Origin of the sequence: Pseudomonas sp. PS01299, assembly GCF_029960145.1 — a bacterium.
Taxonomy (GTDB): Bacteria; Pseudomonadota; Gammaproteobacteria; order Pseudomonadales; family Pseudomonadaceae; genus Aquipseudomonas; species Aquipseudomonas putida_A.
In genome coordinates this window covers 1-44,333 of sequence record NZ_JASCPO010000028.1, presented here as the reverse complement: position 1 = coordinate 44,333, position 44,333 = coordinate 1, and the positions used below count along the sequence as shown (strand labels likewise).

Here is a 44,333-nt window from a genome sequence, read left to right as displayed (position 1 = left end):
CGTGAGCCTGCGCGCGAACGGTGAATGCGCGTCAATATCGGTGTTGGCTGATCTGACGCCATCGCGAGCAGGCTCACTCCTACAGGTTTTGTGTCGGCGCGGAAGTTACGCGGTGAAGCGTACGCCGGGTTTGGCCCGCTCATCGACACTCAGCTCAAACACATCCGGCCGCGCATAGTGGCCGACCACGTCATAGTCGTACCGCGCCCGCACCAGCTCATCAGTATCGATCTCAGCCGTCAGCAACCCGGCCTCGCCACGTAGCGGCCCGGCCAGCACATCGCCCATCGGCCCGACAATCACACTGCCGCCGGCAATCAGCGGCCGATCCGCCGGCCAGTTGGCAATCTCCACGCCCAGCTCGTTCGGCGAAGCCTGCACCTGACAGGCGCTGACCACAAAGCAGCGGCCCTCATGGGCGATGTGGCGCATGCTGACCTGCCACATCTCGCGCTCGTCCACGGTCGGCGCGCACCAGACTTCAATGCCCTTGGCGTACATCGCCGTGCGCAGCAGCGGCATCATGTTTTCCCAGCACACCACCGCGCCGAGTTTACCGACCTGGGTGTCGAGCACCGGCAGCGTCGAGCCGTCGCCCTTGCCCCAGATCAGCCGTTCGGTGCCGGTCGGCATCAGTTTGCGATGCTTGGCCACCAGCCCTGCCTGCGGATCGAAATACAGCGCCGTGCAATACAACGTGCTGCCGGCACGCTCGATCACGCCGATCACCAGATTGGCCCCGGTGCGCGCCGCCAAACCGGCCAGCGCCTCGGTTTCTGCCCCTGGCACGTCAATGGCGTTGGCGAAGTAGCGGGCGTAGGCCTCACGCCCCTCGGGCAAGCGATAGCCCAACTGCGTGCCGAAGCCCTCACCTTTCGGATAGCCCCCGAGCAACGCTTCAGGCATCACCACCAGTGCCGCGCCGGACTCGCTGATCGCGTCTTCCCAGCTCAGGATCTGTTCCAGGGTTTCACCCTTGCCACCGGGCAAGGCGCCGATCTGCAGGGCGGCGACGATTGATTTGGGCATTGCGGTCACTCCATCGGGTTCAAGTGTTGCCGATTCTGCGGCGGCGCGGGATCATGAATAAACACCGATTCACTGCTGAATGATATGAGCCAAATGAATATCGCAACCGTCGACCTCAACCTGCTGAAAGTCTTCGAAGCCCTGCATGAGGAGTCCAGCGCCAGCCGTGCGGCGCTGCGTCTGGGCGTGACGCAATCGGCGGTCAGCGCGGCGTTGCGCCGGTTACGCGAGGTGTATGGCGATCAATTGTTCGTGCGCACTGGTCGCGGGTTGGCGCCGACGCTCAAGGCCAATCAACTGAAACCGGTGGTCAGTGAAGCGCTGAACAAATGTCGGCAGAGCCTGGCGATGGTCGATCCGGCGGCCCACCACTATGACGGCCGATCAGTCACCGTGGGCCTGTCAGATGATTTCGAAATCGCTTTTGGCCGGCGCCTGATCGAAGATATTGCCCGCCGTGCGCCGAAATTACGCCTGATCTTCCGCCAGACCCACAGCCAGATCGTCGCCCGCGCCCTGATGGAGCGCAGCATCGACCTGGCGATCACCGCCGGTGGGTTCGCCGAGCGTCTGCTCAGTCGTCAAGTGCTGGGTGAAGGGGATTATGCGTGTCTGGTCGATCCGGGCAGTCTGGCGCCCGGCCAACAGAACATCGATTTGCCGGAGTTCGTCGCCCGCGAGCACATTCTGGTGTCCTCGGGCGGCTTTATCGGCATCACCGATGAAGGCCTCGCGGCGCTGGGCCTGAGCCGGCGGGTCTGCGCCTCGACCACGCACTTTGCCGCGCTGCCGCATCTGCTCAAGGGCAGCGGCGCGGTGGCAACCATCCCCCGCCATGCCGCTCAGGCCATTGCCGAGCTCAGCGGACTGATACTGCTGCCCTGCCCGCTGGCGCTGCCGCGCTACCCGATCGAACTGGGCTGGCGCACCAGCACGCAGATCGACCCGGTGGTGATCAAGGTCCGTGAGGCGATTGTCGAGTGTTTCAACATCGACTGAGGCGCTGTTACTTGTTGGCTGCCATCAGTCGATTGACCTCACTGCGCACCATGTTGGCGAATTCCGGCGGGGACATGCCATCCAGCTCGGCGCGCACCCACTCGGCCCATTTGCCCTTGCGCTTGGAGCGTTCGCCGAACAACCGCGCGGCTTCGCCTTTGGCTTTACCCAGATTGTTCTGCCAGAGTTCGAACAGACGGGATTTCTCGTCTTCCAGCGCAGCGCGCTCGGCGAGGGATTTGTCGGCCAGATTGAAACTCATGGGGAAATACCTGCTGCGTAAAATGGCGACATCTTACACGCTCAGCGGAAATCTCCCGCGCAGGTTTTTCTTTCGCACCTAAAATCAGTGCAACTTTTCAGTCAGCGCCACACTCCATTGATCACTGTTCATCCATCTGCAAGGAGTCACCCAATGGCCCGCAAATCCCGCGTGCAAGCCGTCGAAGACCAAATCAAGGATCAAGCCTTCAGCGAACTTCAGGCTTTGATTGAAGAGTCCGACAAACTGCTCAAGAGCAGCGCCTCACTGGTGGGCGAAGAAGCCGAGACCCTGCGCGGACAAATCGCCCTGAAACTGCAACAGGCACTGGATTCCGTATCGAGCGTGCGTGAGCGCACCAAACCGGCGGTCGAGGCTACCGAGAGCTACATTGGCGGCCATCCATGGCAGACCGTGGCGATTTCCGCCGGTTTCGGTCTGGTGGTGGGTTTGCTGCTCGGTCGTCGTTGATCGACGTCTGACAAAAAACCTGTGGCGAGGGAGCTTGCTCCCGCTGGACTGCGCAGCAGTCCCCTATTCTCAAGCAGATAAAAGGGGATCGCTCCGCAATCCGGCGGGAGCAAGCTCCCTCTCCACATGGGTTATCTGACAATTATTCCCCGGCCAATTCGCGCAACTGTGCCAGCGTCTGCTCCTCCAGCACAATACCCTCGGCCAGCGACCGCGCGCGCTGCAAATGCCGGCGATCACCCGGCAAGCGCTTCAATCCCACCCCATGCATCTGCCGCACCAGTTCTTCGCTGCGCTCGGCAAAACTTTGCCCGGCGGATTTGCTTGGGTCGATGACGATCAGCAACTGCCCGGTCCACGGGGTCTTGGCCCCGGGATGGTTCGACCAGTCGAACTCGAAGGAGAAATTGCCCCCGGTCAACGCCGCCGCCAGCAGCTCGACCATCATCGACAGCGCCGACCCCTTATGCCCGCCAAACGGCAGCAGTGCGCCGCCTTCAAGAATGGCTTTCGGATCCTGCGTCGCCTGCCCAAGACCATCCACGCCCATTCCGGCGGGCAGACGTTCGCCCTTGCGCGCCGCGATCTGCACATCACCGTGAGCAATGGCGCTGGTCGCCAGATCAAAGACAATCGGCGCACCACCGGCCCGCGGCGCGGCAAAGGCAATCGGGTTGGTGCCGAACAGCGGCCGATCAGCGCCATGCGGCACCACGCAGGTCATGCTGTTGACCACGCTGAGCGCCACCAGCCCTTCTTCGGCAAACGGCTCGACGTCCGGCCACAGCGCCGCAAAGTGATGCGAGTTGCGAATCGCCAACACCGCGATCCCGGCATTGCGCGCCTTCTCCACCAGCAACGAACGAGCAGCGGCCAGCGCGGGCTGGGCGAAACCGTTGCCGGCATCGACTCGCACGAAACCCGAGGCTACGTCCTCGACTTGCGGCACAGCCTGTCCATTGACCCAACCGCTATTGAGGGTCGAAACATATCCGGGGATACGGAACACGCCATGACTGTGCGCACCGTCGCGTTCGGCACCGGCGCAGTTGGCAGCCAGAGTGCGGGCGACGGACGCCGACGTACCGTGGCGCAGGAAAACCTTTTCAAGCAATTGCGTCAGCGCTTCGAGCGAGAGTGTGGACGCAACGGGGGAAGACACGGAATCGTGTGGCGCAGACATCTGAAGCTCCAGACTAATTATTGGAGGGAACAACAGCGTACGAACAGCTTGCCCAGCGATTAACCACGCCCGGTACGGGTGCTGTCAACCGTTGTGGTGCCGGCTTGTCGCGGCTAGCACATTGCGCTGCCGCTGGTGCGGTAACTATGTACCACCTCTGTTATCGATCCGGTCTTTAGTCTCGTGTCTCAATTTACCGGTGCACCGGACGGTGCCCTGAACGAGACCCGATGATGCCTGCTCCCATTCCTCCCCTGCTGTTCCAGCCTATCCTCAACTCCCCCGGATCGTGGCGCGAACTCGGCAATCTCCATCACTTGTCGACTGCTGACTTCCAATGGCTGAGTCACGTGCAACTGGCGACCCACGCACTGCGCAGTCAGCAGACCCCGCCCATGCTTGCCCAGCGCATCCTGCTCAATACCAATGGTGCGCCAGCGGTGCCTCTGGCCGGCAGTTTCATACTCAGTGCCACCCCGGATGATCACGGGATCCTGTTGTACACACCTTTCGCCGGGCTGAAAAAACATGCCAGCCTCACCGCCCTGACCGCGCATCTGGAACAGCATCTGAACAGCGCCCGTGAGGACGATCGGCTGCTGGCCCTGCTTGCCCTTTCCCAACGCAAGCGACTGGCAGAACAGCACGGCATCAGCGTGACCTACCAGCTTGTCGAAGGCGATATCTTCGAAGATCAACACGCCGTCATCGAGCATTGCCAGCAGCTCAACACGCAAGCGATGCTTGATGAATTGATGCAACTGCCCGAACTTGGCAGCCTGCTTCAGACCATTACCGACGAACTTCTGACGCCGACGATGCGCGGCGTCGACCAGACACACACGCGCGTGAACCTGTACGCGACCACGACCGCAACCGGCCCGGCATCGGCAGACCTTGCTTCACGGCGCGGGGTTGAAGCGCTGTCGCTTGGCGATGCGTTGCTGTTGCACTATCGCCACTCCGGATGGCCGGTTGGCCAGACCCATGAGTTTTCGCACCCCGACCGGACTTTCCAGGCCAGTGATCAGCAACACTGGGAAACAGCCATCACCACGGCTTCAGGCAAACTGCTGGTGTTGCTGTACCAGCACATGGAGCGCTACTGGAATGGGCTCAGTGCTGACGGGGCCTCGCGGCGCGACGTATTGGCGCAGATCATTCGGCAGCAGGCGCTGGCGGACTTTTTGTTCAAACGCGAGGCTGGCATCATCGATCAGCGCCAATTCGACAGCCTGCTGACGTCGCTGGGTTTCAGCGAAAGTCTGGCGCCTCGCGCGGCCGTGGAAACCGTGCGTTTATGGGAGCACCAGGCAAACTTCGTGGAGCTGGCCGGCGCGCTGATGATCGGCCATTCCGAAAGCTGCCTGTATACCCCGACGCACGGCTTGCAGGTGCTCAAGGACTACGCAGATCTAAAATCCATGCTGCTCGGCAAGTTCGCCAGCCCCGGGCACGAAGACGAACTCTATGGTCTGCTGAGTCTCGAAGAGCGCCAGCGCTTCCTCGGTTTCGACCGGCCGCAGGTTTCCGGCAAATCGATCGCCGGAGACGTGTTCAGTGTCCTGCTCGAGTTGATCATCACCAAGCAACGACAGAACATCGACTATGCCTTGCAGTTGTACCGGCACAGCGACGGCGTCGTGGATATCCGCGCACTGTTCGATAAGGCCCTGGACATCCGCTCGATGCTCCACGAGCGCCTTGTCACCCTGGATGCTCGCGGGCGCTGGAGCACCCGGCCGATGCTCACCGGCAACCCATTGCCTTCAAGGGTGCTGGCGGACACCGCCGCAGCCGAAGTGCGCAAGTTCGCCAGCATCATGCCAACCATCGCCGCAGACTTCGCCGCTCAGCCGTTGACCGTCACAGCGCTGCAGCGTACCTACCTGCAAGGTATCGTAGCGAAGCTGGCGCACGCCCTGTCTGTCGGCATCAATGGCGAAGCACGGTTGAGAGTCCTGGACGGAACGCTAAGCCGTCATGCGCAAACCCTGGTCGACACCGTGTTCAATCCGGATCACCCGGATCGCAGCCGCCGCAAGGCACTCAACGGGATTCGGCCGGATGCCTGGTCATTGACGTTACAGGTCGCCGGTGAGAGCGAAGTGCTGCCGTTGGCCAACTGCGTCCTGCTCACGGAACGCGGTGGCCTCGATACGCAGCACTCCGGACGCGCGATCTTGTGGACACCGGCTCTGGGCCTGGAAGTCTTCCGCTCGATCGAGCACGCCAGACAGGTTTTGAGCCAGCGGCTGCTGGATCCGCAAAAACGCCTGGCGCTGCTGGAAAACCTTTCACCCCTGCACCAGAGGTTCCATCAACACTACACACTGGGACGGTTACAGCTGATCAGCGGCAATGTCCTGCAGGATCGCACCGAATCAGCGATCGAACACTTTCTCCAGCGCTGTGAACAGGTACGGGGCCGCCAATGGCCAAAGCCGCGCGAAACCCAGATTCTCAAAACGTTGAGTGAGCAAGTCGTTGAGACCAACCTGCAACGTGCCACCGCTCTGGCGCAGGCCCTCGCTAAACAGCATTCACTGCCTGCCTGGCTGGGAATGGCCAGGCTTGAAGACCAGCAGTTGCATCTGGAGCTGCTGGAACAGTGGCGTCACAGCGTCATCGACGACGAGGATTATCTCCACGCGCTGCCAACCTTGCGTGATTACATCCGGCAGACCCTAAAGACGCTGCTGAGCACCCGCTTGCACAGGCAGGATCTCGACCCCGAACAGATCACCGTCACTCCCGCGCTGAGCCTGATCGGGTCTGCAATGAGCCTGACCGATTTCGCCTTGAACCATGCGCATATTGCCCAGGACACTGCATTCTCCCTCAGCTCGAGCACCGACCGGGCGCTGCCGACCGGACTCGACCAACAAGCGGTCAGGAGCCTGCTGTTGTCCTTGAACGTTGCGACAACATTTGCCAATAAAATCACCTCGGTGTTGTCCGCGAATGACGTCGACGCCGAACAACGCAAGCTGCGTTTCATCCAGCAACTACCCTGGCAACTGCTGCAACATGCCCATCAGTTACAACTGCAACAACGCTTGTCGCCGAAGGCTTTCGACTTGATTTCACAGGTGCTCGACATGCCCGATGCCGTCGCTCGTGCGACCGTGCAAGGGGCCGATGCGATTGTCCGGCCGTTGGCGCTGATCAAGACCGCCGGGGCATCCGCGATCAAGGCGCTGGGGCTGTACTTGATCGGCCCTGCGGAAAAATCCGGCCCTCAGGTGCTTTATGCGCCCTACCATGGAGAGCACGCATTCAGTGAGTTCGAGGACGAGGCAGCAGTGATCGCCGCGCTGAATACGCCGGGCTCACTGCAGGACCTGCTGCTGCGCCGCTTGCCGGAAAGTCAACGTTCGATCTTCAGCGCGTTGTTCAAGGCGAGCAGCGGCCAGACGAGCGAGATGACCCTGGCCACCACCCCGATCAACGGCAACTTGCTGCTGCAGTTGTTCGACGACAATCTGGCCTTGTTGCCACACTTGCTGAGCAGCCATTCGCTGCCATCGGCGCAGGCGGATTGGGACGCCGCGAAGCACCTGTTCAGTTCAGGCTTCCAGCGGATCCGGGGCCTGCTGCCGGGCAAGCTCGCCTATGTGCAGTTTCTCTGGCAAAGCTACCAGGATTTTCTGGACTCGGCCGAAGCGTTGCAGGATCACCACTGGAAACGTGCGCTGCAAACCTTTGTCGCCGGCGCAGCGCAGATGATCAGTCTCGGGCGACTGGCGCTGGAGTCACGTCTGGAATCTCAAGCCGTGGCAGCGCCGCAACCACCGCAGCCAACCACGCTGAGCGCCCCCGTCCTTGCAGAAACAAAGCCGACCGATCCGCTGCGCACCTCGCTGCAGACATTCGAAGCTCCGACGATCGCCCTGAAGGATCTGACTCACGATGCTGCCGAGGGCACGTATCAGGATCTGACAACCAAAGCGACTTACGCCCCTATCGCCGGCAAAGTCTATCCCGTGGAGCGGCCGGGAGCCGTCTGGCAACTCAAGGGCGCCGAGCAGCCAGGCCCGATGCTGCAACACACCGCTTCCCGGCAACTGGTGCTGGACCCGGATCGTCATACCGTGCATTTCGGCAAGGCCATGTCGACGATGTTCAACCATTACGCCACCCATCGCCAGGCGCGGTACATGCTGAATATCGAAGCGCAAGGCATGGAAGAAATCCGCGCCCGCCATCCGGAGAAAGCCCGCATGTTGATCGAGGCAATTGATCTGGCCCGGCATTACGCGTTCAACAGCCTGCACAATCTTGCGCAGCTGAGAAACTATGTGCCGGGCACCCGCCTCGATACTTTTCTCAAGTCTTTTTTTGACGTGCAACGGATTGATGCCGACATTCTCGACAAGCTGAAGCAGGCCATCGTGCCGATCTGTGATGCCTTGGTCGATCCAACAGAAGACCTGTTGAACACCAGTCGCTTTGTGGTCGGCTCGAACAGACACAGCAGCTCGGGTGTAATCGCCTTTGTGCTGGGTGGCGATTTACTCAAGAAAGTCCATTTCACCGAAAAGTTCTTCAATCAAGGGCTGGATTGGTACAACACAGGCCTGACCGAACCGTTCAATGTTGACGGGCATGCACGGGCAGCGACGCTGATCCACGAGTTTTCCCATCAATTCAGCAAGACCGTCGACATTGCCTCCCTGGAAGCGCGGCGCCCGTTTGCTGATCTGATTGCTACGGTGACCGGTTACGGAGCTGCCCGCAAACAGGTACAGACACGATTTCAGCGCGAAGCACTGTCACTGTCCACGCGCCGTGAAGAGCTGTTTTCGCGCTGGAGCGACAACCTTCAGGAGTGGCTCGATATCGACGAGTTTGAGGGCATGGAACATGTGCGCAGGGAAGTTCTCAAGACCACGGGGACGAGGAATCTCGAGGACGCGCGAACGGCATTTCTCAGCCCGACCAACCCGCATCCACGCATCGACACCATATTGCGCAATGCCGATTCGATCGCCTTTCTGATTTGCGAAATGGGCCGCCAGCTGGATCCGGTAACCCAACCTCACGGAGGGCTCAACTGAGATAAAAAAAATGCGCAGGCGGTTGGCCTGCGCATGGTTCATCGCTGGGTGAACTCAGTCTTTCTGGTCACGCAATACATTGCCCGAGGCGCCATCGATGCGGAATTCATACACCGAACCGTCGGCCTTGCGGCCCTCGCCTTTCCAGTAGCCGTCATTGTCGGCCTCGATTTCATAGACTTCGACGTAACCGGCCTTGGTTTTCACGATCTCGATAGCCTTTTCGATGGTGACCCAGCCCGCACCGGGACGATCAGCCATGGCGGCACCGGCGCTGAACAAAGCGGCGGTGGCGATTGCAGCGGCTAAGGTTTTTTTGATCATTTTTTCACTCCATTTGTGGATGATGTTCCTCTGATGTCCTGTTTTTGGGCGTCTGACGGAAAAATAAGTTCCACTTTGATGGGCAATTGCCATGACGGATGTTCTCGGCGCAACGCCCGCAAGGTTAGAATGCAGCAAATCAGGACGAGTCAATGACCCAAGAATCCCTCTCGGAAGCCGAATACGATGCGATCACCGATGCCGCCGCGCACTGGTGCATGCGTCTGCACGCCGTAGACTGCTCCGCCGAGGAGCGTCTGGCTTTCGAGCAATGGCGCGATGCGCATCCGCTGCATGCATTCGAATACGAAGCGATGCTGGAGATCTGGGACGTTGCCGAACATCTGCCGCGTCCGCCGCTACCCCCAACGCTCAATGTGCCGCTGACCGCTGCGGTGCCCGCCTGGCGGCGCTACGCAATTGCCGCGAGCGTCTGCGCCCTGGCCTTGCCACTGGCGGCGTACGGTGGCTGGAATCTGGGCTGGTTGCCCAACAGCTATCAGCATTTCGCAGCCACCGACAATGTCCGTCAGGTCACCTTGAAGGATGGCAGTCAGGTCGAGCTCAACCTCAATACTGAGTTGACCTTCAGCAATTACAAGGATGAACGGCGGGTCACCCTGAAAAAAGGCGAGGCGTTTTTCGAAGTCAGCCATGACCTCTCCCACCCGTTCGTGGTCAGGGCCGGCGAAGGCAAGATCCGCGTGACCGGCACCCGCTTCAATGTCTGGCTCTACGAAGATCAGGTGCGGGTCAACCTGATCGAAGGCTCGGTTCTGGTAACCAGCAACGCCGCCCTGCCCGGCGACGGTCTGCGCCTGGGGCCGGCCATGCAGGCGCAGTACCGGCATGGCGACTACACGCCACAGATCAGCCAGACCTACGCCAACGATAACGCCCTGGCCTGGCGCAGCGGCAAACTGGTGCTCGACAACCTGGCGCTGAACGAAGCCTTGCCGCTGATCAATCGCTACCTGAGCAAACCGCTGAAACTGGCCGACGCCAACACCGGCGCGATCCGCGTCGGCGGCGTCTACAACATCAAAGAGCTCGGCGGCCTCGTCAACACCCTGCCCAAGGTGCTGCCGGTCTACCTTACGCGCAATACCGAGGGTGATCCGGTGATCAACTCGATGCCGCGGCAGCCACCAAAAACCTGAAAGCGGTTCCCGTCGGCCATGGCTGACTCAGGGCACAAAAAAGCCGCTGTTCCCGTCAAGGAGCAGCGGCTTTTTCGTTCAGCCTGACTTACTGCGCAACCACCTCGGTGCCCTTGCCCGCCACCTCGCGAACCGTTTGCACCTGATACTGCGGATCGGCAGCGATCTGCTGCTCAGTGAACGGCAACACGCTCCACTGCTTTTTCGAAAACGCCTCGGTCTGATCCCGGGAATATTTCGACTCAGGGTCGCTCGACAGCGAGAACGCCAGCAGCCCTTGAGCGTGCGGGCCTTTGTCGTCAAAGGTCACCACTTGCAGGTAGCTGGTGCCGCTGACCACTTCGAGTTTGCCGTCTTCACGCGGCACGCTCTGGATCGCGTTGTAGATCCCCAGCGTTCCCGGCCCGCCGTGAATTGCGGTTTGTTGAGCGCCGCTGCTCGCCACCTGAATATCGCCCCAGCGGGTTTCAGGCTTGAGACCCATTTTCTGCGCAGTGGCAGCCGACGCCAGCAGCGCTTCACGCAGTGCCTTGCTCACGGCCGGTTGCTCGATCGCCAACCCGCGTGGCGTGTGTTGCGGGTCTTTTGGATCGAACGGCACACGCCAGACATCCGGCGACGCTTGCAGCGCCTGCATGATGTTCTGGAAATGCACCAGACCAATGCCCGAATCCAGATTCGCCCGGCCATCCCAACCCTTGAGACTGGCACAAACCGGCTTCAACGCGGCCGCGTCCGCACCCAGATCCGCAGCGCAGAACTTCAGCAGATCAGGCAGCACCTGAGTCGCCAGATAGACGTTGTCGTCCATCACCATCTGTTGCAGATCCTTCACCGCCAGCGGCCCTTTTTTGCCGAGTGTGTTCAGGCGCTCCAGCGCAAATCTTGATCGCAGGCCCAGCGGCTGGCCGTCCTGACTGATCAGCGGCGAGAACCCGGTCAGCGGTTGTGCCGGGTTCGCCAGCCACGCGGAATCGTTGGAATGCTGGACGAAGTCCTTGCGCAACAGTTGCGGCAGCTGGCTGGCGGCATAGATACCCTTCTGCGCAGCTTGCGGATCGATATCCCAGGCGCAAGCGCTGTTGGAACCGTCGAGCACGATCATCTGCAAGCCGATGCGCGGGTCGCTGCACTTGGCCAGTTTGTCGGCGCTGACGTTCGGCACCACCGACAGGTTCATGTACAGCGTCTGCCCCTTGTCATCCACGGCCAGGGTGTTGACCCAGGGGATGCCCTGAAGCTTGTGCACCGAATCCTGCAGAGCCTTGAGGCTCGACGCCTGGTTCATCGCGTACCACTGCGTCAGCACGCGATCATTGTCCAGGTTGGCGTCGCGCAGGCTGTAGGCGTACTGATGATCCCAGTCGAGTTTGCCCGGCCATTGCACGATCGGGCCGAACTGCGAGCTGTAGACATCGCGCGAGACCGGCACCACCTGACCGTCCGCCTGTTTGACCTGCACAGTGACCGTCTGCTTGTTCAACGGCAGCGACTTGCCGTCGAGCAGGTAGCGGGTCGGGTCTTTCGGGTCGAGTTGCAGACGATACAGGGTGAAATGTTTGGATGAATCCACCGTGTGGGTCCAGGCCAGATGCTGGTTGAAACCGATGTTGATCATCGGCAACCCCGGCAAGGCTGCACCCATGACGTCGAGTTTGCCCGGAATGGTCAGGTGCATCTGGTAAAAGCGCATGCCGCCAACCCATGGAAAATGCGGGTTGGCCAGCAGCATGCCGCGTCCGTTGAACGAGCGTTCGCTGCCGACCGCCACGGCATTGCTGCCGCGATCCAGAGCGAAGCGCTGCAGGCGCGCGTCCGCCAACTGATAGGCCCGGGCATCGCTGCCGAGCTGCGCCGTGGCCTGCGGCGGCGTCGCGCCAGCCAGGGCTTCGGCGAACTGTCCGACCCCGCCCTCGACCAGCAGGCGCCGAGTGAGTTTGACCAGATCTTCGGCGCTGATATCACGCACCCACTCACCCTGGCACTGTTGCGGGAGACCCTGCTGGCGGCGTTCGGCGAGATAACGGTTATAGCCCGCGGCATAACCTTCCACCAGATCGTGCACCTGCGCCGGTTGCGCGTCCCAGAAGGCTTTCACCGCTGCGGAAGTGTTGAGCCAGGTGAAGAACAGGTCGCTGACGCGATTCTCGCGTTGTTCGACGGTGAACTGCTCCGGCCCGAAATAACGCGAGCGCTGGCCATTGACCGTGACGATCTCGTTGGCCAGCAGGCACAGGTTGTCCTGCGCGTAGGCGTAACCAATGCCGAAACCCAGTCCGCGTTCATTTTCCGCGCGGATGTGCGGCACGCCAAAGGAGGTGCGGCGGATATCGGCACTGGCTTGTGCAGCGGGACTGAACGCATGGGCGGACAGACTGAGTCCGAGAAACGCACCGGCGAGGGCCAGTCCGGTTAACTGTCGGGAAATAATCACACTCGCTCCTGAACGACAAGACAAGGATCGGCGCGTGCGCCGGATCCACTCTGAAATTGATTCATGCGCCTGGGCGCAAGACGGCTGTTCAGGAAACGAATGCGAGAAAAAAAATTTAGCCCGATTGAGGAAGGTGAAATTCACTGATTACGGGAAAACAACGAATAACCGACAAAATTTCTACATATTTCCTTTCATGATTTGTCGTGCTGAAACGTCTTGTTTACTGAGAGCAGTCAAAACGTTTCCTGATCGGGCTCTGAAAAGGAGTAACCCCATGTACAACTCGCAACTACCAATGGATGGTAGCCAGGCGTCACAAGGAGCTTCCATGAGTTCCCGCGCGAGCAGCTTCGCCCCCAGCCCCGAGCGTCAGGGCAATGAGCGTATTCGTCTGTTGCTGAAAAGCTTCGGCCTGCGCACCAGTCTGATTCGTCTGAAAGTCATCGACGCCCTGCTGGTCGCCGCACAAAGTGATCGACGCCTGGGCGTGCGCGGCGTGCACAGTCAACTGCTGGACCTGGATATTCCGTTGTCCTTTCTCAGCGTGCGCGAAGTGTTGAAGCGTTTATGCGCCGAAGGGGTGGTCACCTTCAACCCGGACAAGAGTTACAGCCTGCATCCACAGGCTGCTGCCGTGCTCAATCACGATTGAAGCGTCCCGCGATCGCCGTCAGGGCTTGACCTTGCGGCGCATCACCCCGTTGATCACCACCACGACCACCGCCACACCCATGGCGATGTACTGGAACATCTTCTGACTGATCATCCCGGCATTTTGCAGCCAGGACAGGCCGAGCATGATCGCCAGCACCGACAGGGCGATCAGGATCGAGTATTTCAAACGTTGCTTCTGGGTCATTGCGGGTTCCTGAAACTTTCAAATGTATCCGGTTTGTATCCGGTTGCATGCCATGCACATACCGTGTTGCGGGGATGGGCCTGGCCGAACGCGGTCTCATGTTACAGCCGATGAAGAGTTTTGGCTTCATGCCGGCGTAACCATGAGGACCTTTGAAATGTTCCGTCGAATCACCTGGCTGATTCCACTCCTTGCCGTACTGACCTTGAGCGGCTGCATCATTTTCCCCCACGGCGGTTGGCATGATGGCCACCATCGTTATCAGGAAGGCCCCGGTTATTACCATCGATAGAACAGGATCGTTCGCCCGCCGGTGCGCCTGAAATACCGGTCGGGATACCTCACCAGCCTTTTCAATGCCAACCATGCCCGCCCGCCAGCGGGCATTTTTGTTGGCGCGCCTGTGCCTCGCAAATGCCTTTTCGATCAGCCTTCGGGGGTCAGTAAATACGCTGTAAGTATTTGAAATTTCATGTCGCAGCAAAGCATTGGCTGCCGCGACAACTCTGCCTCTAGTCTCTGCGAACTTTTCTCGCTTACTGAAACAGGGATGTTTATGCAGAGAACCTTGATCGTAATGGCGCCCGTGCAGATTATCGGATTCTGCCTGGCCATTACCGCTTTTGAACTGCTCACCTATATGGCCAGCGACATGATCATGCCGGCCATGTTGACGGTGACCGGCGAGTTCAACGCCGATACCCGGCATGTAGCCAACGCCTTCAACCTGTATCTGATTGGCGGCGTTTGCCTGCAATGGCTGATCGGCCCCCTTTCCGACCGTTACGGCCGGCGTCGCTTGCTGTTGCTCGGTTGTGCGCTGTTCGGCCTGGCGTGCAGCGCCGCAGTCATAACGCAGCGCATTGAAGCCTTTAATGCGTTGCGCCTGATCCAGGGCATGGGCCTGGGCTTTGTGGTCGCCGTCAGCTACCCGACCCTGCAGGAAGTGTTCTGCGAGGCCGATGCCGTGCGCCTCATGGCATTACTGGGCAACGTGGCGCTGCTGTCGCCGCTGCTCGGCCCTTTACTCGGCAGCCTGCTGCTGGAATGGCTGAGCTGGCGACAGATGTTTCTGGGGCTGGCGGCAACGAGTGTGGTTGTCTGGCTCGCTCTGTTTGCCTGGATGCCGGAAACGATCGACGTTGTGCGCCGTGACGGCCAGCGACAGGTTCCAGCGGCGTTTTCGCTCAGGCAGATCGGCCTGAGTTACCTCGCGCTGCTGCGCAACCGACGATTCATCGGCGCCAGTCTGACACTGGGCCTGATGAGCCTGCCGCTGATTGCCTGGATCGGATTGGCGCCGGTGCTGCTCATGCAACGCCTTGAGCTGTCTGCGCTGGAATATGGCCTGTGGCAGATCCCGGTGTTTGCGGCGGTGATCCTCGGCAATTTATTACTGGATCGATTGCTCGTCGGGCACACGCTCGCCCAGGTGATCGGTCTGGCCCTGTGGCCGTTTTGCCTCGGACTGCTGGGGCTGATCGCTGCTGCCCTGAGTTCGGCTGCGCTGCCATTGGCCGTTTGCGCACTGGCCGTGTATGCACTGGGGCTTGGTATGAGCAACGCCGCGCTGTACCGCCTCGCGCTGTTCTCCAGCGATGCGGGCAAGGGGCTGGTCTCGGCCATGATCGGCATGCTGTCGATTGCCGTGATGGGCAGCGGCGGCTCGCTCATCGCCATCATCGGCGGTGGCTCGAACCTGCAATCCTTTTCCCTGCTCGCCGGCCTCGGCGGCCTGCTGTGCCTGCCCCTGCTCTACCGCCTTCTGCGGCACCCGCCGCGCCCACCACACATCAATAAGGATATTCGATGACTCTGTTCCCCCACAGCGATGCGCTTTGCGCATTGCCGCAGCCCTATTGCCAGGAGGCCGTCCCCAAAGGGCTGTTCAATCTGGCCATGAGCGAAATCACCCGGTTTCACGCTCGCCATACGCCCGGTTATGGCCACTGGTTGAACGCCCATGCAATCGCTGTCGATGACCTGGACGAGCTCGACGACTGGTCGCAATTGCCACCGATTTTCGCCAGTTTCTTCAAGCAGCAAATGCTGCTCAGTCCCACGGGCGAGGACGCCCTGGAACTGACCTCTTCAGGCACCAGCGGGCAGAAGAGCCGCATGCGCTATGACGCGCGCAGCCTCGGCGCCGCGCAGTACATGGTCGAACGGATTTTCGTCCAATATGGCTGGATTGCCCCGCATGCGCCGTGCAACTACCTGTTGCTCGGCTATGAGCCGGAGCAGAAAAACACCTTGGGCACATCCTTCACCGATCAGTTCCTGTGCAGTTTTGCTCCCGCCCATCGGGTGGTTTACGCCCTGCGTCGCACTGGTGACGGCCACCAGTTTGATCTGTTCGGCGTGATCAGCGCCTTGCAGGCCTTTGCCGAAGAAGGTCTGCCGGTGCGCATCTTCGGCTTTCCCGCCTTTCTCTGGGAAACCCTGCAACGCATGCGCGCCACCGGCGTGGCGGACCTGCAACTGCCAGCTGGATCGCTGGCATTTTTCGGCGGCGGCTGGAAAACCCGCGCCGCCGAAGAAGTCCCCAGACAAGCCTTGTATGCACGGATCCAGCAACAACTGGGCATCGCGACCCAAGACTGTCGCGACGGTTACGGCGCCGTCGAACACGCGGTGCCTTACGTCGAATGCGCCCACCATCACTTTCACGTACCGGTCTACGCGAAAGTGTACGTACGCTGCCCGGTGGATTTTTCGGTCTTGCCCTATGGCCAGCGCGGCCTGCTGAGTCTGGTCTCGCCCTACATTTCCTCAAGCCCGGCCCATGCCGTGGTCATGAGCGATCTGGCCACGCTGCATCCGGGCACCCGTTGTGCCTGCGGTCTGGCCAGCGACTGGTTCCAGTTGCACGGCCGCGCCGGCACCACGGCCGCGAGGAGCTGTGCCATGGCCGCGTCCGAACTGCTGGGGAGGCACTGATATGTACCTGATCAACGGTCAGTTGCACACCGAGTGCAGCCTCGACAGCGCCTTGCACCAACTTCAGCGGGAGTTGCCACGAAGGCTGCAGCTTCCACTGCAAACCAGCACGCTGCTCGCCACTGCCAAGGCCTTCGCCGAACGTCTGCAACAAGAAAAAACGGAACTGCCACTGGCTCCCGGTCAGCGCGAAGCACTGATCGATTTCTGCCAGCCTGCCGCCCTGCAAGCCAAGCTGGATCGTGAACTGGGCTTGCGCCCGGAATCGCTGCGCCGTATCGACTATCGACAGTCACGCTTCGAGCGCTGGAGTCCGCTGGGCCTGGTGGTGCATATCACTCCGGCCAACGCGCCGCTGCTGGCGTTCTGTGCGGTGATCGAGAGTCTGCTGAGCGGCAACGTCAACTGGCTGCGTCCCAGCAGCAGTGACGCTGGCTTCACCGCGCGCCTGCTTCAGGCGTTGGTTGCATGCGACCCGAGCGGACAACTCAATGGTTACGTGGCGGTGCTGCCGACCCGCACCGAACAAATCGGCCAGTTGTGCAGGCACGCCAACGGTGTCGCGGCGTGGGGTGGCGAAACCGCGCTGCAAGCCATCCGCCAGCAGATCCCGCCAGGCTGTCGCTGGATCGACTGGGGGCACCGCATCAGCTTCGCCTACCTGACCCCGGACGCCGCATCGCCCGCCGTCCTCGATGCGATTGTCGATGAAGTCTGCCGCCTCGATCAGCAAGCCTGCTCCAGCCCGCAATGGTTGTTGGTGGACAGCGACGACGCGCGCGTACTGAACGATATCGGGGCACAACTGGCCGCCGCGTTCGAGCGCCGTGCCGGTGAATGGCCGGCCCTTGCACCGACGCTTGAAGAGGCTTCGCAAATCACCACCTGCACGGCAATGGCCCGGCTGGCCCAGAGTTTTGCCGGGCAGACCGGCCGGGTCTGGAGTGCGTCGGGCTGGCGGGTGATCTGGAGCCATGATCGCCAGCTCGAACCTTCTGCGCTGTTTCGCAGCCTGTTGCTCAAACCCCTGCCCCGCGAGCGGCTCAGCGCCACGTTGCTGCCCTGGCGCAACGTGCTGCAGAGCTGCGCCTTGCTGTGCCCCGAGGCGCAGATCGCTGAACTGGCGCAAACGCTGATTGCCGCCGGTGTGACGCGCATTACCCCGATCGAGACTATTCACGATGGCTACGCCGGCGAACCCCACGACGGTGTTTATGCGCTGCAGCGCCTGAGTCGACGCGTGTCGGTCAGTCTGCCGGCGAACGTGCTGACCAGCCACTCCACGCTTGATCAGCTGCCTGCCCCACCACCACTGACCGGACTGGCGATCATGGACAAGGGACAATTCGTCCGCCAGCCGCCGGATTCAGCGGCGCAGCTGTTCTTTCGCTCCGGCGGCAGCAGTGGCGCACCCGTGCTTTCCGGCTTCAGTTACCACGACTTCCAGCGCCAGATGCAGGCGGCCGCCGATGGCTTGCTGGCGGCCGGTCTGGACCCGGCCCAGGACAGGGTCATGAACCTGTTTTTCAGCGGCGGGCTGTACGGCGGCTTTTCCAGTTTTGCCAAAGTGCTGGAACAACTGCAGGCCCGACACTGGCCGATGGGCGCACCGGCGGACGACGATTACCACGAGATCGCGCAGATGATCGAGGCTCAACGGATCACCGTGCTGATCGGCATGCCCGGCACCCTGCACCGGTTGTTTATCAACGAACAACAAATACTCCGGCGCTATGGTGGCGTCGCCAAGGTCTTTCTCGGTGGCGAACACCTGAGTGAGCAAACCCGCGAGCTCTTGCAAAGTTGCGGCGTCAGCCTGATCCGCTCGGCGATTTACGGCAGCGTTGATGCCGGCCCCCTGGGCCATGCCTGCCGGGCCACGGCAGATGGCGTTTTCCATCTGATGAGCGACATCCAGCACCTGGAAATTGTCGATTTCGAGCATGACGTGCCGGTCGGTGACGGCGAATCCGGTCGTCTGCTGGTGACCTCCCGCGAGCGTCAGGGTCAGTCCGTGCAGCGCTATGACATTGGCGACAGCGGACGCTGGTTACCCGGCCCGTGTGCCTGCGGTCTGACGTCGCCGCGCTTCGAACTGCTGCAACGCCACGGCAACCTGCTGCGCATCGGCACCGATTTTATTTCGCTGGCGATCCTGGAGCAGCACCTTCAGATGCCGTTTCAACTGGTCCTCGACCACGGCCCTGACGGCCTGGAACGCATGCGCCTGCACTGCCCTCTGGAGCCGGCCGAGGCCCACCGCCGACTGCAAAATTATTCGACGCTGATCACGCTGGTGCAGACCGGTTTGCTCACGCTGGACGTCGAGCAGTGTGCCGTCGAGCAGTTCGCCCGAAACCGGCACAGCGGCAAGACTCCCCTACTGATTGATACGCGCCGCTGACAGCAGCTATCTGCACGCGGCCCATCGCCACTTCATACAAGAAAAAATCATGAACACGATCGTTGAATTGAACAATTTGCTCGGTTACACCCGCCAACATTCGGCCTATTGCCGCGAACACTTCAAAGATGTCGCGGCCCCCATCAGCGCTTTGACTGAACTGCCCCTGATCGACCCTGAACAATACTGGCGTGACAGTCAGCATCCGCACCAATGGCCAGTGTTGTCAGGCCCGCTGGAAGACGCGATGGTCTTCAAGACCGGGGGCACCACCGGCTCAGGAAAACTCTCGCTGTTTGCCCGCGCAGAATGGCAAACCCTGGTGCGCGATTTCGGCAGCCAACTCACGGCGCAACTGAACCCCGGCGACCGGGTCGCCAATCTGTTCTTCGTCGGCGACCTGTATGCCAGCTTCATTTTTCTTCACGACGCGCTGGCACATGTCCAGACTCCCGTCAGCGAATTTCCCTTCACCGGGGCCGTCGACAGCGCCGTACTGGCCGAGTCGATCGTTGCGTACCGGATCAATGTGCTGGCCGGTCTGCCGGCGCAAATGCTCAAATTCGCCGCCTGGCTTGAGCGCCAGTCACGGATCCTGGAGGGCGTCGAAACCCTGCTCTACGGCGGCGAAAGCCTGTTCGCCGCCCAGTTGCAAACGCTCCAGCGGGTGTTCCCGAACGCACGCATTGCCTCTATCGGCTACGCCAGTGTCGATGCCGGACTGATCGGCGTCAGCACCCGCGATTGCGCCCTGGGCGAACACCGGATGCTGGAGCGGCACAGCGTGCTGGAGATCATCGATGAGGTGAGCGGTGCCGTCATCGAAGAGTGCAATCGTAATGGCAGGCTGGTTCTGACCAATCTCACCCGGCGCCTGATGCCGGTGATCCGCTATCCGGTCGGCGACCTCGCCTGCTGGCGTGAACCGGCAGGGACGCCGATGCGCAAGTTCGCCCTGATGGGCCGCAGCATGAACAGCCAGCGCGTGCGGGTGAGCGTGTTGAGTCTGGATACCGGTGACATCGGCGAGCTGGTGCGCAAGATCGCCGCCAGCGATGACTGGCAACTGCTCATCGATCAGCGAGCCAGCCAGGATCTGCTGAGCCTCAAGTGGGTACCCTGCACGCGAACGGCTGACATCAGCCAGGCAAGCTCAACCCTGCGCCGTGCGCTGATCGACCAATACCCGTTGATCGAGAAGCTGCAGTTCGATCAATTGCTGGAGCTGAACGTGATCGCCTGTGCGAACGATGAACTGACCTGTCATCCACGCTCCGGCAAACATCAGCGGGTCGTGGATCGACGGGTTTATGACCATCCGCAACAGGGGCAAGCGTGATGGACACGACAACCATCCGCCGCTATCGCGTCGCCGATGCGCCGGCAGTCAGCCGCCTGTTCGAAGAAATCTACGGTGTTCATTATCCTCAACCCCACGTGTATCTGCCCTGGATGATCAGCCAGAACCACAGTGTCGGTCGCTGGCACTCGCTGGTGGCGGTGGTAAACGAGCATATCTGCGGGCATGCCACGTTGTTTCGCCAATCTGGCCGAACCGCACTGGCGGAGCTGGCACTGACCGTGGTGCACCCGGACACCCGCGGGCAAAACATCGCCACCCAGTTGGGCCAGCAGTTGCTGATTCATGCCCAGGCGCTGGATTGCCGAGGCGTGACGATCAAACAGGTCACGCATCACCCGTATACGCAGCGCATGGCCGCCGGCCTGGGGTTTCACAGCTGTGGTCTGTTGCCCGATTACGCGCCTTCGCCGTTCGGTGGAACCGGGCGGGAGACGATTGTTGTGGGTCACTGCAGCATCGACGGTCATCGGCGCCCGCTGCCGGCACTCGCCTGGCCGCAGGATTGCCGCGAGCTGATGTCGCGTCTGGAGGCGGTGTTTGGTACCACCGACCATACCGTGCCATGGAAAGGCCCGAAGATCCGCTTCGATCACGTATCCGGGCGCTACGACCTGCTGCTCAAGGCCCTCGATGACAACCTGCTCGAGCAATTGGGACAACTGCCGGCGCACTGGCTGATTTCGATCAGACTCAGACTCGCCCAAGGGTTTTCCAGCGCGCTGCGCAAACTGGCCGATGCCGGTTTCGCTTTCACCGGGATTGTCCCCGATGACCACAGCGACGGCTGGCTGGCCCTGTTTCATCGTGGCTACCAGGCCTCCACGCTGAGTCTGCACTGTCCACACATGCAGCACCTGCAGGATCAGGCGCAGCAGGCCGGCGAAAGGTATCAGGACTAAAAACGAAAACGGCCCACCCAATCAATGGGTGGGCCGTGGGTGACCGGCTCAGGCCTTGGACTTGACGCCTTGATCGACAGGTTTCGCCGCGTTGCCTTCACCGTAGGTTTTCAGGTTCTGCAGCACGTAGATCGCCTTTTTGTATTCGGGGATCAGGTTCTTGCCGTAGGCATTGCCATTGAGGCCATTGTTCTGAATGGCGTCGAGCTGGGTGGCGAAATACTCCAGCGCATTGAATTTTGCATCAGGGTCTTTGGTCACGCCGAAACGGTCGAACTTGTCGCCGGCATTGAGCAATGTAAAGGAGGTGATGTCGGAAATCAGCCCGCGTTCACGCAGAAAAACACTCAGATTGCTCAGTTGCTTGACCGAGACATTCGCCGGATCGAACCCCTTGATGTTCTTGCGCAGGCCCTGCTTGTCCATTTCGGCTGTGTTCAGCGCGTTAGGATTGGTGCCGACCTTGGCGAGCATCTGCTGCACCTTGAGGCTTTGCTTGACCTCCTTCTTCGCGCCTGTATTGCGAACCAGCACCCCTGCCTTGCTCTCCCAGCCGCCGACAATGCCGATCGTCATGAGAAGACTCCCTGTGAAATAACCATGAAATGTCCTTGCTGGACTACTTGAATGCCGGGAAGTATCTACCGGCGAACTGGTGGCACCAACCCTTTTAGTGCAGCCGCTTACAATTTTTGTACATTCTCGATACAAATTGCCAGAAGCTCACGGTGTCGCGGTTTCATGGCAGTTTGACGATTGCTCGCGAAGCTTTTTTTGCGCTGGCTGACAAGAGGGTCGATCCATTTGTATCGGAGTCGACACGCCCCTTCCGTCAGCCCGACACTTTCTTGCACCAAAGTACTTAAAGCTTCCCCGTTCGCCGACGATACGCTGGTGTGACCCCGCCGTTTTTCCCTCGACCCCACAATAAGAATCGCAGCTCAAGGACCGGTATCCATGCCCGCATTCCGCACCATTCAGGCTCGCTACACGTTATTTCTGGTTCTGTTCATCCTGCTGCTGTCGGTGCTGACCGTGGTCGGTATCAGCCAATTGGTTGCCCCCAAGCTGCGGCATACCGAAGAACAGGTGGTGCTCAACCGGATTGCCGAAGTCGCCGAACAGATTCAGGGCGAACTGAACAAAGTCCAGGCGCAACAGCGCAGCATCACCCAGACCATTCCCCTGCTCGACAGCGCGGCCATCGACACAGTGTTGCCGGGCCTGGTGGATCAGTACGGCGAACTGAAAGTCTTCGGTGGCGGGATCTGGCCACTGCCGGGTCAGCGTGAGGCCGGGCGCAACAAGTTCAGCACCTTCTGGCACCGCGACGCCTCGGGCAAACTGGCGGTGAATACCTTCTGGAACAGCGACGCGGCGCCCAACTATTACGACCAGAGCTGGTACAAGGGCGGCATGCAGACCCCGCGCGGCCAGTGCGCCTGGGCCGCTGCCTATAAAGATGACGCGAGTGCCGAGCCGCGCACCAACTGCGCCATGGCGATCCAGAAAAACGGTGCAGCGTGGGGCGTGTCGACCATCGACGTGACGCTGGGCTTCTTCAACGATCTGGTGGCGCGCAAGGAAAAAGACCTCAACGCCGAAATGCTGATCGTCGAGGCCGACGGCAAGATCATCAGCAACAGCTCGCGCATCAGCGGCCCGATCGTGCTGAAGAACATCAGCGAACTGGCCGCCGGTTCGACCTTCGCCAGTCAGGTCAAGGCCGGCCTGCAGAACCGCGATCAGGCGCAACGCGTCGAGTTCGACAACAACGGCGAAGCCAGCACTTTCTTCATGCGCCCGATCGAAGGCACGCCGTGGTTCCTGGCCACCGCCCTGCCAACGAAAATGCTCACCGCCCAGCGTGACGACGTGCTCAGCAGCCTGAGCCTGCTGCAGATTCCACTGGTGATCCTGCTGGTGCTGTTGCAGGTGTATGCGATCCGCCAACTGGTGTCGCGGATGAAAGCGCTGAAAGCCAACATCGACTTGCTGTCCAGCGGCGATGCCGACCTGACCCGGCGCATCACCATCCGTGCCGAAGACGAACTGGGCGCCATCGGCCACTCGGTCAACACCTTCATTGCCTACCTGCAGAACATGATCGGTGAAGTGACGCAGGCCACCGGCGCCATGGCCTCGAGCCTCGATGACCTGCAGCGTACGTCGGCCAACACCAGCCAGATTCTGCTGCGCCATGCTTCGGAAACCGATCAGACCGTTACCGCCATCACCGAAATGAGCTCGACGGCCGAAAGCGTCGCGCAGAACGCCGCAGAAACCGCTGCGTTCACCCAGCGCGCCAACGAAAACGCCGATCGCTCACGGGTGGTGGTTGGTGAAGCCACCAACAGCGTGGTGGCCTTGATCGACGAAGTGGCCAGCGCCACCCAGAAAGTCGAGAGCATGCAGCAGGACGCGCAGCGCATCACCGAGATTCTCGGGGTGATCGGCGCAATCGCCGGGCAGACCAACCTGCTGGCGCTCAACGCCGCCATCGAAGCCGCCCGGGCCGGTGAACAGGGTCGCGGCTTTGCCGTGGTCGCCGACGAAGTCCGCGCCCTCGCCGCTCGCACCCAGGCCAGCACCTCGGAAATCAACGAGATGTTGACCCGCCTGACCCAAGGCGTGAGCTCGTCGGTCAGCGCCATGGAAAACACTCAGGCCAGCTGCCAGTCCGCCGCCGACGCCACGGCGCGGGTCAACTCCGGTCTGGATGAAATGGCCGGCTCGGTCAGCCACATCAACAGCCTCAGCACCCAGATCGCTACCGCTGCCGAACAGCAGAGTGCGGTCACCGAAGAGATCAACCGCAGCATGGTGCAGATCCGCCACATGGTCGAAGAACTGGTGCACAGCGGCCAGGCCAGCGAACTCAACACCCGCCAGTTGCTGGAAGCCAACAACCGGGTGAGCGCGATCATGGGGCGGTTCAAGGTTCGGTGATTACCCTACCAGTCTATTGTGGCGAGGGAGCTTGCTCCCGCTGGGTCGCGAAGCGGCCCCAACTCTGGCAGCGCAATAAACAGGAAGCCGAAATTGACCGATTGGCGACTGCTACGCAGCCGAGCGGGAGCAAGCTCCCTCGCCACAGAGCGCATCTCCATTCCGCCTGACGGATTTGTAATCTCCCGCTCAGCAGGCTGTCAGGTTTGATCCATGATCATCCTGCCAGCCTGCCTTGTATCAACTTGAAACACTCCGTTGATGCCCGGCAGGATAATCCGGTCAAAATACTTTCCTTTTTGACCGTCATCCTTGTCGAGAGCCCACCATGCGAACCTCCCTGCGACTGGCCGCCCTCAGCGCCCTGCTCCTGTCCTCCCTGGCCCAGGCCGCCGAGCTGATCCCGATCGAAGTGCACCGCGACGCCAATTGCGGCTGCTGCAAGAAATGGATCAGTCACCTCGAAGCCAACGGCTTCAAAGTCGAAGACCATGTCGAAAGCGACATGAGCAGCTTCAAGCAGCAACACGGCGTGCCACCGCGCCTGGGCTCGTGCCATACCGCGCTGATCAACGGCAAGTTCGTTGAAGGCCATGTGCCGGCGGAACAAGTGCTGGCCCTGAGCAAGCGTGACGATCTGCTGGGTATCGCCGCGCCGGGCATGCCCATGGGGTCACCGGGCATGGAAATGGACGGCATGAGCGATGCCTATCAAGTGATCGGCCTGAAAAAGGACGGCACGGATGTGGTGGTGGCGGACTACCCGGCCCACTGATGGCTGCCGGTTACGTCGGGCTGTTCGCGGCGGCGTTCGGCGCTGCGACGCTGTTGCCGCTGCAATCCGAAGCGCTGCTGGTCGGGCTGATCGCCAGCGACCGTTACTGGCTCTGGGGCCTGCTGGGGGTGGCGACGTTGGGCAACGTCCTCGGTTCGCTGGTCAACTGGTGGCTGGGGCGCGGCCTCGAACGCTTTCAGGATCGACGCTGGTTCCCCGTCAGCCCGAACCACATGGCCACTGCGCGCAAACACTACGAGCGCTATGGTCACTGGTCGCTGCTACTGAGTTGGCTGCCGGTGATCGGCGATCCACTGACCCTGATCGCCGGCGTCATGCGCGAGCCGCTCGGGCGCTTTCTGCTGATCGTCACCTTGGCCAAAGGCGCGCGTTACGCCGTGGTGGCGATGATCACCCTCGGCTGGCTCGGTTGAACATTCCGGTCACGATGTTGCCTGTGGTTAACATCGCCCTAATCCGGGCGTTCCAGCATCGGCCGATTTCCATGGAGTTTGCCCTTATGTCCGTCACGCTATCCCGCTGGCTGCCCGGCCTGTTCCTCAGCGCTGCGCTGCCGCTGTTTGCCCACGCTGCAGCGCCCACTGAAACTGCACCCGCCGATGGCCAGACCTATGGCCCGGAGCTGCAAGGTTTCCAATACCCCTACACGCTCAAACACTTTGCCTTTCAGTCTCAGGGTAAATCCCTGCAAATGGGTTACATGGACGTCGCCGCCCACGGCAAGGCCAACGGGCGCACCGTGGTGCTGATGCACGGCAAGAATTTTTGCGCCGCCACCTGGGACAGTTCGATCAAGGCCTTGAGCGAGGCCGGTTACCGGGTCGTCGCGCCTGATCAGATCGGCTTCTGCACCTCCAGCAAACCCGATCACTACCAGTACAGCTTCCAGCAACTGGCGACCAACACCCAACAGTTGCTCAAGGCCTTGGGCATCCAGAAAGCCACCCTGCTCGGCCATTCCACCGGCGGCATGCTCGCCACTCGCTACGCGCTGCTGTTCCCGGATCAGGTCGAACAACTGGCGCTGGTCAACCCGATCGGCCTGGAAGACTGGAAAGCCCTCGGCGTGCCGTACCGCACCGTTGATCAGTGGTATCAGCGCGAACTGAAAGTCACCGCCCAAGGCATTCGCGACTACGAGCGCAGCACCTATTATGACGGCCGCTGGAAACCCGAATTCGACCGCTGGGTCGACATGCTCGCCGGCCTGAGCAACGGCCCGGGCAAAACCCAGGTGGCGTGGAACTCGGCACTGATCTACGACATGATCTTCACCCAACCGGTGTACTACGAGTTCAAGGACCTGAAGATGCCGACCCTGCTGTTGATCGGCACGGCCGACACCACGGCCATCGGCAAGGATCTCGCATCCCCCGAGGTCAAGGCGAAAATCGGCCACTATGATGTCCTCGGCAAGCAGGTCGCCAAGCTGATTCCACAGTCGACGCTGGTGGAATTTCCCGGCATGGGCCATGCGCCGCAGATGGAAGAACCGGCGAAATTTCACCAGGCCCTGCTCGGCTGGCTGAACAACACCAATCCCGTTCGTTGATGAGGTAAGGCTGATGGCGGTGCAGATTGCAGTGATCGATGACTGGCAGGACGTGGCACGGGACGTGGTCGACTGGTCGGTGCTCGACAGCATCGGCGACGTGACGTTTGTGCATGACTACCCGGCGGACAATGTCACGCTGGCAGAACGATTGAGCCAGTACCAGGTGATCTGCGTGATGCGCGAGCGCACGCGTTTCGATCAGGAGCTGCTGCAGCGTCTACCGAACCTCAAGCTGTTGGTCACCGGTGGCATGCGTAACGCGGCGCTGGACATGCAAGCGGCAGCAGGTCTCGGGATCAAGGTCTGCGGCACCGACAGCTACAAACATGCGGCGCCAGAGCTGACCTGGGCGCTGATCATGGCCGCTACGCGCAATCTGCTGAACGAAGCCAACTCCTTGCGCGCCGGTGGCTGGCAGCAAGGGCTGGGCGGTGATTTGCACGGCAAGACCCTGGGCGTTCTCGGTCTGGGCAGCATCGGCCAGAAGGTCGCGCAATTCGGTCAGGTGTTCGGCATGCGCGTGATTGCCTGGAGCGAAAACCTCACCGCCGAACGCGCACAGCAGGCCGGCGTGACCTGGGTCAGCAAGCAGGAATTGTTCGAACAGGCCGACGTGCTATCGGTGCACCTGGTACTCAGCGAGCGCAGCCGCGGGCTGGTGGACGCGCAGGCGCTGGACTGGATGAAACCCACCGCGCTGCTGGTCAACACCGCCCGCGGGCCGATCGTCGATGAAGCGGCGCTGATCAAGGCGTTGCAGAAACAGAAGATCGCCGGCGCGGCGCTGGATGTGTTCGATCAGGAGCCGCTGCCTGAACTGCACCCGTTTCGCACATTGGACAATGTGCTGGCCACGCCACATGTGGGGTATGTCAGCCGGCAGAACTATGCGCAGTTCTTTGCGCAGATGATCGAGGATATTCAAGGCTGGGCCGCCGGGAGCCCGCTGCGCCTGTTGAATTGATCACAACTATTCGACTGCGGTGAATTGACTGACGCCTTCGCGAGCAAGCCCGCTCCCACATTGGAAATGTGTCGTACCCGAATCAACTGTGGGAGCGAGCTTGCTCGCGAAGGGGCCTGAATAGACAACACATCAACAAACTGCCCGCACCACAACAGTGCGCCCTCCCTTTGCACTAGCACAAAATCGTGACCAACCAGTCACCGTTTTAGCCCTCTCCCTCAAAAAAACCTGCCCTTCGTCGGTGCGTTCCTGCTTGAACACCACGGATTTCGTTGCCTGCAAACCGATTGTCGAACAATTTACCCGTTTGCTCTCGCCCGCTCTAGGATCTGGCCTAGACTGACTTTCGCGGATTAAAACCGGCCAGTCACAAACCCGAAAAATTGTCGAAACTTTTGCAGATGGCGGCGGGTCATCTGAAAGGCAGGGTCAACGCGACTGGTGCAATCCTTGCAACGGCCCCTTCACCCATTCTGCTTGCACGTGTTGGGTAGCGTTTGCTCACCGATGCGTGGCGCGTTTGCGCCCGGCCACAGGATTTGGCCACAGCTTGTTCGATACAAGAATCAGATCAACGACACGGGAGATTCATATGATCAGTGCGGCATTGGATATTCAGGGAGAGCGTGCTCAGCAGGCGGTTGGTGAATCGAGCACGGTGAGTCTTCCCGGCAGCCGGTCGATCAACGTCCCGGGCACTAAAACGCTGACGCCGGTCGCCAGCCAGAATCCCAACAAAAAGAAAGTGTTGTTCGTCACGTCGGAAATCGCCGACCTGGTGAAGACCGGCGGTCTGGGCGACGTCTCCGCCGCCCTGCCCCGCGCCATGGCGCACCTGCACGATGTGCGCGTGTTGATCCCCGGTTACCCGCAGGTGATGCACAGCGAGAACCCGATCCACATCATCGGCGAACTCGGCGGGCATGCCGCGTTGCCTCCGTGCAAGATCGGGCGCATGGACATGCCGGACGGGCTGGTGATCTACGTGCTGATCTGCCCCGAGCTGTATGAGCGTGAAGGCTCGCCGTACGGTGCCAACAACGGTCGCGACTGGCCGGACAACCATATTCGTTTCGCCCGCCTGGGCCTGGCCGCTGCCGACATCGCCGCCAACCTCGCACAAATTCACTGGTGCCCGGATCTGGTGCACGCCCATGACTGGCCCGCCGGTCTGGCCCCTGCCTATATGCACTGGCGCGGGCAGCGCACGCCAACCCTGTTCACCATTCACAACCTCGCCTATCAAGGTGTGACCAGCCTCGGCTCGTGCCCGGAGCTCGGCATTCCGACCCACGCCCTGCAACAGGAAGGCATGGAGTTCTACGGCAAGATGTCGTTCCTAAAGGCCGGCATGGCCTATTCGAGCCACATCACCACGGTCAGCGCCACCTACGCGCAGGAAATCACCACCCCGGATTTCGGCTGCGGTCTCGACGGTTTTCTCGCCGCCAAAACCCAGCAAGGCTTGCTCAGCGGCATCCCCAACGGCATCGACGAGAGCTGGGACGCGGCCACTGATCCACACCTGTTCGCGCCGTTCGCCATCGGCGACTGGGAAGGCAAAGCGGTCAACGCTGCCCATGTGCGTGAACTGTTTGGCTTGAACGATTCCAGCGGCCCGCTGTTTGCCGTGGTCTCGCGTCTGGTTTATCAGAAAGGTCTGGACCTGACTGAAGCCGTCTCCGAATACATCGTGCAGAACGGCGGCCAGATCGCAATCATCGGCCGTGGCGAGCCGGAAGAAGAACAGGCCATGCGTGAACTGGCGCTGCGCTTCCCCGGGCAGATCGGCGTGCGCATCGGCTTCAATGAAACCGACGCCCGGCGCATGTTCGCCGGCAGCGATTTCCTGCTGATGCCGTCGCGTTATGAACCCTGCGGCCTGAGCCAGATGTACGCCCAGCGCTTCGGCTCTTTGCCCGTGGCGCGCAATACCGGCGGCCTGGCCGACACCATCGAGAACGGTGTCACCGGTTTCCTCTTTGACGAGTCCACTGTCGAGAGCTACCGCGAAGCCCTGAGCCGCGCGTTCAAGGTATTCGCCTTCCCCGACCTGCTCAACGCCATGCGCTGCCGAGCGATGGCCGCGCCGTTCAACTGGTGCAAAGCGGTCGAACCCTACGCCGAACTCTACGAACAACTGGTCGCCAAGGCGCTGGGTAAAGCCGGCCACAAATAACTCAGGGAGCTTTTCACAATGCCGTTACGGACCCAAGAAAACTGGCCCCACGGCGCGATCATGCAGGACGCCGAACACACTCAGTTTGCGCTGTGGGCACCGGATGCGTTTTACGTCAGTGTCGAACTTGAAGACGGCCAGTCCTTGCCGATGTTACCGCAGGCCGATGGCTGGTTCGTGATCAAGACCCGGTGCCCGGCGGGCACCCGCTACCGCTTCAACATCGATGGTGAACTGGAGGTGCCCGACCCGGCCTCCCGCGCCCAGGACGGCGACCTTGACGGCCACAGCGTGGTGGTCGATCCGCTGGCCTATCAGTGGCGCCACACCACCTGGCACGGCCGGCCGTGGAGCGAAGCGGTGATCTACGAGCTGCATGTCGGCGCGCTCGGCGGCTTTGCCGAAGTGGAGCAGCATCTGGCGCGCTTGGTCGAGCTGGGCATTACCGCCATCGAACTGATGCCTTTGGCGCAGTTTCCCGGCACGCGCAACTGGGGTTATGACGGCGTGCTGCCTTTCGCCCCGCAAGCCTCCTATGGCACCCCGGAACAACTCAAACACCTGATCGACAGCGCCCACGGCCATGGGCTGGCGGTGATTCTCGACGTGGTCTACAACCACTTCGGCCCCGACGGCAATTACCTCGGACGCTACGCCAAAGGTTTTTTCCGCGAAGACAAGCACACGCCCTGGGGCGCGGCGATCGATTTCCGCCGCCGTGAAGTGCGGGACTTCTTCATTGAAAACGCGCTGATGTGGGTGCTCGAATACCGCTTCGACGGACTGCGCCTGGACGCGGTGCACGCCATCGAAAGCCCGGACTTCCTGCCCGAACTGGCGCAGCGTATTCGTCAGCAGATCGATCCAAGCCGCCACGTCTGGCTGACCGTCGAAAACGAGCTCAACCAGTCGAGCCTGCTTGAAGAGGATTACGACGCGCAGTGGAACGACGACGGCCACAACGCCCTGCACGTGCTGCTGACCGGCGAAACCGACGCCTACTACGCTGACTATGCGCTGCAACCCACCGAACAACTGGTGCGCTGCCTAAGCCAGGGCTTCGTGTTTCAGGGCCACATCACCCGCCACGGCGAACCGCGCGGCGAGCCCAGCGAACACCTGCCCTCCACCGCTTTCATCCTGTTCCTGCAGAACCACGACCAGATCGGCAACCGCGCCTTCGGCGAACGTCTGCATCAACTGGCCGATCCACGCGCCGTGCAGGCCGCCACCGTGCTGTTGCTGCTGTCACCGATGATTCCGCTGATGTTCATGGGCGATGAGTACGCGGCCGAGCAGCCGTTCCTGTTTTTCACCAGCCATCACGGTGAACTGGCGGATCTGGTGCGCGAAGGTCGGCGCAATGAATTCGCCGGGTTCAGCGCCTTCGCCGATCCGCACAAACGCGAAAAAATTCCCGATCCGAATGCCGAGCAGACCTTCCACGCCTCGCAGCCTCGCCTGGTCGGCAGCGGCAGCGCAAAACAGCAGGAAACCCTCGCGCTGTACCGGCAACTGCTGCAATTGCGCCACCGCTACATCATTCCCAATCTGTCCGGCACCCAGGCGCTTGGGGCGCACATGCTCGGCTTCGGTGCGGTCAGTGCACGCTGGCGCCTGGGCGATGGCAGTGAGCTGCGAATTGACCTGAACCTCAGCGATACGCCAGTGGTCAACCCTGCACAGACCGACGCCGTGTGGCTGTTTCAACAGCCGCCCGCCGTTGCCCTGTCGGAACCGGGCGTACTGCCCGCGTATTGCGCGCTTGTCAGCCTCACGGCCGTAACCCCCTTGCAACCTCTGGATGGAGAGCGCCTATGAGCGATGCGCAACTGGAAATACTCGCAAGCCGCGCCGGCCTCGCCGTCGACTGGATCGACGCCAACGGCCGCCCGCAGAAAGTCGCCCCGGCGGTGCTGCGCAATGTTCTCACCGGCCTGGGTCATCCAGCCAATACCGCGCAGGAAATCGACGCCAGCCTGCTGCAACTGCAACAGGTGCAACAGGATCGCCACCTGCCGCCGCTGTTGACCGCAGATGTCGGAATCAGCGTTGATCTGGCCCGCTATTTCGAGCCTGAAACCCCTTGCGAAATCCACCTCGAAGACGGCTCACGGCTTAACCTCAAGCTCGATGCCGAAGCCAGACTGCCTGGGTTGATCCCGGTCGGCTATCAACGGGTGCACATCGCCGATCAGTATTTCACCCTCGCCGTGGCCCCCGAACGCTGCTTCAGCGTCGGCGATGCGGTAGACAACCCGATCCCTCGCGTCTGGGGATTAAGCGCGCAACTGTACAGTCTGCGCCGCCCCGGCGATGGCGGTTTTGGTGACACTCAGGCGCTGGAAGAACTGGTGCGGGTGGCTGGCGAGCGTGGCGCCGATGCGCTGGCAATCAGTCCGTTGCATGCGATGTTCAGCGCCGACACCGGGCGCTACAGCCCGTATTCGCCGTCCAGCCGCCTGTTTCTCAACGCCTTGTATGCCGCACCGGGCGCCATCCTTGGCGAACGCGCCCTGCGTGATGCGATCGACGCCAGCGGTCTGGCCGAGCAATTCCGGCAACTGGAAGACTTGAAGCTGATCGACTGGCCCGCGGCCGCCGACGCCAAACAGAAATTGCTGCAAGCCTTGTACGACGGTTTCGTCGCGGGCGAGCACCCGTTGCATCCGGACTTCGCCAGTTTCCGCCATGCCGGTGGCGAAGCCCTGGAAAACCACTGCCGCTTCGAAGCCATTCAGGAAATGCGCGCCGCCCGTGGCGAAAGCCTCGACTGGCGCGAATGGCCGGCACACTGGCATGAACCGCGCGGCGCCGCCCTCGAAGCCTTTGCCGAGGAATACGCCGAACGCATCAGTTACTTCGCCTTTTGCCAGTGGTTGATCCACCGCTGCCTGGAGCGCGCGCAAACGGCTGCGCGCAGCGCCGGCATGGGCATCGGCCTGATCGCTGACCTTGCGGTCGGTGCCGACGGCGCCGGCAGCCAGGCCTGGAGCTTTCAGGACGAACTGCTCGCCTCGCTCACCGTTGGTGCGCCGCCAGACATTCTCAATCGCTCCGGTCAGGGTTGGGGGATTTCCGCGTTTTCCCCCGAAGGTCTGATCCGCAACGGCTTTCGTGCGTTCATCGACATGCTGCGCGCCAACTTCGCCCACGCTGGCGGGCTGCGCATCGACCATGTCATGGGCCTGCAACGCCTGTGGGTGATCCCCAACGGCGCGGCGCCGGCCGATGGCGCTTATCTGTATTACCCGTTTGACGATCTGCTGCGCCTGCTGACCCTTGAGTCCCATCGACATCAGGCGATCGTCCTCGGCGAAGACCTCGGCACCGTGCCCGACGGTCTGCGGGAAAAACTCAGTGCGCGGGCGATTCTTGGCATGCGCGTGCTGCTGTTCGAACAGGACAACACGTATTTCAAACCGATCCTCGACTGGCCGGACAACGCGCTGGCGACCACCAGCACCCACGATCTGCCGACGCTCAACGGTTGGTGGCATGGCCGCGATATCGACTGGAATGCGCGTCTGGAATTTGTCGACGCCAACGGTGAAATCGAATGGCGCCGCCATCGCCAGCGCGAGCGCGAAGGCCTGCGCGGGGCCTTGAGTCAGGACCCGCAAAACTTCCGCGAGGAATCCCACGAAGCCGATCAAGTGGTCGATGCCAGCGTGCGTTTCCTCGGTCATACCCGCGCACCGCTGGTGTTGCTGCCGCTGGAAGATGCGCTGGGCATCGACGAGCAGGCCAACCTGCCGGGCACCATCGACAGCCACCCGAACTGGTCGCGACGCCTCCCCGGCAACAGCGAAGCCTTGCTTGATGGCGCCGATGCCGCGCGCCGTCTGGAACTGCTGGCCTGCGCCCGCCTGCAAGCTGCCGAGCGTGACCAATGAACCAGACACTCATCCAACCCCTGCGCGCCACCCTGCGCCTGCAATTTCACAAGGGCTTCACTCTGGAACAGGCGGTGCCGCTGGTGCCGTACTTTGCCCGCCTCGGCATCAGCCACATCTATGCCTCACCGCTGCTCGCGGCCCGCGCCGGTTCGATGCACGGCTACGACGTGGTCGACCCGACCCAGGTCAATCCGGAACTCGGCGGCGAACCGGCGCTGCGGCGTCTGGTCAGCACCCTGCGCGAACACGGCATGGGCCTGATCCTCGACATCGTCTCCAACCACATGGCCGTCGGTGGCGGTGACAACCCGTGGTGGCTCGATCTGCTGGAGTGGGGCCGCCTGAGCCCGTACGGCGAGTTCTTCGACATCCAGTGGCACTCGCCGGACCCGTTGATGGAAGGCCAGTTGCTGTTGCCGTTTCTCGGCAGCGACTACGGTGTCGCGCTGCAGGAAGGCACGCTGAAACTGCATTTCGATGCGCAGCAAGGTCGCTTCCACGTCGAGCATTACGAGCACCACTTCCCGATCTGCCCGAATGACTACGGCGAGTTGCTCAAACCGCTCGAAGCGCTGAAATCCCTCGCCGATCGTTTCAGTACCCTCAGCTACCAGACCGACGCGCATGCGCTGGCAATGCCGCTCAAGGCTGAATTGAAGGAACTGGCAAGCGATCCGCAGATCCTTGCCGCGATCGAGGAAAATCTCGCGCATTACGACTCCACGACAGCAGAAGGCTTCGACAAGCTGCATCAGTTGCTCGAACGTCAAAGCTACCGCTTGGCCAGTTGGCGCACCGCAGCAGACGACATCAACTGGCGGCGCTTTTTCGACATCAACGAGCTCGGTGGCCTGCGCGTCGAGCGCCCGGCCGTGTTCGAAGCCACTCACGGCAAGATCTTTCAGTTGATTAGCGAAGGCCTGGTCGACGGCTTGCGCATCGACCACATCGACGGTCTCGCTGACCCGCGTGGCTATTGCCGCAAGCTGCGGCGGCGCCTCGACTTGCTTGCGCCGGATCGGCACTTGCCGATCTATGTCGAGAAGATTCTCGGTGCCGGCGAAACCCTGCGTACCGATTGGGCGGTGGATGGCAGCACCGGTTACGAGTTCATGAATCAGCTGTCGTTGCTGCAACACGACCCCGATGGCGAACATGTACTCGGCGACCTCTGGCAGCGACGCACCGAGCGTCCGGCGGCGTTCATTGAAGAAGCGCAACTGGCGAGGCAACAGATCCTCAACGGCTCGCTGGCCAGTGACTTCGAAAGCGTCGCCCAGGCGCTGCTGCAAGTGGCCCGCGACGACCTGATGACCCGCGACCTGACCCTCGGTTCGATCCGTCGGGTGTTGCAGGCGCTGATCGTGCATTTCCCGGTGTATCGCACTTACATCAATGCGCTGGGGCGCGCGGCGCAGGATGAACAGTTCTTCCAGCAGGCCATGGACGGCGCGCGGCAGACGCTGGGCGAAGGCGACTGGCCGGTGCTTGACTGTGTGGCGGCCTGGCTCGGTGGCACGCCATGGCGGCAAAAGTCGCGCGGGCGCTCGCGCAAGATCCTCAAGCACGCCTGCGTGCGTTTCCAGCAACTGACGTCGCCGGCAGCGGCCAAAGCCGTGGAAGACACCGCGTTGTATCGCTCGGCGGTGCTGCTGTCGCGCAATGACGTCGGCTACAACACCGAGCAGTTCAGCGCACCGGTCAGCGACTTCCATGCGGTCAATCAGCAACGCCTGGACGCGTTCCCCGACAACTTGCTGGCCACTGCCACCCACGACCACAAACGCGGCGAAGACACCCGTGCACGACTGGCAGTGCTCAGCGAACGCAGCCACTGGTACGCCGAACAGGTCGAGTTGTGGCGCGCCCTCGCCCGGCCGTTGCGCGACGATGACCAAGTGCCGTCGTCCGGTGATGAACTGATCCTGTATCAGGCGTTGCTCGGCAGTTGGCCGCTGCAACTGAGCGATGACGATCAGTCAGGTTTCAGCGACTACGCCGAACGCATCTGGCAATGGCAACAGAAAGCCCTGCGCGAAGCCAAGTTGCAAAGCAGCTGGAGCGCGCCCAACGAAGCCTACGAAAACGCTGCGCAGACGTTCACCCAACGCCTGCTCACCGGTGCAGAAGGCGAGCTGCTGCGCGCCGCACTGAGCAAGACCGTCAACAGCATCGCGGCAGCCGGCGCCCTTAACAGTCTGGCGCAAACCTTGCTGCGCATGACCGTGCCGGGGGTACCGGATCTGTATCAAGGCAACGAGTTCTGGGACTTCAGCCTGGTCGATCCGGACAACCGTCGGCCGGTGGATTACGCCGCGCGCGCGCAAGCTCTGGACGGACACGCGCCGCTCCCGGAGCTGCTGGCGAACTGGCGTGACGGGCGCATCAAGCAAGCGTTGATCGCCGAGGTATTGAACCTGCGCGCCGAACACGCCGAGCTGTTTCGCCGGGGCACGTATCAGGCCTTGGAGGTGCTGGGCGAGCAGGCGCACAACGTGCTCGCATTCGCCCGTGAGCACGAGGGCCGCTACGCCATCGTGATCGTGCCGATCCGCTGCGCGACGTTGCTGGAAAACAGTGCCGTGCCACAGGTGGATGCGCTGCGCTGGGGCGATACACGGGTGGTTTTACCGTTCGCCGCCTCTGACACAAACCTGAAGGGACTTTTTCACAGCAGCGCAGTCACAAAAAACAGGGAGCTGAACGTCAGCGCCGCGCTGGGGGATTTCCCGGTCAATCTGTTTACCCAACTCTTTACGTAACGACGAGTTCAGTTCAGGAGCATTGCGATGAGTACCGACGATAAACGCATCCGCGAGTTCGCCTATCAGATCTGGGAATCGGAGGGCAAACCTGAAGGTCATGAAGCGCGTCATTGGGAAATGGCGCGCAAACTGGCCGAAGCCGAGGCCCTCGCGCCGAAGAAGTCGCCAAAGGCTGCGGGCAGTAAAACCGCCGGCAAGACTGCGACCGGCAAAGCCAGCGAAAGCAAGACCCCGGCGGCCAAGCCTAAGGCGCCTGCCGACGCCAAAGCCAAGCCTTCCAGCGCCGCCAAAGTGATTCCACCGGGCGAAAAAGCCGCCGAGAAAAAGCCGCGCGCCCCACGCAAGCCCCCGGCCAACTGACACACCCGGATTATTGAACTGAATGACCGTGTGGCGGGTTCGCTCGCCACACAGGGACAACTCGTCCTCAGGAAACCTCAAACACCCCCTGTCAGGGACAGATGTCTGTGGTGAGGGGATTTATCCCCGATCGGCTGCGAAGCAGTCGCAGGGCCGCTGCGCGACCCATCGGGGATAAATCCCCTCACCACAGATTCTGTTCCCACAGTTGATCCGTTATTCGAACCAACCCGTTTTGCAGGAGCAATCATGTCCAGTCCAAAAAAAGCCGAGCCCGCAGCGCACGCTGAGCCGTCCAGAATCCGTGAAGGTCTGCCCTTCCCGCTCGGCGCCACCTGGGATGGTCTGGGGGTGAACTTTGCGCTGTTTTCCGCCAACGCCACCAAGGTCGAGCTGTGCATCTTCGACGATGCCGGCGAAGTCGAACTCGAGCGCATCGAACTGCCGGAATACACCGACGAGATCTACCACGGCTATCTGCCCGATGCCCATCCGGGGCTGATCTACGGCTACCGCGTGTATGGCCCGTATGACCCGGCGAACGGCCATCGCTTCAACCACAACAAACTGCTGATCGACCCGTACGCCAAACAACTGGTCGGCGAGTTGAAATGGTCGGAGGCACTGTTCGGCTACACCATCGGCCACCCCGACGCCGACCTCAGTTTCGATGAGCGCGACAGCGCGCCGTTCGTGCCCAAGTGCAAGGTAATCGACCCGGCGCATACCTGGGGCAACGACCACCGCGTCAGCGTGCCGTGGGACAAAACCATCATCTATGAAACCCACGTACGCGGCATCAGCATGCGTCACCCATCGGTGCCGGAGAACGTGCGCGGCACATTTGCCGGGTTGATGGTTGACGATGTGCTCGAACACATCCGCAAGCTCGGCGTGTCGTCGGTGGAATTGCTGCCGATCCATGCCTTCGTCAACGACCAGCACTTGCTGCACAAAGGCATGACCAACTACTGGGGCTACAACAGCATCGCCTTCTTCGCCCCGGACCCGCGCTATCTGGCCAGCGGCAAGATCGCCGAGTTCAAGGAAATGGTCGCGCACCTGCACGAAGCCAATCTGGAAGTGATCCTCGACGTGGTCTACAACCACACCGCCGAGGGCAACGAACAAGGCCCGACCCTGTCGATGCGCGGCATCGACAACGCCTCCTACTATCGCCTGATGCCGGACGACAAGCGCTATTACATCAACGATTCCGGAACCGGTAACACTCTCGACCTGAGCCATCCGTGCGTACTGCAAATGGTCACCGACTCGCTGCGCTATTGGGCCAGCGAGATGCACGTCGACGGTTTCCGCTTCGACCTGGCGACCATTCTCGGGCGCTATCACGACGGTTTCGACGAGCGTCACAGCTTCCTCGTCGCCTGCCGTCAGGACCCGGTGCTGCGTCAGGTGAAAATGATCGCCGAGCCTTGGGACTGTGGCCCCGGTGGCTATCAGGTCGGCCACTTTCCGCCGGGCTGGGTCGAGTGGAACGACAAGTTCCGCGACACCGTGCGCGCGTTCTGGAAAGGCGACGACGGCCAGGTTGCCGACTTCGCCAGCCGCATGACCGCGTCCGGCGAGATGTTCAACCAGCGTGGACGGCGGCCGTACTCGTCGGTGAACTTCATCACCGCGCATGACGGCTTCACCCTCAACGATCTGGTGTCGTACAACGACAAGCACAACGAAGCCAACGACGAGAACAACCAGGACGGCAGCAACAACAACCTGTCGTGGAACCACGGCGTCGAAGGCCCGACCGACGACCCGGAGATCAATGCACTGCGCCATCGGCAGATGCGCAATTTCTTCGCCACGCTGCTGCTGTCGCAGGGCACGCCGATGATTGTCGCCGGCGACGAATTCGCCCGCACGCAGGACGGCAACAACAACGCCTATTGCCAGGACAGCGAGATCGGCTGGGTCAACTGGGACCTGAGCGAGGACGGCAAGGCGCTGCTCAAATTCGTGAAACGCCTGATCAAGTTGCGTATGGCTTACCCGATCCTGCGTCGCGGGCGCTTCCTGGTTGGCGAATATAACGAGGACATCGGCGTCAAGGACGTCACCTGGCTCGCGCCGGACGGCACCGAGATGACCACCGAACACTGGCATGACGCGAACAACCGCTGCCTCGGCATGCTGCTCGACGGTCGCGCGCAGGAAACCGGGATCCGCCGCAAAGGTGCCGATGCGACGTTGCTGCTGGTGGTCAACGCCCACCATGACATCGTCAACTTCAGCCTGCCGGAAGTGCCGGAAGGCAGTTTCTGGACCTGCATGATCGACACCAATCAGCCGTCGATTCGCGGTCAGGAACGCTTCGATTTCGGCCATGAGTATTCGGTCACCGGACGTTCGCTGCTGCTGTTCGAACTGCAACGCGAAGAAGAAGACTGATATGGACCTGCACAGTTATCTGGCGCGCCGCCCGCCCGACTATCGCGACACCGCCGCACTCGGCCATTGCCTGCGGGCGCTGGTCGAGGCCGGTCTGGATCAGTTGCCGTTACCGGGCAGCGGCCGCACGCTGGAGCGCTTTCAACGTCTGGCGGAAGTCGGCGGGCATGATCTGGGCTTGTGCAAACTCTACGAAGGCCACACCGACGCACTGGCGATCATCGAACAACTCGGTGGTTCGCCCACCCCGGGCAGCACTTGGGGCATGTGGGCGGCTGAACCACCGCAGGCTCGGGTGCAGGTGCGACCGGCCGGGCACATGGTGCGCCTCGACGGGCGCAAGGCCTGGTGTTCCGGGGCGGCGGTGCTCAGCCATGCGCTGCTCACCGCGTGGGACGCCGAAGACCATCAGCAACTGGTCGCAGTGGCACTTGATCAACCGGGCGTGACCATCACCGATCAGGGCTGGCAGGCGGTCGGCATGGGCGCCACCGGCAGCGTTGAAGTGCTTTTCGACGGCGCCGAAGCCCAGGCCATCGGCGAACCCGGCGACTACCTGAATCGTCCGGGTTTCTGGCAAGGCGGGATCGGCATCGCCGCGTGCTGGTACGGCGCGGCTCGGCAGATCGCCGAGGCGCTGCGTAAACACTGCGCGCAACGTCAGGAGCCGCACGCCCTCGCCCACCTCGGCACGGTCGATGCGGCGCTGTACGCAGCCGCCAATGTCCTGCGTTTCAGTGCGCTGCACATCGATGCGCATCCCGAAGCCGATGCCGAACTGTTAGCGCGGCGTGCTCGCGCCGTGGTCGAGCAATCGGCTGAGCAAGTGATGCGCGAGACCGGTCGGGCGCTGGGCGCGGGGCCGTTCTGCAAGGACCGGCACTTCGCCCGGCTGATCGCTGATCTGCCGGTGTTTCTACGCCAGAGCCATGCCGAGCGTGATCTGGCGGCCCTTGGCCAAACGCTGGCTGAACACCCCGAGGAGGCCTGGACGCTATGAATGCCGTGAACAAACCCGATCCGATCATCGGCCACCAAGGCACTTCGCTGCTGCAATGGCAACATTCCCGGCACCTCGCGGCGCTGGACAGCGTCGATGTCCTCAGTCTGGTGCCACCGGGCGCGCGGGCGGTGATTGTCGCCCCGCACCCGGACGACGAAGTGCTCGGCTGCGGCGGGATGTTGCAGTTGCTGGCCGCCGCCGGGCGTCAGTTGCAGTTGATCTCGGTCACCGATGGCAGCGCCAGTCACCCCGGCTCCGAGCGCTGGCCGGTGGAGCGTCTGAGCGTGGTGCGGCCGCAGGAATCAGCCGAAGCCCTGCGCCGCCTCGGCGTGCCGCTGCACCGGATGAAATGGCTGCGCGGCGGTTTCAGCGATAGCCAGGTCGCTGCGGATGAGCCGTCGCTGGTAGCGTTCATCGAACGCCACCTGCGCCCCGGCGACGTGGTGTTCAGCACCTGGTGCGAGGACGGCCACTGCGATCACGAAGCTGCCGGCCGCGCGAGTATCGAAGCCGCGCGGCGGGTCGGCGCCACCTGCCACGAATTGCCGGTATGGACCTGGCACTGGGCCTCACCCGAAGACGCCTCGGTGCCATGGCAGCGCGCGCGCAAAATTCTGTTGTCGCCGGAGCAAGTGGCGCGCAAACGCCACGCGGTGCATGCGTTCGCCAGTCAGTTGGAGGGCGATCCGCAAGCCGGGCTGCAACCGGTATTGGCGCCGTACGTGCTGGATCGTCTGCTGCAACCGTTCGAAGTGGTGTTCCTATGAGCGTCGATGATCGTTACTTCGACGGATTGTTCAGCGCTAACGATGATCCCTGGGCCTTCCGCGAGCGCTGGTACGAACAGCGCAAACGCGCGATCACCCTCGCCGCCCTGCCTCGCGCGCATTATCGGGCGATCTTCGAACCCGGTTGCGCCAATGGCGAACTCAGCGCCGAGCTCGCCGAGCGCTGCGACCGCCTGCTGTGTTGCGACACCGCCAGTGCCGCGGTGAATCTGGCGCGTACCCGATTGAGCCTGTTTGACCACGCCGAAGTGCGCCAAAGTCGCCTGCCCGGTGACTGGCCGGAGGAAAAATTCGACCTGATTGTATTTAGCGAAATCGGCTACTACCTCGATGCCCAGGATCTGACAGAAGTGATCCGCCGCATCAGTGAATCCCTGACGGCTGACGGCCAGTTGCTGGCCTGCCACTGGCGCCCGCCCATCGATGGCTGCCCGCTCAACGCGCGTCAGGTACATGACCTGATTCACGAGCAATTACCGCTACCGCGTCTGGCGCTGCATCAGGAGTCCGACTTTATCCTTGAAGTCTGGAGCCGTGAGCCGCGCTCGGTGGCCGCATTGGAGGGCCTGCGATGATCGGCATTCTGATTCCCGCGCACAACGAGCAAGACCTGCTGGAACAGTGCCTGACGGCCGCCATGCGCGCCAGTAAACACGGGCTGCTGGCCGGCGAGCCGGTCGAAGTGCTGGTGGTGCTCGACAGCTGCACCGATCGCTCGGCGCAGATCGTCAGCGGCTTTCCGGTACTGAGTCTGCACATCGACGCCCGCAACGTCGGCCAGGCCCGGGCCGCTGGCGCGCAGGTGTTGCTGGAGCGTGGCGCGCGCTGGATCTCCTGCACCGACGCCGACAGCCGTGTGGCCGAGGACTGGCTGGTGGCACAGTTGGGGCTGGGTGCGGATGCGGTGTGCGGCACGGTGACCGTTGAATATTGGGATCCGACATTCGACGAAAGCGCGCAAATCCGCTATCACAGCCACTATCAGGCGCGGGACGGGCATCGCCATATCCACGGCGCCAATCTCGGGGTCAGTGCCGATGCTTATCGCTGGGCCGGGGGATTCGCCCCCTTGACCTGTGATGAGGACGTGCAACTGGTGCGGCAACTGGAATTGCTCGGTGCCGACATCGCCTGGAGCCATCGCCCGCAAGTGCATACCAGCGCCCGTCTGGACAGCCGTGCCCGGGGCGGTTTCGGGGACTACCTGCGAAAATTGGTACAGTTAGACATAAAAAAAGCGGATCAGATTGATCTGTAACGCGACGAACCGGTTTTCATGAGCAATACTCTGCTGCGCGGCAATCCAGGGTTGGGAGCGTCGCACAGCAATCCATTCGCCTTCACGGGTCGAGCGCACCTGCTTTTGCACGGTGCAGATTCGGCTGAGGGCCTGACTCGACAAGGACGTAGCACCCATGAAACCGTTATTCCTCAACGAAAACCCGCCGCCGGTACAGATCTGGAACAGTGCCCCGCAGCTGGACAACATTCCCGTCATCAACACCCATAGCCTCGTTCCCCGCGGTGCTCGCGCCGTCGTCGTCGCCCCGCATCCGGGTGATGAAGTGGTGACCTGTGGCGGCCTCCTGCAATTGCTCTCCAGCCTTGGCCATCCGCTGCAACTGCTGTCGATCACTGACGGCAGCGCCAGCCATCCCGGTTCGCGACAGTGGTCGGAAAAACGCCTGAGCGTGTTCCGTCCGCAAGAAAGCGTCGAAGCCCTGCGTCGGCTCGGCCTGCCGATGCACAGTCTGAAATGGGTGCGCGGCGGATTTACCGACAACGCGCTGCTCGAACGCGAGACCGAAATCACCAGCTTCATCGCGCGTTATCTGCGCCCCGGCGACGTGGTGTTCAGCACTTGGCGCAACGACGGCAACGACGACCACGAAGCGGTCGGACGTGCGAGTGCCAAAGCGGCAGCGCAAGCCGGAGCCACCTATCACGACGTGGCAGTCTGGGCCTGGCACTGGCCGGAGCGCGAGCAGAGCCTGATCCCCTGGGATCGTGCACGCAAACTGCGCCTCGACACCTGGACCGTGGCGCGCAAAAGCCACGCCACCCACGCCTATGCCAGCCAGCTCAAGGGCGAACCGGCGATCGGCATCGCGCCGATGCTGCCGCCGGTGATCCTCGAGCGGATGCGCCTGCCCTACGAAATTGTCTTCATCTGACACACCCATCCCCTGTGGGAGCGGGCTTGCTCGCGAAAGCGTCGGTTCAGTCACCTGTGATGGTGAATGTGCCGGCCTATTCGCGAGCGAGCCCGCTCCCACACTGATATGCGGCGAGCCAGTGGCTATGGCTCACGACCGTTCATCGCAAATACGTCCCTACCTGTAATTTCTGACAGTAGCCAGAGCCGTCATCTTCAGCGCTGAATAACTCCACGCCCTTTGTCTCCCGACAGTTCGCACGGAGTTCCGTCTATGCTCGTTCAGCCCAAGATGAAAATCTCTGCCCCCCATTCACTGCTGGACCCGATAGTGCTCGGGCGCCTCCTGCCTTCCGGTCAGTGGGGGATCAACCGGGCGGCGGTGTTCACTTTTCCCGACCTCGGACTGCTTGTCGTCATCCCCATCTGGGCCACCAAGGCTGTTGGAGATACCGTCAAGCTGCTGCTCAATGACCGTGAGGTCGACGGACGTCCCATCATTGACGAAGCCGAGCTCAAGCAACCGACCCTCTTGTGGGTGGCTCCTCGTCATCTGCAGACAGGTCCTTACCAACTCACCTACGAAATCAAACAGCCCAATCAAAAAGAAGAGCGTCCGGACAAGCCCCTCAACCTCTTCGTCAAACTGGAACTCCCCGCTGGCCAGGACATCGACCCGGGCCCTGGTCACTCCAACCTGTTCATGTACATTCCCCCGGCAATCGTCAACGGCGGTGTGGACAAAGACGTTGCCGAAGCGGGGGTGCCGATTGTCATCAGGTCCGAGTCCGGCAGCGGCTTGCCTTACCCCGACATCGCGGAGGGCGACGTCATTCATCTCAGTTGGGGCGGCTTTTTCGAGTATTCCACACCGGTGACCCTGGAGCAGATCAACGATCCAGCGGCAAACCCGATATTGATCACGGTCTCCAAAGCCACTATTAAAGAGGCTGGTGACACCGACCTCTTCGGTCTGGCGGTCACCTTCAAAGTGCGCGACATCGTCGGCAATGAATCGGAAGACTGGTGCAAGGCAACCCGCATCGTCGTCACCACCGGCATCGACCTGCTGGCCGCACCGATTGTTCAGGAGGCTGTCAATAATGAACTCGACGCCG

34 protein-coding genes and 1 pseudogene are annotated in these 44,333 nt (G+C 61.7%); 28 read left to right on the top strand and 7 right to left on the bottom strand.

The features are described 5' to 3' along the window. Positions 1-105 precede the first annotated feature (105 nt). Positions 106-1,029, bottom strand: coding sequence for a carbon-nitrogen hydrolase family protein (locus tag QMX91_RS08100; protein ID WP_282412533.1), 924 nt, complete (start codon positions 1,027-1,029; stop codon positions 106-108). A gap of 84 nt (positions 1,030-1,113) precedes the next feature. Here QMX91_RS08100 and QMX91_RS08095 point away from each other — a divergent pair, with 84 nt between their 5' ends. After that, positions 1,114-2,028, top strand: a complete 915-nt coding sequence (locus QMX91_RS08095) for a LysR family transcriptional regulator (protein WP_282412532.1) — start codon at positions 1,114-1,116, stop codon at positions 2,026-2,028. A gap of 7 nt (positions 2,029-2,035) precedes the next feature. On the opposite strand, the gene QMX91_RS08090 is transcribed toward QMX91_RS08095, so the two are convergent. Next, a complete protein-coding gene (locus tag QMX91_RS08090) occupies positions 2,036-2,290 on the bottom strand; it encodes a hypothetical protein (RefSeq protein ID WP_003224595.1) in 255 nt (84 codons plus the stop codon). A 153-nt stretch (positions 2,291-2,443) separates the two neighbouring features. On the opposite strand from QMX91_RS08090, the gene QMX91_RS08085 reads away from it, so the two are divergent. Next, positions 2,444-2,761, top strand: a complete 318-nt coding sequence (locus tag QMX91_RS08085; RefSeq protein ID WP_007961870.1) for a DUF883 family protein — start codon at positions 2,444-2,446, stop codon at positions 2,759-2,761. A gap of 142 nt (positions 2,762-2,903) precedes the next feature. Here the strand turns inward: QMX91_RS08085 and QMX91_RS08080 are convergent, their stop codons facing one another. Continuing rightward, positions 2,904-3,944: an Ldh family oxidoreductase gene (locus QMX91_RS08080; RefSeq protein WP_282412531.1), complete on the bottom strand. Its 1,041-nt coding sequence runs from the start codon at positions 3,942-3,944 to the stop codon at positions 2,904-2,906. A gap of 230 nt (positions 3,945-4,174) precedes the next feature. Here QMX91_RS08080 and QMX91_RS08075 point away from each other — a divergent pair, with 230 nt between their 5' ends. Continuing rightward, complete coding sequence (locus tag QMX91_RS08075; protein ID WP_282412530.1) at positions 4,175-9,004, top strand: DUF6543 domain-containing protein; 4,830 nt, start codon at positions 4,175-4,177, stop codon at positions 9,002-9,004. 54 nt (positions 9,005-9,058) lie between these two features. Here the strand turns inward: QMX91_RS08075 and QMX91_RS08070 are convergent, their stop codons facing one another. Beyond that, positions 9,059-9,328, bottom strand: a complete 270-nt coding sequence (locus QMX91_RS08070) for a PepSY domain-containing protein (protein WP_007961867.1) — start codon at positions 9,326-9,328, stop codon at positions 9,059-9,061. 152 nt (positions 9,329-9,480) lie between these two features. Between QMX91_RS08070 and QMX91_RS08065 the strand changes: the two genes are divergently transcribed. Continuing rightward, on the top strand, positions 9,481-10,488 hold the full coding sequence (locus QMX91_RS08065; protein ID WP_134786303.1) for a FecR family protein: 1,008 nt from the start codon (positions 9,481-9,483) through the stop codon (positions 10,486-10,488). A gap of 88 nt (positions 10,489-10,576) precedes the next feature. Here the strand turns inward: QMX91_RS08065 and QMX91_RS08060 are convergent, their stop codons facing one another. Continuing rightward, positions 10,577-12,922: an acylase gene (locus QMX91_RS08060; RefSeq protein ID WP_282412529.1), complete on the bottom strand. Its 2,346-nt coding sequence runs from the start codon at positions 12,920-12,922 to the stop codon at positions 10,577-10,579. Between the two features lie 277 nt (positions 12,923-13,199). Here QMX91_RS08060 and QMX91_RS08055 point away from each other — a divergent pair, with 277 nt between their 5' ends. Further along, a complete protein-coding gene (locus QMX91_RS08055) occupies positions 13,200-13,577 on the top strand; it encodes a fe2+ zn2+ uptake regulation protein (protein WP_027612026.1) in 378 nt (125 codons plus the stop codon). Between the two features lie 18 nt (positions 13,578-13,595). Here QMX91_RS08055 and QMX91_RS08050 read toward each other — a convergent pair whose 3' ends face one another. Then, on the bottom strand, positions 13,596-13,784 hold the full coding sequence (locus QMX91_RS08050) for a hypothetical protein (RefSeq protein ID WP_007961862.1): 189 nt from the start codon (positions 13,782-13,784) through the stop codon (positions 13,596-13,598). A gap of 157 nt (positions 13,785-13,941) precedes the next feature. Between QMX91_RS08050 and QMX91_RS08045 the strand changes: the two genes are divergently transcribed. The 6 genes from QMX91_RS08045 to QMX91_RS08020 all read left to right on the top strand — a co-directional run bounded on the left by QMX91_RS08045 (position 13,942) and on the right by QMX91_RS08020 (position 21,390). After that, a complete protein-coding gene (locus QMX91_RS08045; protein WP_256214187.1) occupies positions 13,942-14,076 on the top strand; it encodes a hypothetical protein in 135 nt (44 codons plus the stop codon). A 264-nt stretch (positions 14,077-14,340) separates the two neighbouring features. Further along, positions 14,341-15,597, top strand: a complete 1,257-nt coding sequence (locus tag QMX91_RS08040; RefSeq protein ID WP_282412528.1) for an MFS transporter — start codon at positions 14,341-14,343, stop codon at positions 15,595-15,597. Continuing rightward, the gene (locus QMX91_RS08035) at positions 15,594-16,724 is read left to right on the top strand and encodes an acyl-protein synthase (protein WP_282412527.1); all 1,131 of its coding nucleotides are present in this window, start codon (positions 15,594-15,596) and stop codon (positions 16,722-16,724) included. Before QMX91_RS08040 ends, QMX91_RS08035 begins: the two co-directional genes overlap by 4 nt. A 1-nt stretch (position 16,725) precedes the next feature. Next, the gene (locus QMX91_RS08030; protein WP_282412526.1) at positions 16,726-19,128 is read left to right on the top strand and encodes an aldehyde dehydrogenase family protein; all 2,403 of its coding nucleotides are present in this window, start codon (positions 16,726-16,728) and stop codon (positions 19,126-19,128) included. Positions 19,129-19,177: 49 nt separating this feature from the next. After that, a complete protein-coding gene (locus QMX91_RS08025; RefSeq protein ID WP_282412525.1) occupies positions 19,178-20,467 on the top strand; it encodes a phenylacetate--CoA ligase family protein in 1,290 nt (429 codons plus the stop codon). Next, positions 20,467-21,390 (top strand): GNAT family N-acetyltransferase, encoded by a 924-nt coding sequence (locus tag QMX91_RS08020; RefSeq protein ID WP_098963938.1) that lies wholly within the window; start codon positions 20,467-20,469, stop codon positions 21,388-21,390. Before QMX91_RS08025 ends, QMX91_RS08020 begins: the two co-directional genes overlap by 1 nt. 48 nt (positions 21,391-21,438) lie before the next feature. Here the strand turns inward: QMX91_RS08020 and QMX91_RS08015 are convergent, their stop codons facing one another. Then, on the bottom strand, positions 21,439-21,966 hold the full coding sequence (locus QMX91_RS08015) for a hypothetical protein (protein WP_098963937.1): 528 nt from the start codon (positions 21,964-21,966) through the stop codon (positions 21,439-21,441). A gap of 381 nt (positions 21,967-22,347) precedes the next feature. On the opposite strand from QMX91_RS08015, the gene QMX91_RS08010 reads away from it, so the two are divergent. The 17 genes and pseudogenes from QMX91_RS08010 to QMX91_RS07930 form a co-directional block, all read left to right on the top strand. Beyond that, positions 22,348-24,339: a methyl-accepting chemotaxis protein gene (locus QMX91_RS08010; protein WP_027612033.1), complete on the top strand. Its 1,992-nt coding sequence runs from the start codon at positions 22,348-22,350 to the stop codon at positions 24,337-24,339. Between the two features lie 328 nt (positions 24,340-24,667). Continuing rightward, positions 24,668-25,114 carry a DUF411 domain-containing protein gene (locus QMX91_RS08005; RefSeq protein ID WP_103369533.1) on the top strand — a complete coding sequence of 149 codons (447 nt, stop codon included), beginning with the start codon at positions 24,668-24,670 and terminating at the stop codon, positions 25,112-25,114. Continuing rightward, positions 25,114-25,548: a YqaA family protein gene (locus tag QMX91_RS08000; protein WP_135295720.1), complete on the top strand. Its 435-nt coding sequence runs from the start codon at positions 25,114-25,116 to the stop codon at positions 25,546-25,548. The genes QMX91_RS08005 and QMX91_RS08000 overlap by 1 nt, the downstream gene beginning before the upstream one ends. An 86-nt stretch (positions 25,549-25,634) precedes the next feature. Then, positions 25,635-26,687 carry an alpha/beta hydrolase gene (locus QMX91_RS07995; protein ID WP_282412524.1) on the top strand — a complete coding sequence of 351 codons (1,053 nt, stop codon included), beginning with the start codon at positions 25,635-25,637 and terminating at the stop codon, positions 26,685-26,687. A gap of 13 nt (positions 26,688-26,700) precedes the next feature. Beyond that, positions 26,701-27,654 carry a D-2-hydroxyacid dehydrogenase family protein gene (locus tag QMX91_RS07990; protein ID WP_282412523.1) on the top strand — a complete coding sequence of 318 codons (954 nt, stop codon included), beginning with the start codon at positions 26,701-26,703 and terminating at the stop codon, positions 27,652-27,654. A gap of 595 nt (positions 27,655-28,249) precedes the next feature. Beyond that, positions 28,250-29,836 carry a glycogen synthase GlgA gene (gene glgA, locus QMX91_RS07985; protein ID WP_210557014.1) on the top strand — a complete coding sequence of 529 codons (1,587 nt, stop codon included), beginning with the start codon at positions 28,250-28,252 and terminating at the stop codon, positions 29,834-29,836. An 18-nt stretch (positions 29,837-29,854) separates the two neighbouring features. Further along, complete coding sequence (treZ, locus tag QMX91_RS07980; protein WP_282412522.1) at positions 29,855-31,657, top strand: malto-oligosyltrehalose trehalohydrolase; 1,803 nt, start codon at positions 29,855-29,857, stop codon at positions 31,655-31,657. Continuing rightward, positions 31,654-33,732 carry a 4-alpha-glucanotransferase gene (gene malQ / locus QMX91_RS07975; protein WP_282412521.1) on the top strand — a complete coding sequence of 693 codons (2,079 nt, stop codon included), beginning with the start codon at positions 31,654-31,656 and terminating at the stop codon, positions 33,730-33,732. Before treZ ends, malQ begins: the two co-directional genes overlap by 4 nt. After that, on the top strand, positions 33,729-36,497 hold the full coding sequence (locus QMX91_RS07970; RefSeq protein ID WP_282412520.1) for a malto-oligosyltrehalose synthase: 2,769 nt from the start codon (positions 33,729-33,731) through the stop codon (positions 36,495-36,497). Before malQ ends, QMX91_RS07970 begins: the two co-directional genes overlap by 4 nt. 27 nt (positions 36,498-36,524) lie before the next feature. Then, a complete protein-coding gene (locus QMX91_RS07965) occupies positions 36,525-36,860 on the top strand; it encodes a DUF2934 domain-containing protein (RefSeq protein ID WP_027612042.1) in 336 nt (111 codons plus the stop codon). Between the two features lie 249 nt (positions 36,861-37,109). Further along, positions 37,110-39,269 carry a glycogen debranching protein GlgX gene (gene glgX / locus QMX91_RS07960; RefSeq protein WP_282412519.1) on the top strand — a complete coding sequence of 720 codons (2,160 nt, stop codon included), beginning with the start codon at positions 37,110-37,112 and terminating at the stop codon, positions 39,267-39,269. 1 nt (position 39,270) lies between these two features. After that, positions 39,271-40,269, top strand: coding sequence for an acyl-CoA dehydrogenase family protein (locus QMX91_RS07955; protein WP_282412518.1), 999 nt, complete (start codon positions 39,271-39,273; stop codon positions 40,267-40,269). Next, positions 40,266-41,039: a PIG-L deacetylase family protein gene (locus QMX91_RS07950; protein WP_134786289.1), complete on the top strand. Its 774-nt coding sequence runs from the start codon at positions 40,266-40,268 to the stop codon at positions 41,037-41,039. The genes QMX91_RS07955 and QMX91_RS07950 overlap by 4 nt, the downstream gene beginning before the upstream one ends. After that, entirely contained in the window at positions 41,036-41,635 is a 600-nt protein-coding gene (locus QMX91_RS07945) for an SAM-dependent methyltransferase (protein ID WP_097089609.1), read from the top strand. The genes QMX91_RS07950 and QMX91_RS07945 overlap by 4 nt, the downstream gene beginning before the upstream one ends. Then, on the top strand, positions 41,632-42,318 hold the full coding sequence (locus tag QMX91_RS07940) for a glycosyltransferase (RefSeq protein ID WP_282412517.1): 687 nt from the start codon (positions 41,632-41,634) through the stop codon (positions 42,316-42,318). Before QMX91_RS07945 ends, QMX91_RS07940 begins: the two co-directional genes overlap by 4 nt. 157 nt (positions 42,319-42,475) lie before the next feature. Next, entirely contained in the window at positions 42,476-43,234 is a 759-nt protein-coding gene (locus QMX91_RS07935) for a PIG-L family deacetylase (protein ID WP_095135586.1), read from the top strand. Positions 43,235-43,489: 255 nt separating this feature from the next. After that, positions 43,490-44,333 (top strand): annotated as a pseudogene (locus QMX91_RS07930) (hypothetical protein); the annotation flags it as partial.

Excerpts from the sequence above, each read along its gene's own strand:
- QMX91_RS08085 (WP_007961870.1), top strand. The coding sequence starts at position 2,444 with ATGGCCCGCAAATCCCGCGTGCAAGCCGTCGAAGACCAAATCAAGGAT.
- QMX91_RS08025 (WP_282412525.1), top strand. The coding sequence starts at position 19,178 with ATGAACACGATCGTTGAATTGAACAATTTGCTCGGTTACACCCGCCAA.
- QMX91_RS07965 (WP_027612042.1), top strand. The coding sequence starts at position 36,525 with ATGAGTACCGACGATAAACGCATCCGCGAGTTCGCCTATCAGATCTGG.
- glgA (WP_210557014.1), top strand. The coding sequence starts at position 28,250 with ATGATCAGTGCGGCATTGGATATTCAGGGAGAGCGTGCTCAGCAGGCG.
- QMX91_RS08015 (WP_098963937.1), bottom strand. The coding sequence starts at position 21,966 with ATGACGATCGGCATTGTCGGCGGCTGGGAGAGCAAGGCAGGGGTGCTG.
- QMX91_RS08020 (WP_098963938.1), top strand. The coding sequence starts at position 20,467 with ATGGACACGACAACCATCCGCCGCTATCGCGTCGCCGATGCGCCGGCA.
- QMX91_RS08070 (WP_007961867.1), bottom strand. The coding sequence starts at position 9,328 with ATGATCAAAAAAACCTTAGCCGCTGCAATCGCCACCGCCGCTTTGTTC.
- QMX91_RS08080 (WP_282412531.1), bottom strand. The coding sequence starts at position 3,944 with ATGTCTGCGCCACACGATTCCGTGTCTTCCCCCGTTGCGTCCACACTC.
- glgX (WP_282412519.1), top strand. The coding sequence starts at position 37,110 with ATGTCCAGTCCAAAAAAAGCCGAGCCCGCAGCGCACGCTGAGCCGTCC.
- QMX91_RS08005 (WP_103369533.1), top strand. The coding sequence starts at position 24,668 with ATGCGAACCTCCCTGCGACTGGCCGCCCTCAGCGCCCTGCTCCTGTCC.
- QMX91_RS08030 (WP_282412526.1), top strand. The coding sequence starts at position 16,726 with ATGTACCTGATCAACGGTCAGTTGCACACCGAGTGCAGCCTCGACAGC.
- QMX91_RS08055 (WP_027612026.1), top strand. The coding sequence starts at position 13,200 with ATGTACAACTCGCAACTACCAATGGATGGTAGCCAGGCGTCACAAGGA.
- treZ (WP_282412522.1), top strand. The coding sequence starts at position 29,855 with ATGCCGTTACGGACCCAAGAAAACTGGCCCCACGGCGCGATCATGCAG.
- QMX91_RS07955 (WP_282412518.1), top strand. The coding sequence starts at position 39,271 with ATGGACCTGCACAGTTATCTGGCGCGCCGCCCGCCCGACTATCGCGAC.
- QMX91_RS08095 (WP_282412532.1), top strand. The coding sequence starts at position 1,114 with ATGAGCCAAATGAATATCGCAACCGTCGACCTCAACCTGCTGAAAGTC.
- QMX91_RS07970 (WP_282412520.1), top strand. The coding sequence starts at position 33,729 with ATGAACCAGACACTCATCCAACCCCTGCGCGCCACCCTGCGCCTGCAA.
- QMX91_RS08100 (WP_282412533.1), bottom strand. The coding sequence starts at position 1,029 with ATGCCCAAATCAATCGTCGCCGCCCTGCAGATCGGCGCCTTGCCCGGT.
- QMX91_RS07940 (WP_282412517.1), top strand. The coding sequence starts at position 41,632 with ATGATCGGCATTCTGATTCCCGCGCACAACGAGCAAGACCTGCTGGAA.
- QMX91_RS08040 (WP_282412528.1), top strand. The coding sequence starts at position 14,341 with ATGCAGAGAACCTTGATCGTAATGGCGCCCGTGCAGATTATCGGATTC.
- QMX91_RS08035 (WP_282412527.1), top strand. The coding sequence starts at position 15,594 with ATGACTCTGTTCCCCCACAGCGATGCGCTTTGCGCATTGCCGCAGCCC.
- malQ (WP_282412521.1), top strand. The coding sequence starts at position 31,654 with ATGAGCGATGCGCAACTGGAAATACTCGCAAGCCGCGCCGGCCTCGCC.
- QMX91_RS08050 (WP_007961862.1), bottom strand. The coding sequence starts at position 13,784 with ATGACCCAGAAGCAACGTTTGAAATACTCGATCCTGATCGCCCTGTCG.
- QMX91_RS08045 (WP_256214187.1), top strand. The coding sequence starts at position 13,942 with ATGTTCCGTCGAATCACCTGGCTGATTCCACTCCTTGCCGTACTGACC.
- QMX91_RS07995 (WP_282412524.1), top strand. The coding sequence starts at position 25,635 with ATGTCCGTCACGCTATCCCGCTGGCTGCCCGGCCTGTTCCTCAGCGCT.
- QMX91_RS08000 (WP_135295720.1), top strand. The coding sequence starts at position 25,114 with ATGGCTGCCGGTTACGTCGGGCTGTTCGCGGCGGCGTTCGGCGCTGCG.
- QMX91_RS08090 (WP_003224595.1), bottom strand. The coding sequence starts at position 2,290 with ATGAGTTTCAATCTGGCCGACAAATCCCTCGCCGAGCGCGCTGCGCTG.
- QMX91_RS07950 (WP_134786289.1), top strand. The coding sequence starts at position 40,266 with ATGAATGCCGTGAACAAACCCGATCCGATCATCGGCCACCAAGGCACT.
- QMX91_RS07945 (WP_097089609.1), top strand. The coding sequence starts at position 41,036 with ATGAGCGTCGATGATCGTTACTTCGACGGATTGTTCAGCGCTAACGAT.
- QMX91_RS08075 (WP_282412530.1), top strand. The coding sequence starts at position 4,175 with ATGATGCCTGCTCCCATTCCTCCCCTGCTGTTCCAGCCTATCCTCAAC.
- QMX91_RS08010 (WP_027612033.1), top strand. The coding sequence starts at position 22,348 with ATGCCCGCATTCCGCACCATTCAGGCTCGCTACACGTTATTTCTGGTT.
- QMX91_RS07935 (WP_095135586.1), top strand. The coding sequence starts at position 42,476 with ATGAAACCGTTATTCCTCAACGAAAACCCGCCGCCGGTACAGATCTGG.
- QMX91_RS08065 (WP_134786303.1), top strand. The coding sequence starts at position 9,481 with ATGACCCAAGAATCCCTCTCGGAAGCCGAATACGATGCGATCACCGAT.
- QMX91_RS07990 (WP_282412523.1), top strand. The coding sequence starts at position 26,701 with ATGGCGGTGCAGATTGCAGTGATCGATGACTGGCAGGACGTGGCACGG.